The following is a 45,195-nucleotide window of genomic DNA, read 5'->3' as shown; positions in this document are numbered from 1 at the left end:
GCCTCCACCCCTTGGATAGGCATGACGAAGGAATGATAGGGCTTTTGACCCGTTGAGACATGGGAGGGTAAGCCTCCAAGGGCGGCGTGGAGCATGTACATCATATGGTAAAATATGGAGTTGTAAACCACTCCTCTATTTCCCCATGCTTTCACGAAGCCTAAAAATCTGAACTCATTTCATTTAATCGTTAACTCTATACCAACGGTAATGAAATCCTGCGAATTAGCGAGCATTCGGGAGAAAATCGTATTTAACTGAGGGAGTTGAACAAGTACCTTTTTCATCTAATTCAAATAATGGGTGTAGAACGATGTATCATTAATTCATTGTACTACTTTAATTACGGTCTTTAACCAGTTCAAATGTTCCAATATCTTTTTGCGTTTTACCGAATGTTTGGTAACTCTTAATATCTTTTCATAACGTTCAATTCTTTGCTTTGTAATATCTTCCCAACTCAGGGAGGTATCCACATTTTCAATTAATTCAGTTGAAAAGTTTTGGCTTTGCTTTTCCTCATACTTCAATTTTCTCAATTTTAACAACCTCTTTTACTTTGCTCTTGCACCCGTTAGCTTAATGAGGATTACATAATATTTGCAGAATGTAATGCACGAATTGCATCAACAGCGTGACTACCCCAATGTGCTTTGAAGTGAAATTTCCAATGCCAAATCGCTTCTATTTGCTCATTTTGCTCATACAAAAAAATACCTTCCTTAACATCTTTATAAATATCTAAGATGTCATCAGTTAAGCTGCCACACACAGGTTCCTCTAAGTGGTATGGGTTAAAGACCTCCCAGTAATTCTCGTATTGTTCGAAGTTAATTTGAGGAAGAGATACATCAAAGTCATATAAATCGGCACTTTCTGGTTCAACATCGGGAAGAAACAAGGCTTTGGAATATAATTCTAAAAGAGAAACAACTAGATTTTTTAATTTATCAATTTCCTGATTGGAGTTAAAATTTTCAACTAGGTTGCAATAGTGAATAGCCGAAGTTAAAAGGTTGTCCACTGCTTCATTTTTCATTTTTTTCTCCTCAAATTTTAAGTGTTACCTATTTAAATTCTACATTTTCCAATCGAAAACCTTTTTAAGCTAAACTGCCTAGTTAACACAATAAGATAACGGGATCACCGCAGCCATCCCATTTTCAACATAAGCACCAATATAGTTGAAGAAGGAAAACAAAACTAGTCTCATTCTTGGCTTTTTAATGGTTTAAAAGGTTTAAACTTGATTCCGTTTAGGAGTCTTTCTTCGCACACACCGAACTTAATGAAGTTTTGCCTTGCCTGGTTTAATGAAACCCGATTTGCCCCACCCTCGTAATCTGGGTCTTGAAATTGGACATAATCGTCATGCCAAAAACAAACATTACAGATTTCATCGGTTCCTGGTGGTTCCTCTTCTAATGTTTTATATCCACAGCAAGGACATTTATAATATTTCACTTAAATCACTCCGGCATTTTAAATCTAATTTTAGCATACTTATTTCTAAGTTTAACTTGCTTAGTTAGCACAATAAGAAAATGGGATCGCCACAGCCATCCCACTTTTACATACGCTACCCGTTAGCTTAACAAGACTTGACATTTTGTTTACTTAAATTTTCTATGATTAAAGGTAACTCCGACAAATCATTAACTATGGAATCCGCTTCAACATTATCCCATTGAAAATCTTTTTTCCAAATTCCTTTCATCCCTATATTTTGAGCAGCTTTTACATCATTTTCAGGATGGTCCCCAACAAAAATGCTGTGTTTAGGTGACACCTTTAGGTGTTTTAAGGCTTTTTTAAATATTTGGGGGTCAGGTTTTTTTATTCCTTCCCATTCGGATACCAATATCACATCAAAATGCTTTTCAATTCCTAAAGCTATAATATTATCCATTTGAAATTGTCCATAACCATTTGTAATCATTCCTAAAAGGAGATCTCTGCTCTTTAATTCTTCCAACATTTGAGTAAGATTAGCAAAAGGAACACAGGTATACTTAAACTCACTGATGTAATCTTGAAGTAAGTCTTTCCAGGTTATTTCAGAAATATGAAATTCTTGGGTTAGCTGTTGATATACTTTGTCTTTCCAAACATATCCACGCTTGTCAAGTTCAATAAATCTTGAAATGTATTTCTCTTTTGGTATATGGCTTACCCATTGATTCAATCGTTCATATTGAATATCAATGAATCTCTTTAAAGATTCATCTCTGTTTAACAAAGTTCCATCTAAATCAAATAAGACCGCCTTAATCATTTCTCCAACTCTCCAATAAAAAGTATTTTTTAAGTGTTATTCTCGTTCGTTAATACAAATTCCTTCTTCAAGTAACCTGCAAGTTAGTTTAAGTGCAAAGTTTCACAAAACTATATTCAATTTAAATCAACACTTATGGAGAATAAGATTCAATTTACAAATTATGTAAATAAAAAAATACCTTTGATTAATAAAATCAAAGGTCAAAGTTGAACTTAGTGGTCTAGGCTAAGTCCATTTTAGGAGGTCTAAACTCAGAAGAATTTAAACTATTATTATATTAACATTCTATGAATATTTATTCAATATATTAAATAATAATACCATTAGTATCTTAGATTATCTTTCCATTAACTTAATACAACCCTTTTGAATTAAAGCACCCGTTAGCGTAAGTACATTTTTTCACAAAGACACTTTGTTTTAATAAGAACTGACCTGGTGCCCTTATGTAGGATTTAAATTAAACCATTTCGGAACTATTTCTTTTTTTCCACCAAATTCCAATACCTGTGATTACTGATAAATATATAGGATAAATGATAAAAAATAAAATAACTATTATGCCGCCTCCATAGTTATCACTTTCATAATCTTCTGAGAATATACTCCCAATAACAAACGTAAGGGCAATGACAACCACGAGTGTTATAGCTGTAATAACCAATACTTTTCCGAACAAATCCAAATCCCTAAATCGATTTTTTTTATTTTTACGATTCATTCTTTAGAATCAATTCCTTTTTCGTAAACTTCCAAATTAATAACATTTATCGCCCATCATTATAACATAGCTTCTTTTACTAAACTGCACCGTTACTTTAAAAAGGAAAAAAGACCGCCACAGCGATCGAACAAGCGATAAAAACTATCGCTTCTTTTTCTTTTTCCATCTGTATAGAAACCGTACAACAAACACTGCCAAGATAATAAGAATAAGGATGTAAACCAATTGAAAAATCATGTCTCCGATATTATAATTCACCATTTTTATTCTCCCTTTGACCATCATTATCGTCTTTTTCTGTTTAACTAAGGCAACCGTTAGTTGAATAAGGATGTGTTAAAGTTTTACTCCCTTAAGATTATTCTCAAATACAAAGCCTTTTGTCCAAGTTCCAACAAGAAAATAAGTATCATCTTTGCTAAATTCCGCAAAACAGGCGTATTCTAATTCTTCAATATGGATAGGGGCTAAGTCTTCGAATCCTAATATATAGACCCTATCACTTGAAGTGAGAACAATGTAATTGCCATCGTAGGAAGCAGCAATATGAACAAAATATTCATTTTCATTTTCATCAAGAATCTTTTGCAATTCATATAAATCATCTTCAATTTCTGAAGCGAATTTTTTTTTGAATTTTTTTATTCCTTTATCCAACAAGTGTTCTTTTCTTAGGATGTTTTTTAAATTAGCATCCATAATTGTTAATTCATAGTCCTTATGAACAAAAATATAAACTTGATGAACGGGTTCAAAATACACCAAATCCCAATTCTGTAATTCCAGTGAACTTACAAATGAATAAGACGGTTCGGTTAAAGGATTTTTGACCTTAACTAATTTTTGTCTTGAATAATGATCTCCATTAATCTCTTTAAGATAGTACAAAGTAAACAGATAGGAATTATCATTGGGTACAAACTGATTAAATTCAATATGACTGCCTTCAAGTTCAGTTAATACTTGATATATCCCCGTTTCAATGTTAAGTGTACAAACCTGTTTCTTATCATTTATTTTAAGAACATCAAGAATAGTAAATGGATTATCAAGCAGTGCAAAGTTCCCTTCCACTATTTGAAAAGACTTTCCAGATTTAATCGTCTTAATGAGTTGAAAATCCTTAGTGTTGTAAACACAAAATGTTCCGACAGTGTTTTTTATGTACAGCATTTCATCATTTTGTGAAAAGTGAAGATGGCTCGGATTGTTTGGCTTTTTCAATTCAATAACTTTTTCCCAAGTTTTTGTATCAAATATAACTGTTTTTCCTCCCATAAGATGACACAATAACTTCTTGTCATTCGATAGCACTATTTCATAAGAAGTTTTTAAATTCTTTATTAGGTTCATTTGAAACATAAAATGCCACCTCCAGTTAGTTTCACTTTAAGTTTACTTCAACAAAATGTTTGTGAATTCAAATGGGCATACCCTTTTCCTAAACCATTGCTATTTGTTCGGTGAGGAACTGAAAAAAATACAGACGAACACATCCTACTAAAATGGCTGCAAAACAAAATGTGGTAAAATGGAATAAAATCTTTTATCGGAGGATTCTATGATTTGGTTTTTGTTGATGCTTTTTATTTTTGGTTTAATGATGGGACTATTTCATGTTCCGGTTTGGATTGTATATAGTGTTGTTGGTGTCATGCTTGTTATTTTCATGGTCCGAAACCCACTTTTACTTGGAAAAGATACCGAAAAGATGGAGGCGTACCTAAAAAAATCTAAAGCGCCATTTTATCAATTTCTTTATCATTTTCTACAGGGGGATTTATCGGCAGCGGAAAAAGCAATGGGAAAAATCCGTTCCAAAAAATCAAAACGAATCGCCGAATCGATGCTTTTAATGGAGCAGAAACAATACGGAAAGGCAAAAGAGCTTCTTCAGCAAATGTCTGGACTTAAGACCAAGTGGTATGCATTGTCGGAAATTGCCATTCATGAAAACGATCCGGAAGCATTCGAACAACATAAAGCGAAGTTATCAGACACCTATTTTTTACACATGTTGAATGTTGATCGAGCAGTTCATAACGGAAAAAAAGAAGAAGCGATTGCGCTGCTTGATAACATGATTCCCAAACTTCGTGGCTATAAATTGCTGTCAGCCATCCAGTATCGAAAGCAAATACTCGAAGGAAAGGTCTGACCAAATTTAATGAATAAGTGAAGCCTGAATATAAATCAAGAAAGTCCTTTAAGGACTTTTTTGATTTACAGGATTTGCTAAGCAAAGCTTAGTCTTCATCTGCGAATATTTGTTTACCTTTAATTAAAGCAAAACTAGTCTCATTCTTGGCTTTTTATTGGTTTAAAAGGTTTAAACCAGACTGCTTCTAGGAGTCTTTCTTCGCACACCCCGAACTTAATGAAGTTTTGCTTTGCCTGGTTCAATGAAACCCTATTTGCTCCACCTTCGTAATCCGGGTCTTGAAATTGGACATAATCGTTATGCCAAAGACAAACATTACAGATTTCATCTGTTCCTGGCGCTTCTTTATCTAATGTTTTATATCCGCAGCAAGGACATTTATAATATTTCACTTAAATCGCTTCTCCGTTTTATATCTAATTTAGCATACTTCTTTCTGAATTAACCTACCACGTTCGTATAATTAGAATAAGAGACTCAGCTAGGCACTTTGTTTCGCTCAAGTACCCTGTTTGTTAAAGAAAAAATGTTCAATTTTATTTTTTGGGGTTTATATTTATAATGTAATCCTGTTCCCAGACCCCATTTTTTATAAAACCCCCTATTAACCTAACTATTTTTCCGTTTTCATTAAGCTCTACCTTATATTTTTGTTCTTCATATATTTCAATTAGTGGATTTACTTTAACAGTTTTCACTTCTGAAAGCTGATTATTTTTATAGACGTATTCTTCAATATAGAGGTCTGCATATTGCGGTAAGCTACATAAACTCCATTCATATTTAACAATATGATTATTTTCATAAGTACATCTAGAAACAGCTACGATGTCACCCGTATGACGAAACTCCACTCCTAAAATGATGTTACCATCATAAAGCAAATATTCCTCATCATAATTGCTATCTGGTGTTGTAAATTCATTTACACCTTTCACATGAACCAATCTGTCGTTTGCATCAAAACAGTATTCATATGAATATCTTCCGAAATCCGGTGTTCTTTTAAAAAGCTTACCTCTTTTAAGACCTCCAACGATTAAATCTAATACAGGACTTGGACAATAATAACCTCGGTGTATGGCTTCTCCGCCCTTTGAATACTGAGTATTTACAATTTCCTTTTCTGCCAAACTCCGTAACTGGGATCGTTTCTTTTCATACTTATTTCTGAAGCTTACTAGCTCTGAAATAATGCTTTTGAAGTTATTTAATTTGTCTTGATCAATTTGTATATTGGAATTTTTCAAAGCCTCCATCATTTTGGAGTTTCTTAGCTCTTCTTCAAGCATACGTTCGAATTCGTCCATTTTATCACCTTTTCGCGGTCTTCATATGTCTCGTGCGCTTCTGGAGTTTTCAAAAATTCGTCTTTTTCATAAGTAAAACTCTACAATGATTTCCTTATCCAGAAAAGCAAATCTATTAAGCAAATACACAATCAAAATAGGGGAAAGTGCAGTTGTTCTTTTCCTCTTGCCTCAGTTAGTTCAGCAAAGTAAAAGATTGAAATTTATAAATTTTAACTATAATGCAACCTACTTACAATTAGAATCACAATTGTATTAATATCTCTTTCGCCTTAACATCCACTTCTTCTAATTTCTCACCTTCAGAAGGTTTTTCTGCTAATCGAATTAAGTCATTCTTTAGCATCGTTATTGGCTCAGATGGAAGTTTCTTAACCAAAACTTCCAGACACCAGAACTTCCATATGTCGTCCTCTGTTTCAAATACTTTTCTTATGTGCGGTATTATTTCATTTGGAAAATCTAACAGCAGTTCTGCTATTTTAGGAGCTATTACCCAATTCATATCCTGTATCCATTCCAGTAGTTTGGGCAATAGGGAGATTATTTCTTCACGATTAAGTTCTTTTATTTTGTCAACTGTGTCAATATCAAATTTATCTTTAGGATGTAAATGGTTTAAATGTTCCATTTATAACACCTTCTTTGAAGAGGCTTAGTCTCCCGCCGCGAATATTTGTTTACCCTGATTTAATGCATCTCCGCAAAGCAACTTTAGCTCTTTTGCAAATTTTCTTATTTTTTGATCGAGTATATCTCCTTTTCTATATTCGCTTAATAAAAAATCGCATATAGTAACCAATTCAAGTATTTCCTGCTGAGCAAATAATTTATCGCCATATGGATCTAAATTTGTAAGTAATGATAATTTTCTTCCAGTACCCTGTTCCTTCCTGAAAAGAAACTGATGTATTTTTTCATCAAACTTGACATATGTCTGGGATTTAGCAGCTTCCTTATAAGTATTTGCTATACAAAAATCAATCCCTACCGTCAATAATCTCACCTCTCATGATCTTTAGTTGCAGCTTTATGATCTACAACTCTTGCTTCTGTTATCAACCATACTTATCCTTGAGAAGGCTTCTTCATTGAGCGCCTTTATTACCGTTTCAATGATAAATTTCAATTGTTATTTGTCTGTCTGTTTTAATCTAATACTATAAAGTCTCATAGCTTCAAGACTACCTTCTGCCTCAAATGCCCCTGCTTCTATCATCTTTTTAAGGCGATATTCCAAGAAAGAATCCCCTACAAATTGGTCTAAATGCCCCAATACTTCACCGATTAATCTTGCAGCTTTTATGAATACTTTTGTCTTTGTTTTTCCATGCAATCTTTTTGCTGCCTTAACGATAAATTCATCTAAATAATCTTCAGGAACACAATGAATCCTCCCGTTTCTCCATAATCTTAAATTATCATGATTTTCCGCAAGGGATTGCCATTCTTTTTGTAACTCCTCTATATCATGGTCTGTAAAGTTTTCACCCTTCCCTTGCTCATATATTAACTGCAATTTTTCTGGTATGATTTCACCTGAGTGCAAAACAGTATATTTTACTTTTCTTTTCTGAAAAAGTTCTGTGTACTCTTTAGTAGTGTTAATAACAGAAATGCTATTATTTCTATCCTTCAATAAGTGCAAAACAAATCGTAATCCGGTCTGTTCATGAGCGCTTTCCGAAGTCCATAATGTAATTGGTACACTTTCTGGGATAGATTTTATTTCATTTAATGCCCTTTGAAAATATTCCTTATATTCATCGAGTTCACCATATTCATTAGTGCGGATTTTTTCCATCCAATCAAACCGAGCTTGTTGTCCAATTTCATCATGCAAATGCCAAATCGGACCTACAGAAAACATCTCCCAAAATGAAATAACTTTTTCCTCCTTTTGGAGACCCATATTTTTAAGGACATTCTTGAATGTCCCAGCAGCAGAAATACCAAAGAGAATATGAATCATTTTAAATGGTCCTTCTTCCTCCTTTTCAGTCTTCTCATTGGATAAAATCATTTTGTAAACCTTTCTGATATCATTTAGAAATTTTTCTTCGGAATAACCCCAATCATCTTTCTCATTTAAGAAAAATACTTTTTTTAAAATATGTAAAAGTAAAAGCTTCGCTTCGCCTTCAGGTAACTCTTTAATCACTTTATTTAATCTTTCAAATTCTATTTCCATCTCCCGCAAACCTTCTAAACTCCCCTTTTAATCACATTTTTTTATATCTTATTTGCCTATATAATGAATCTTTATGCCATTCACTTTTTTATCCATTTTATAGGTTTCTGAAGATTTATCATAAATCACCTTCAGGTTCTTGTCACTTAGCCATTCAACGGTAAATTCTTTATCAGTTCTGAACGTGTTACCTGATTCATTTTGAAATTTTTCACCTTTATTTAAAATAGAAAGCTGGGGAGAAAGTCCTGTTGTTGCACCGCAATTTCTTTCGAATATATAGGCTACATTTTCACCATTTGGAGATGGTATCTTTTGTTTTATGTCATTTCCGCACATATCTCCAAATAATGAATCCAACGCATATTTACCGGCAAAATACACGGCGATTATAACTATGATGGTGATTAAAATAGGTTTTAGCTTATTCCACATAAACACTGCCTACCTCTGTTCAACTTTATCATCCCCAACCGAAACCCAGCTTTCCTTCATTCATCATGCTTTCGTTCCATTCCAAAATTCCTTCACCCTCTTCAATGCCTTGCTCTTCCATTTCCTTTTTATAAAATTCAATCAGTTTATCGCGATTTTCACTGTCTTGCGGTAATTCTACAATAAGTGCTGTGGCGTAAGGTCCACCTTCCTCATCAATTCGTTCTGATTCATCTAGGATACCAATCACATTGACCTTGAGCGCACCCAGTTCGTAAAGTTTTTCAACAAATTTGATTGCATTAGCGGTTTCGCCAAACCGGTCACTAGCCAGAGCAGAAGGATTTTTGTTATGTCTAAGCCATTCTAATGCTTCAAATGATTCCATAAATTATTACTCCTTTAGTTGTTCTCCTTAAATACAAATGTTTCTTTCAGGTCTCTTTTAATTCCGTTTTCTTGCCAAGAAACAACAATTTCTAATTGAGATGCCTTAACCGACAAAGGAAAAACAGCAAAAACAAAATCCTGCCCTTTTTTTTCAATCATTACTGATTGTTTATTCTTTTCAAAAAGTGCAAATTTTGTTTTGGAATTTGGTTCATCCCGGAATGCCTGAACAGTTACAGAGTCCACGTTTATTCCGATATTCTTGACTTTAAAACTAAACAGATCGTAAACACCTTTTTTCGGTCTAACAGAAGTTTTATCAAGTTCAGCCTTACCAACCTCAACAAACCATTGTTTACTTGTTTGTTTCGTTGGTAAGTGATTAAACGTTTAAGCATGCGCCTGAAACGAGGGTTTTGTTTCCATAAAGCAAAGGACTATTAACACAAGCCATAATTTTTTCATTCAAACGCCCTCCTTTAGTAATATTTTTCCCAAATGTTACAAAAGAATCGCAATCATTCAATAATTTCAATTGGGGAAAAATAATAAGAGGCATCTAAGGAACTACAATGGCGGTGAGAATTTAATGAAACAGTTATCAATAATAATCCTTGTATTTTTTGGGATTATCCTTTCGGTTCAACAAGTAAAGGCAAATGCTCTAATGAAATGGGAAGATGTTGCATCTATGCAAATTTATCGTACTTCCGGAGGAACGCGTACTTTCAATGAAAACGATGGTATTGAAGCATTCGTTATTCAAAAGGTAATTGAATGGATTAACACAGCAAGACCAGTTAAAGAAAAAACAGAATTAGATGATAAAAAAACGCCGATTGCCGTAATAAAAATAAAAATGAAAAACGGGGATGTTGCAATTGTAGAACCTGCATATGACTGCCATGTTCAAAATAAAACAAAATTTTGTACGCTGGCAGATGGTGATGTCATCCTTACCCGGAATAATCAAAAGATTAGATTAAAATCGGTGCAGCTTTTTGATTGGCTTTTGGTCAAATGGAAGCATGAAAGAACAACTCCGCCTCAAGATACAAAAGAAATGATGGTCAATGATATCTTAATGCTTTTATTAAGTCCAGAAATCGATGCGGCAGTGAGCAATTACTATTCCAAATATTACAAAGAAACCCCAATGGTGTATCCTTATCAAATTGATATCGAAAAGGTTGAGAGAATTGACGGATTCCGCACCTTTCATTTTTTAATCACATTAGAAATTACACCAGTGTTTGGAGCTCATAACCCAGTAGGTAAGGACCGATTAACGTTTGAGATTGCACCAACAATACCAGGTCAAGTTAAATTAAAGAAATTTGAGCATCTCGAATCATACGAACTTCCTCCGCATTTGCAAGACTTAATTAAACAAAAAATGACTAATAGCCAAACAACTGCAACGTCACAAGAAGTCGTTCCCTTTTTACGACCGTACATAAATGAGCTCTCAGAAAATACAAATGTTCCGGTATTGTTGCCGTCCTATTGGAACGCGCAGAACAGTAAATCAAAGAAGACTTTTGTAAAGGTGAAAGCTTATGAAAATTATTATAAGATTTATTTTTTAATAACACCTTATCGAAACGATCCAGAAGTATTCCCTCCACCAGAATCAAGTCGAATCGGTGAGCTATATGGTTTTGTCGGCAGTTTGACGACTAGCGAACGACCGAGTGATTTTGTTTTTTATAAAAAGAAAGATGGAGCAAAATTGTGGATTCAACCATGGATTAGATCTGTCATTTACGCGAAGCGCGGATCTTGGTCAATGCTCTTTGATGGCGATAACGGAGACGAACCCTATCAGCAAGCAGATAATCTATTTGAAGCGATGAAGAAAACAAATTGGCTGAAAAACAAAAATATTCACGAAGGAACTATCGCTATTCATGGCACAAGACGCAATGCAGACTCAGAATTTGTTTGGCAAACAGATGATGGATTTGTTTATCATTTTCACTATAAAGGTCCCATTAAGGAATCAGTAAAAATCGTCGATAGTTTACAAATTATACATTAAGAAAAGCGTAACTTCGCACAACAAGAATTAAGCGATTAGAAGTTCTTTTAAGTAGGGCTCTGTTAAACAACAATGTTGATTTTTTAAGTAAAGAAATAGGACTTCTTGTGAAGTCCTTTTTTCTCATTCCTTCTTGAACTAACGCTACCCAGTAGTTTAATAAGGTTCTCATTCTAATTTGTTTTTTAATATGCTTAGTCGTTTAAATTTTCTATCATAACTTTGTCGTTGAAGAAGATTATCCAACCAGAATCTTGCTTTTTCTATATCCTTATTTTTAACAAATGTTTCAATTGCTTTTTTTAAATTGCTGCTATAAAAAAATTTCTCATCTATCGATAATTCAAGTCCTTGATGGTAACAATCCGAAGCTTTTCCATAGTCTTTTATTTTCGAATAAAGTGTCCCTAAAAATATATAGCCACTAGCTATTTCTTTTTTATTGAATTTTTCATTTCTAACTGCTAATTCCATTGTTTTAATAGCTTTTTCTGTAAGGAATAAATCATCATAAATAACTGCCCTATACACGTAATCATCATATTTTTTTAGTTTTATTAATGAAATAATACCCATAAAAACTCCTCTTTTTAATCGTTCCTTTATAAGAAACTTTTACATCCTTATTGCATTAACCTGCTTCGTTTGTTCAATAAGAAAATGATACTATAAATGTCTCCGACGTGTTATATAATATAAATGTGCAATTGAATGTGCTGGAGGTTGCTATGGAACAGTTTACTTATCAAGTACCTGAAAAGGTGCATATTTCAACAATAATACCAATAATAAACGAACAAGGAGAAGCTGTATTCGAAATAAGAAAACAACAACATAAATTCCTTGCCCGTATCGTCAACAACTCATTACGTGGTGGCATTCCATATAGTTATAAAATAGCTAATGCGTTTGGGAAACCACTTTATACCATAGATTGCCTGTTTCCGGGCTTTAGGTACAAATTGATTGACCATTTATCCTTACAAACCGTGCAGATAGCTTCCAATAGAGTTCAACTAATTGAAAAGGCATATCGTTTTAGATTAAATAACCACGAATATTTTTTTGAGAAAGATTATACAAGTGTTGGTTACTTAAAATGCGACAATAAACAAGTAGCTACTGTTTCGATGCCAATTAAGACAGATATTTCGTTGTTCAAAAAGTTGGAATTGGATACTATTATTATAAATTCAACCACGCAGGATTTCGCCTGTCTTGCTGCAGTTTTATATCATACGTTTTATTATTACGGTGCTTAAAAGTAATGTACAAAAATCAAATTTTTGTTCAGATAACTTGTTACCTTTTGTTTAATAACGATAATTAAAATAGGACTGCCGAAACAGCCCATTTGTTGCGAAGCTATAGCACCAGTTAGTGAAATAAGGCTTAAACTTCTTCTTGATATATCTCCGAACTTATTGGCTTTAAATTTAAAGGTATTTTAAACTCTTGAAGGTTTTCTATATGATTGAAAAACGCTTCTAAATCGTTATAATCCATCGACCATTCTACTACTTCTAACTTACTCAACACGTCGATAGGTTTAAATAAAAATTCACAGTGAAGTTGTTCCATATGGTCATACCCGTCATCCTCAATGATAGAAAACTGACGTACAAAACCGAAATGAAATAGTTCCTCTCCAGTAAAATCATAAATACCGCATTCAAATAGAATTTGCTTATCTTCTTCCCCCTCTACGGGTTCTTTACAAAATTCCTTGAATACATCCCAAACCTTTTTTATACCATCAATGTCGTCACCAATCTTATCTTTGAGGTAACTTTCAGCATTTTTAACGGTTATCATTACAACACCTCTGCTAATATTATGTAATTATTCTTATTGAACTCCGATACCCAAAATCATGTCTTATGTTATCGAGACTAATCATTGAACATCTATGTAAAGTTCTGAATCAATCATTGTCATAAAGATGCCTAAGTCGTTCCAACATTGTAATACAGCATTATTTAACTCTTCTAATTCATAAACATCATTCCAATTTGGATATTTTTTGTATAAATTTAATAGAGCTTTATCCATTAAGGTCCAACATTCTTGAAAAAAAGTATTTGAAATCAGAGTTGATACTGCCTGTTCAAATTTTCCTTCCCCATCTCCAGATATTTCCCTCATTGGTTGAAGGAAACCTAGTAGGTGAGCTGAATAATAAAACAAATAATCTGTTGATAGGCGTAAGTTATTTATTAATTTTAATGAATCTCTATCATTATTATAATCAATAATATATTCTATGACTTTCTCACTTACTGATTTTATTTGATTAAATACATTTTCATATGCACTTTCCAAAATATCAGACGTTAAAGTGTAGAAGGAACTCCTGTTAGCAAAGTATTCAGACCAGATATTATCGGAATGATCTTGAAGTAGGAATTGGAGTCTAGAGACATTAGAACCATTTAGCAAAGAGTGGGTGAAAATATTATTTGTATAAAAATTATCATGCACATGACCGAGTTCGTGCTGGATGTAATGAACAATATTTTTAACTAAACTTTCATTTTCACTATAGAGGGACGCTAAAAAAGCTTCATGCAAAAAAATTGTTTGAGAAAAATCCGTTGATTCATTGTAGGTAATGACCTTTCCAAATGCTGTGCCGTCCTCTCCGGTCCTATGACCTTGCTTTAGTTTGTTGTGAATTTCCTGAAATGCTATTATTTCTTCTGTAAAATTCGCTGGAACTATTACTTGTCTCAAAGAAACAATATTTAATGAAGATGCTAAGCTATTAATTAATTCTTCAAGTTGTGGTACAACCTGTTCTTTTTGTTCATCGGTAAATAAATTAGTGTTCAAAATAATCTCCAAGAAACATTCCCCCGTAATATATTCTATATACATTTTACCATTTCTTGTTCCACTAACCTCCAGATAGTTTAAGTACATACTTCACAATCTTAAACATAAAGAACAGCAAGTGATTTTCTCATAAAAAGGTCGTCCTTGGACGACCTTTCTAAATCCTATTCATTTTTAACAGTAAGCTAGAATAAACCATTACTTTTTGGGTGCTTGTTCAAATGTTTCTAATATTTTTTTCATTTCTTCTACGGTACATCCTTGGCTAGACACCTCGTAAATGACCCGGTTTACCTTTGTAGAAAATAAAGGATCATACGGAGCATGCTCATAAGTACGGCTGTATTGAATCCATTTCAAGCCATTGGAAATAAATTCTCCGATTTTGTGGTTTGGGTCATACTGAAAATCACCATTATAATCAACATGGTTTCCTTTAATAATCCCGTCTTGATATCCTTCAGGATATTCTTGTATCCAGATAAATTTTTCAGTGATATGGTCATCACCTGGTATTGTGACTGTCTGCCCCATGCTGCTTTCGGGTGTAGGTCGGTACTCAAGTTTTACATGATAGCGAGAACCGTCGTTACGTAAAACAATAGAGGTCCTCTTTAACTCAGGAGACTGTAGTATTCTTAAAAACGGTACTACTTTGCGGATGTTTTGATAAGCCGCCTGAACCTCCGTTAGATCATTCTTTCCGCCGAAAATAGACTTTACATCCGGTTTTTCCACTAATTTTGCCCGTTTTAGAACCTGATAATACTCGATAGTCCGCTTCCTCGCAGTACCTCCCAGTATTTCAACTGCAATATATTTATCAGGTGATTTATCCTTAATGGAATAATAGTTGGAGTCCGGAGGATATTGTGTAGTATCACCTTCCCGTAAAAACTCCCAATCCCCAATACGGGATATTGTGCCTAGTTTCGAAGCTAATTGCTCTTTGGATAACCTCTCAACTGTCGGTATATAGTAATGAGCGTCGTGAACAAGGTATTCTGAATAAGGATGAGTAGGTTGATCGCTAGTACCAAAGAGCTTAAGCCCAGCCCAGCTTGGTGTTACATTCGGAACCAACAGCAAGAAAAGAACAGTTAAAGCTACAAATATGACCGCCTGTTTCGAATTAAACCGTTTTTTCCTTTTTAAGATGCTTTCAATATCTATTTCTTCTGGAAGCTGGATTTGTCGTTGAACGTATTTCAATGTGTTTTTTAATTCTTGTTCCATGTCCATCCCTCCTTCAGAGATATATCGCCATGTGATGAAGACAGTAATTGCTTCTTAAGCTCTCCTCTGGCGTGATGAAGTCGTGATTTAACCGTTCCCTCACTTATGGTAAGGATCGAAGCGATTTCCGAGATAGATAAATCCTGCATGTAGTATAAAATGATAACGGTCTGATGTTTCAATGAAAGTTTATGAATACATTGATATAACTCCTTTTGGTTTTCCTCCTGAAGATAAATGTGTTCCGGCTGCCCATCCCTGGACTTGTCCAAAATATCCTTCCACGGATAAAAGAATCGTTTTCGCTTTGCCATTTTCCATATTACATGCAGCAAAATTTGATGAAACCAGGTTTTAAACGATGCAATTTCAGGATTAAATCGATGTATGGATTTATATGTACGAATTAGAGCTTCCTGTACCGCATCATCTGCCCCGGCTCTTTCCCTTAGAAGCATATACGCTACCTGGTATGCTGAAGGGATATAGGGTTTCAATAGTGAATTGAATGCATGATGATTCCCAGATTGAGCTTTGATAAGTTCTTCATGTTCCGTCACGTCCCAACCTCCTTTATCTACCTACTTATTCCCCCAAGAATAGTAAATGGTTCATTTTTTCGTAATTTTTTTCTAAAAAGTTCTAAAAGAAAAAGCCACCATAAGGCAGCAGTATTTTATAGTAAATTCGCTTTCACAGAAAATTTCCCTTCTTGAAGTAACCTGCCGGTTAGTTTAACAGGAAAAAATGACCGCCGCAGCGATCAGATCATCCTGAACATAAGCACCCAGTTAAATCAATAACTTCTCAAAGTTCACTTTTCTACATAGAAATTTACAACTTGCCCATTCTTACATAACCATGTTTTAGATATTATTTTATTTTTTATTTCGTAGAAGTTTATAGTTACTTCATTAACATCCTCGTCATTTATATTTATTTGTTTATTTTTGTCTGCTAAAAAATAAAATCCACTCTTATCTTTGTTATATTCAGGTTGCCGCATACTTACTGTTGGGTCTATTAAGAGTAGTGTAGTGTTTTTACTCTTCATATCTATTGTTGCGATACTGAAAATATTTTCTTTTGGGTTGTTAAAGTAACTAATTAAAATGTTGTTCCCATCTGTAGATAACGATGCACCTGTTAAGAAAAGTTCTATATTTTTTATATCTTTTACCTTCTGTCCATCTTTATTATAAATAGATAGAGTATAAGCTGGTGGTTCTGGAGGAATTCCTTTCTTGTTAGCTTGTTCGATTTTTTCATACTCTTTTTTTACCGAATTCGTTACTAAAAGCAATTGTTTCTTCTTTGGATTATAATCCATCATAAATACTGATGTGTCTTTATCCTGATTATTCCACAGTTTAATTTTTTTGTTCCTTAAATCATATATTGCCATTTGAAAGTTACGGTCATTATCACCTAACAATACTCTCATAAATAGAATTTGGTTCTTCTCATCCAATTCTAAAATATCAACATGATTAAGGTCATTAGTTAGTTGAGTAGTTTGATTATTATTTAGATTTTTTTTAAAAAGTTGTGATGTTTGATTTTTTGTTTTGTCTGTAAAATACACTTCTTTAGTTGAACGTGAATATACCGCTGTAGGATAGTCCGTTATTTTTTTCATAAATAACATTTTATTTATTTTTGTGTTTGTATTAAATCGATAAAATCTTTGATTCATTTTATTATCTACAAAGTTTATATAAAGATTTTCACCTCTAGAATCTCCACTTTTTGAATATGCAGCATAGACTATGATGTTTGTATGATTAAAAACAAAGAGGAATATAAAGATAATAACATTGATTTTCTTCATACCATACCTACCATTTCTAATCGAAAATTTGTAGGTAGCTTGCCCAGAACCTTGGTCAGCTATCCTGCCCGTTTGTTCAATAACCCAATTCAAAAAAAGATGTATAAAGCAGATACTGGATATCTTTTACCACAGCTTTTAGATATTTTGAGGTTGCTAAAACAGTAATGACAAAAAAACAAAAAGAAGTTTGGGCAGCAGAAATGATTAAATACAAAAACCAGTAACCTTTCATTCTTGGTTACTGGTTTTAATACTAAATAGCCTACCCTGTTATTTTAAAGGTTTAATAATATAATCCTCACCCAAATCTATTACATTCAGAGTTAGATTTTTTGTCATTTCCTGTATCTCTGCCGGTTCAAGGGAAGTTCCGACAATCGCCTGTCCCTTCGTTTTTGATAATACTTCAAAAAGCTGCTTTTGACTCTTCACAGCCATTTGCTGCTGACCCGGTTCATCAAAAACTATTAGACCTGGATGGTTTCCGCCATACTGCTGACTTGTCTTATAAATGGCAATCACATAAGACCAGATTAATCGGATATTATCGCTTGCAGAAGAATCGAATTTGATATCAAAACCACTTACGATAGGAGTGTATTTATCATGAGAAATTGTGATTTCACTTGTATTAATACTGGAAAAGCTAAATTCCTTTAATAAGCTTAAAAACTCTTTCTCGAAATAAGCTAGCTTCTTCTTATCCAGTTCCGAGAAGTAATCTTTCGGCAAGGCTTCCTGTCTGGTTAAATAATTTCTCCACTCTTCCTTAACTTTGTCAAAACGCTGTTCAATTTTTTCAAAAGAACCGCTAGCCTCTTGCAGCTTATTTAACAGGATTTTCAGCTCCACTAATTTTTCCAGTTCCTTCTTGGTAGGCAATTGTGGGTTTTCGCTTAACTCAGATTTATAAAGTCTTAACTCTCTTCTAGCATTATCAAGGTGTTCAGAAAGTGCATCATGCTTCGATTTCTTATTTTGAATAACTTTTTGCGATTGCTTTATACCGAAAACGAGCGTACTAATTTGTTCTTTTATAAAGGTTATATTCTCCGATAAATCTAAGGGCTGGATGCTTGTTTCCGGAGGCATAAGCGAATCTTCAACATGCTGATTGCAAGTAGGACATATACCATGAGAAAGGCTAGAATCCACCTTTGAACCTAATTTATACAATTTTTCAGCTTCTTGATTTCGTTTCAAATCCATTTCTAAATTTTTTAGGTTTTCAATCATAGAACCCTGATTGTTTCTTTCTAAGTGTAAATCCTGCCTGATGGAGTTTATTTCACTCTGTAATTGTAAAACAAGCAGTTCCTGCTCTTTTACTTTCTTTTCGTACTCTGAGGTAACATTTGATATTTTAACAATATTATAGTTCTCTCTTTCTTTTATCGAACGCTCTAATTGAAATATACGATCAACAATGGATACAAGTATTTTATTATCATCATACACATTAAGCGTCAGCTCATCTAACAGTGATGGCTTTTCAGGAAGGCTCGGAACCTCCGCATGAATACTGACAGCTAGTTCTTCTATATCTTGTTTCAAAGTGGACCATTTATTTGAAAGTAAAGCCTTCAGTATTTTTAATTCTTCCCGCTCTTTCGTATTCTTGGTAACATCCATGTTCAATAAAAATTCAAATGCCCGTTTGGATAAATCTCTAATACCAAAACTTCCAGATATAGGGGAATAAAAACTGCTCCACCCTTTATTCTGCTCGACAAAAAATAAAGGGAAAAGAGTCTGAATATATAAAATCCTGTCCTTTCCTTCAAATGTAGGGACTTCAGGCAATGCCCATTCTAAAAAGCTAGCTAAAAAGGCATGAAATCCTGCTTTCTCCGTTGCCGAACCACTCATGTGGACATAAAAATCTTTGAAATTCACTTTATCATCTTTTGAGAGCTGGGCTCCGAAATGAACCCTTATTAATTTCTCATCAATGGTAGATGACTTTATCCATCTGGTCAGTGTTATAATATTCCCTCTTTTATTGGAAATCTCTAGCTGCACTTTCGATTCTAAAATGGGGACTTCCTCTTCCTTATATGACAACTTCTCTTTCAGTACGGGCTTCATCGTTTTTGCATTTCTTCCGCCCAGCATTTCTTCGATGCCCAATACATAAAGTATGGAATTTAAAGTAGAACTTTTCCCTTTGGTATTTTTGGCTCTTAATATATTAAATCCCGACTGGAATGGAATATCGGTCCCAAATACTCCTTCAGCCGTATCAATTGTTATTTTTAGGTGATTCAATTTTATTCGGTTCATGAGGAGTACCTCTCTTTAAATAGTTGCAAAATATACGCATCAGACAGACTTTTTTTAATTGTTGTTAAAAATTTTTTCTCTTCTAAGAATACATCTTCTTTCAATATACTTTGTGCGAAAACTTCCCCTTTTTCAGTTAATGCGAATTTACCAGTGGTATCATTGAATATAAAAACTCCCATTGCTACTCCGTAATTCAGCGCTCTATTTAAAAAGGGGTCAAAGCGGATAACTGGAAAATTACCCGTTTCCTTAAATTTCAGCAATCTTTCATAGCGCCCCTGATTCTGCAAGCCCCAATTAAATAATTGCAGCTTTAACAGCGATGCTGTCTGCTTCGTAGATGAAAGATGCAGGATAAGGATTATCTGTGAAATTCGGTACATCGGTCGCAGTTCAGGGGAAATGGGCACTTTTTTTCTGCTGAATCTAATTTCTTTTATTTCATCGAATGGCAAGTCCATTTTTTAACCTCCAAAATCCAGCGGGCAGTCAATGAGCCAGCTCGCGATTGCCTCATGGCATAAATCATTGTACACAGAGAATTCAAAAATATCATGGAATCTTTCCCCCGTGAGCGCCGCTCTATACTTGTCCATGGTTTCGTCCAACAACTCTTTTGGAGCTAAATCCGTCAGCAATACCTCTTCTTCCAGGTGACTTGCAATGGAACTTTTAATCCTAACTTGTTTCTCGTATGCTGAACTATATGTCTGTTTCATATAATTTAGAATTTCCTGTCCCTTTATATAGTTACGCACCTGTAAATCAATATATTTGTTTGTTTTTTTCTCCTTAATTACTTGGTCTAAATGGTTAAAGAGATTCCCGATTTTCCTGTCTAAGATTGCAATCGAAGAAGTCTGGCACTGTTTCCAGTTAATAATTTCTTCTTCATCCGGAACTGGTACCTCAATATTAATCTTTTCATTTAGGATCCGCTTTGCCTGGATAATTTCTTTCCCGTAAAACAGCTCATCATGGGCAAGAACATCAAATTCGTCATCTAGTAAATCTTTCATAGCTTCATCATTACGGTATTCAACGGCTTTTTCATGACAATGAGAAATAAGCGCTTTATTAGTAATTTTGGGAGTAAGAAAAATCCATTTTTTTATTTTGACCTCTTGAAAGAACTTCAATAATTGAGGCTTATATTTTTTAAGTTTTTGCAGGTCCGTTGTCACTTTATCTCTTTGATGAGTATACAGTTTAGCAGAGTCATATTCATCATCCGGACAGTAACACTGAAAAACAATTCCACTCCTTGTAAAACCCTCTATACCTAAGTCGCCATTTGTATGCGCAGTCATCTCCTGATAACCATCGGTTTCGTATTTCATTTTTAATAAGGTTTGACAGTGTTCTTCCCAACTGTCCCCATTGTATGTACCAAAAGGTGTTTTGAGCATATATACCCTCCGTACTTTAAATAAGTAGATGTACTGATTATAATGGTACCATGTTTTTTGCATTTTTAGTTAGCGTTCATCAACTTTCTACTTATTTTTTGGAAAAATATATATTTTTTAGATTAATATAATATCCTTGTTTGGAACCAATTTCTCGAAAGTAATAATTTTCATTTAAAATCCAACTTAGAATTTACATTAATACCCACAATATCCTCAATTTTTATCTTCATCATAAAACCATCCTTTATTATTCTACATAAAAAAATGCAGTATATTTTGGTTACGGGTTCCGTTTCCTATCACAAAACGTGAATTTGCACCGTATTTGCGGTGCTTTTTGTTTATGAAAAATAAAATAGCCCAGTTCCTTATGGAACTAAGCTATCCCTGTATTTATTTTGGAATTTATTTAACTAAGCACCCGTAATATGAACAAGACCCCCTTTTATAATCCTTAATTTTTACTTTAACCCAATCCCAACTCTTTTAATTTCTTTTTTAATACTGGTTTCGTAATCGTATCCTGGTAATGCCATTCTAATAATGTGATGCCATTCATCTTGCAAAGATGCCTCTTCTTTTCATCTAGCTTTTTTCTTTTCTCTAAACCTTCTTCTCCACCAAAAAAACCAACTTGTTCATAATGTTGAATCCCTTGATACTCAATTCCTAATTTTAATGAGGGCACATAAATGTCTAAGTTTTGAGGTGCTAACCATAAGGGCATATGTTGAAATAAAGTATCGGGATACTCTGAATAAACCAAGTCGAATAATTGTTTTTCAGACTTCCACTTAACTGGTGCTTCGTTTTTAGCCACCAACTCACTATAAATTTTTTCGAATTCATCTTTATGATTAAGTTCTATCTTTCCAAGCTCTTTCTTCTTTATAAAATACTCTTTATTCCGTTCATATAGAGATTGCATGGTTTCCATTAAAAACTTTCTTAAAGTGTATGCAAATACAAATTCGTCTTTAAAATCCTTCCGAATCATGATTTCGTCAATAATCTCTCTCGTTTGTTTAATTTCATAGGGGTCGTTATCTCTTCTGCTCATATTCCCATAAAAATGAGTTAATGGGTTAGGTCTAGGGAAACAAATTCGTTGATCTTTAAAGGAACATAAATCTGCAATAAACAAAATGTCCACTCCAAAAATCCTGTAAGCAGCCATGTCATTTCCCATACCGGATCCTCGTAAGGAATGATAAAATAAATAAGCTTCTTTTACCTGTTTCTTTTTAAAAATCGCCATAGTGTTAATGGAAGGGTCATCTTCATACACGTTCGGGAGGATAATGGTCTTATACGCTCTTTTAGCTAACTCTTTTGCTAAATAATATCTCTTTGTGGGAGCATAACTGAAAAAGAAGATGAATTCGTCATTCGAGCTTTGTTCTGAGATTGTCTTCACAATAGGTGTTAACACTTTAGGTATATTAAGTTCTTTTAAACTTCTAATTTTCATCTCAATTTTTTCTTCAATTACTCTTTCCTCAGAATAGGGAAGCCAGAGGAATTTCTCATATCCCTTATTAATGAATTCAAACCTTAAATTATCAAACGTAGGTCTGTTTTTATTATTCTTGTAAAACTCCTTTATGTAATCATCAAATTTCATTATTACACCTCAAAATAATTGACCTTTTTTTCGTCTAATATTACTATTGTATAAACCTTCAGAACAACGATAAAATGTCTTTATGTTTAGCCTCCTAACCAAATAGTATAAGCATTCTAATAGACAACTATTAACCTTCCAAAGATATCTACTTACAGAAGAAGAGATTATCGGACAGCTAATTATTGGATTTTATTTCCTAATTTTCGAAAAAATCTCTTTTATATAAACTGGTTCAATTTCTACTAATCAACTATAATCACAAGCGTATTATTCTGTAATCTCTAATGAATAAACAAATGAAAAGCATCACTCAATTTAATCCGGAACAACATCTCAACAATTTTATTTTTATGATTACTAATTCCTCTCTTAGATCTTCGTTGCAAAATAAAGATCTCTAGGTAATTAAAGAGTTATTCCTAAATCTGCCCATTAGCTGAAGAAGGTTATCCATAATTTTAGAAATTTGAACACATTCAATCAACAACAGACAAATCTATAACATCCCTGAAATCAATCCTTTGAAACTCCCCTCTTTGAAGTTCAATCCTTAGTTGGTACGATATTGGATCTAGATAATGGATGCGACCAGTTATTTCGCAAGTAAAACCGTCAGACCATATCGTTACTTTTACCGGTAGGTTATGCTCCATCGCATAACAGAGACGTTGGTCAAATTCCTCCTTCTCATATTCATCAATGATTGGCTTATTCATACGTTCCTGGTCGATCCAAAGATTTCGATGAGCCTTTATCAATTCAGGCATCCCAAACGCAAACTGCCATTTCTTTTTACCACGGTCCCGTATAGCCATTTTATTCACCTCTACATCATTATATACGAACATATGTTCTGTGTGAAACAAAAATAATAAGGACCATTTTAGTTGCAAAAATTCAGGTTCTTCAAGTAAATCACCCGTTTGTTTAAATGTAATCCCTCACATTCTTTTTCAATCAGAACCAGGTCATGCCTTCATTATAGTGTCAAATAGGTCGAAAATTTTTGATAAAACTCATTGACCCAAGAAAAAATGGATATAAGCATTTCGTGATAGAAGCAATATCATGGGATTAAGCATGCCCTTCTCAATCGAGAGGGGCTCATAACAATTCTATGTCAATTTTTTATTTCTTTGTCCTCAAATTTTTTGTAAAAAGAAATTAATTGTTCTTTATTTAAAGCATTTTCTTTTATATCTTTTATAAAATTATCTGCATTAGGGTTAGGGTAAACCTTTATTTTAGTAAGCCCTTCTTCTTTTGCATATTGGACAAGTTTATTCATATAGTAAGTGGCAATTCCCTTTTTACGCAATCCATCTTTATGAACGTACAATTGTTCTAATCGTATATACGGTATTTCTTTTCGTAAGCTTTGCATTTTTGTACCAGCTTTGAAAAAGTCCATTGAAAAAACAGGCTCAATTGGGACCTGATCCTCTTTTTTAACTAGACAAAATTTAAAGCTGTTTTCATTGCAATAATAGTCTTCTTCATCGGTTCCTGGAATGTTTTTATCGTTTGTTTTTAATATTAAATTTTCCCTTTTTATACCTTCAATTTCCGGTATACCAAATCTATTTATTATTACCTTTTCTGCTTCTGATTTCATTTGATCAGTCCTTGCTTAAATAAAAAATTTATTTATTTTTTCGCAACTTACTTATTAATGTGCTCAAACTATAGTAACCGGTTAATATTTAGAAAATTCCCAAGGCTAAATAACCATTGATTAAGAATGAATTAATGGTCTTAGATGTTTTCTTATTTGGAAAATGCTTTAATCAATTTTCTTTCCCTAACATTGTATGTTGCTGTAAATAGCAATAAATTAAGGTTTATTTTTTAATTTTTGTTTTTCCTGGTCGAAAACCTGTAGCATATCTACAACTTTTCTAACTTCCTGTTTGGTTAATTTTTTTGCTTGCCATAATAGCTCCATTAATTCTATTTCGAGTTCATTTTCAGATATTAAATCTTCAATCCTTATTTCCAAACATTCCGTAAGTTTTAATAATTTTTGAATTGTAGGAGATTGTCCATTTTTTTCAATCCTATCAATAGATGACTTACTAATACCACTTTTAGCTGCTAAATCCTCAATCGTAATACCTTTTTGTTTTCTTATAAATTGCAACTTTCCTCCAAGATCCATATTGGGTAACAACCTTTCTTTCCAAAAATGCCCATATCATTTTATTCCCATATACGGGGTTAAAATACATATTTTTTCCCGTATATGGGAAAAATATATTGATTTCGTTTATTTCTGCTAATATAATTAACTTAAACGTCCAAAAGATTAGGAACGAGACAATAATTTTAATGTTTTATTTTAATGTTTTATTTGAATTTCTTCATTTCAACATGGTCCTGCTTCTTTGTACCTTTTTGATTATTCATGAGTAGGAGATGGTTAAATGAAAAATAATTGTTGGCATATCGACAATATCTCAAGCAAGAAACTACCATGTAAACCCGGTATCTATTTATTACACGATGAAGACTCCGGTGTGGTTTATGTAGGTGGGACAAAAAATATAAGGAGTCGGATTTCAACTCATAGAAGCCTTTTAAGAAAAAAAAAACACACTAATGAACAATTGCAAAAGGCTTATGATGACGGTGAATTAACCGTCAACGTATTGGTAGTATTATCTGCTCAAGAGAAATCTGAAAAAATACGGGAAATTGAAGGCTATTTTATTCGTTCAATTCCAGCTTTATTTGCTACTGATTCTATTAATTTGAGATATAGCGAATGATCAAGAAATACCATTGTTTAATAAATTATTCTAAAAGATAAAACGAAATCACAAGATTTCGTTTTTTAAATCTCACACTTTATTTTTATTATATTTTTACAAATAATTTAACTCAACCATTATTGGTTTTAAAAAGTAAAACTACCTCAAATGTCCTACTATTTGAAATGATTCAAAAGGTTTTTCTACAATTAATTACATTTTTCCACATAGAAGGTTCCCAATTGGTTATATAAATTCATATGTTTTTAAAATACATAAATATAAATAAATAATTTCACTATAAATTTTTTTATAAAAAACATATGTTTTTATAATAGTTTGGCTCAATTCATTTAGCTTGATAATACGTCTATATCAAGGTTTATGTCGATTTATTTCACTACAAAAGAACATTCGCTCTTATTATAATGGTATAAAGTTAGAAAAAATAATCTGATTTCCCTACTATAAAATAATTGGAGGTGAACGCAATAAAGGGGTTTATAAATTATCAGAACATGGCAGGTTTACACAAAATCCTTGTGAATAGAAAAAACAAAATTCAAACTGAAAGTCATCGGGTCAATAGAAGAATTACTGAATTGCTTTGTTTGCTTGACAGAAAAATTGAAAACAAACACAAGTAGAGGTCCAATATGAATGAATTCAAAGGTTAATCTAATTAGAAATTTACTGTAACCCATAGATTTATTTCTTAAATATTGATGTCAAGAAAATTACAAAATTTTGCTGTATTTACACATTCTTTTATCTGAATAATTCTGTTCACAGGAGTAATTCTTAAAATGAAGAAACTAAAAGTTTTTGGTGATGGACCACCATTTGAAGGAACTCCAAAGCAAATAAGACGTTATGTTGAGGATTTATTTGAAGAAGATTTTGGATTCAAAATATACCTTCAAGAATATGTAGATAATTTTGAATTCCATCTTTTATTGAGAATTGCAAATAAATCATGGTTAAATGACGAACAACAAAGAGTGATTGACAGTATATACTGTTACCTTACAAATCCAGCTAATCAATCATAAATAAAAAACACACTGATAATCTTGCGAACGCTTTAGGTATCCACTTAATTTATCAAAATGTAAAAAACTAATCCAAATATCTTAAAAATAGATATGTTATACATGATCGAATGAAACAAAATTCCAAACAAGACTTAGAAGAAATTTCAAATAAGGATTAGACGAATACGCAAGACTTTTGAACCTTGTCCGAGCAAGGACTGGAAGAAATACTTTGGTTAAGTGAGGGAAGAAAATGAGCGATGAAAAGGGTAAAGACATTAAAGGAATCGCTGATGCCTATGAAATTTTAATCAAAAATGGTCATGTTAGCAGAGAATTTGTTCTTGATTTATTATCCGGAAAAATCGAATGGGATAAAAGGCTAAAGGATAGACATTCAAAACAGAACGGGGACGTTCATGATAGTGAAAATGGAACAAAATGAATTGCGTTGTGCTATTGTTGCTTTGTCGTTTCTGGTACAAGACAGATGGGATATTGTTGATTTATCAAATGCTCTAATAAAAATAGACCCAAATTTCCAAAAGGATATTCACCCAATTATATGGCGTATGTTCAGTAAAGATAAGCTAAGCATGGACGATGTTGCTTCACTTTATATGAAATTGGGGTTGGAATATATTTGGCAGGTGACAGCCGACAATGGTCAATCAATAGCAAGAATGATAGAGCTTAACAACAATGAACAAATCCTCAAACATACAAAGGTTTGGATTGCAACTTTATTAAGAAACGGTCTTGAAGAAGAAAAGATTAAGTCAATATTAGAATCACAATATTTTGCTGACCCATCTGGTTTAATCGAAGAAGTAAAGAAGGAGGACGTAAATGGAGAAAATCAAACTGATCAATGAATTGGAAAAGGTTTTAGTTCATTTAATTGTTTTTAAGGAAACAAAAGATACCGGGTGGGTCGAACACGCCTACAACATGCTTACCGATTTAGTCGAGGAGTTGAATGGTGATAAACCAATAACTGATGCAGTTAACATCTATCTCTCTCAACGTGAAAGGCTAATTATTGATTATATAAAAAGTAATAATCCGGAAACACTCGAAGCGATAAGGGAAATAGATAAGTATGCCCTTGACCAATTTGAAAAAGGAGGACAAAAATGAGCGATGAAATACAAAAGCGTATTGATGAACATAAACGTTCCATTAACAGCAAACTATCGAAGGAAGAAAAGTTAAAGATTGTTGCTGATGATAAACAGTTGCTTGAACACATCACCAATCAGGAACTGGAAGCAAGGTCAAAATTGCAGGATTCTGAATGGATAGTAGTACCCGAAGGCATGAGCATAAAGGATTTTTACAGATTGAAATTGAGTATAGAAAATGCAAAAGACTCCCTTGGAATGTCAGGAAACCTTGTAAGTGAAGAACAAGAGCAATTGGTGCGAGACAGGCTTTCCGGAAAGCTTTCAGAAGAAGAGTTTTTCAAAAAAGCATTGGAATTGGCAAAGGGGGAAGAAAATGTATAAAGAAGAACTTATCCAGCGATTGAAACGCATTAAGTATCTAATGTTTGATGCTGAAAATCTCCATGATAGAGCTGCTTTAGGAGAAGCTAATGATGAAATGGATAAGCTTTTGAAAGACTTTGGCGTAGATGTTCCTTCCCCACTCCCAAGAGGCTGGTGGAAAAGTGAATGAGTGATAAAAATATTAAAGATATAATCCAAAAAAATAGGAAATTGCGAAAGGAAAAAAGGCGACAATCAAAGCAAAGAACACGAGAATTTCAGCAGAAATTGAAGGAGTTTATATTCGAAGAATTACCAGAAGAAAAAAATGAAGATGAAAATATTATTAAAGACTTTATTACAATTTTGTTTTACTGCACTTTTATGCTTTCAACAGTCGGTATAATTAAGGAAGGTATACAAGAACCATTCAATTCACTTGCTTTTACTTGCGCAGTTCTTTCCGGAATAATATTGCTTATTTTAAACATAAAAAATGAGGAAGCTAACGGTTAAATAAACAATCTGACTTATTTTTCAATAGTTTAATATTATACTATGGAGGAACCATATGAAGACCGAATCTCAGAAGTATTCTCACCAATTACTTTCAACTGAAAGAAAAAGTGTTCAGGGCTTAGAAAAGTGTTTTATAAAAGGGTACTCCCTTCCGATTCATTCGGATGATCATTACTTATTGTGGAATGCTGAATTTGATTTGGGCTACGGGGATATTTCACCAGAATGCTTACGAGTCGAGATAGGTTATTTTAATAGAAAACCTTACAACGACGGGAAATTTATCACTCCTCCACCGGAATTGTACGAAGAAATTCAAAAGATTAACAACTTGATGAATAAACGGTATTTAAACTTTAAAAAAGGCTCACGAATTTTAAAAAAATAATGTTCCAATAAAGGACCTTTTGTGAAGGTCCTTTATTTTGTTGTTATTGAACAAACGCTACCCGTTAGCCATCCATGCAGCGGTGCTGCACCACAAAGGATGGAATTTATATTCGTTCTTCCATGGTAGTTGCATAAGAATTTAAAGTATATAACCGTTTTCAAAAGACAGATATATTAAATTTACCGTTTTTCTTTCTTCTCTCCAACAATAAAATAATATATTAACCAAATTACAATCAAGAAACAAAGTAAAGCTGAAACATAATCTTTAGAATTGTAATTAAGTATTGTTACAATAATCATTATAACTAGGGGTATCAAGCGTGAAAAAATTTTTTCCATGAATATTTTCCTTTCCTTACCTGAAGCATGCGTTAGGTTAGTTGCATTTGGTTAATACTTTTAAAAATATTTTGTGGAACCTATGTATACAGTAAAAATCGCAACTGCAAAGCTTGCTACTGCCACAATGTTTGCTTTCTTATCATTAAAACTTAAACATAATATTCCATTTAAAATGAGCACACTCGTTTGAAGTACATGAAAAATAATCTCACTTTGCTTTGATTCATTCAGCCAATTATACAGACATGAAATCAGCGTAGCAATAGGGTTAATAATAATAAAAAATAATAAAAACTTTTTTTCATGTTGATTTTATCCCTTGGATTGTAAATTGCAGTTAATTATACACTGCAAATCCACTACTGTAATTTGGGGGATTCTGCCTTTTCCACATGATTTTCGACTAATCCTTATTGTGCTAAAATGCATAGTTAGCTCAACAAGAAAAAAGACCGCCACAGCGATCATCAACTTTAGCTAATGCCCCCATTTTTAAGTACATTCTTCACAATCTTCAGGAGGTAAAAAGAATAGCAAAAACAGTTATTTCCCTTATTAAGTCACCAAATGTAAAATGATTAACTTTATAATGACCTTTTTAAAATAAATCTAGGGAGAAATCCATAATCCAATTCTGCTTGAAAATATGCTAATTTTCCAGGTATAAAGGATATAATTGAAGCCGCTTGATACCAAATTAATTGTTCTATTGCCGTTGATGTAGGTAGCTCCTTCCCATCCAAACTATAATTACACGACATTACATAGCAGCTATTACCAGCTCCTTGCTTTTTCATTATTTTTTCTATTTTCTCTGGGTCTGAATTTGGTTTGGGAATTTCAATCATAAATTCTTTGCGGAGAGTATCTAGATATTTGTGATTCAATCTATCTAATGCATTATCTCGTTTTTTTGGGGACGTTAATTCGAATAGCACTCTTTTTTGTATTCTTTTTTCAAAGAAAGATTTAACAATAATTTCTTCTAGCTCTTTGTTCATTTATAAACCCTCTCCTCCCCAATCCCATTTTCTCCTTTAAAAACCTTTCAATTATTGAGTTATTCTCCACATCTTAATGCAAATCCTTCTTGAGCTAACCTGCTTCGTTACTTGAATAAGAAAAAGCGATCCCTCGTAATTGAAGTATCGCACCCGGATAATTTAAATGAAAACCACCTTCACAATAATTAAGCTAACAAAAAGCCACTCCTTAAAGATTGATTAACACTGTCTTTTTCTTAAAGGTAACGAATTTTTTGAGGTAAACAATAAGGGATAGTTTGATTTTAATGGTATTTAAAAAGGGATTTACAAAGTTTAATTCATATACATAGTAGCGTAATCATTCATGGTTTTATAGGTAGCGAAAAGTTGGACTTAACACAAACAAATTTACTGATATATAACTTCAATATTCCCATTGAAACAAAATTAAAATCCAAGCCTCACGGCTTTTTGAGACAAATTCAATCATAAGAAAGAATAAAGGAATGGGTAGCGAATTCGTTTTTTAATAAAAATAGGCAATGAATCTTTATAATTATCTGCAAGCAAACGCACAACCACTATACGGATTCAATGAATGTGTATAGCCAACATCCAAATAACCTTTTGCCTCAGTCAGGATGTTCTTTGCAAGTATTTCTTTAATTTCAATTCCCATATAGAGCACACCTCTTTTTTTAAAGTCTACCGTATAATAAAAGCCATGAGAATAGAACGTATTTTAAAAGGTTATATTTAAAGGATATATTTTTAGTTCTCAATGGATAAGATAGCTGCTGACTATTCTGCAGCTAATTTTAAAATTATTTGTAAGTGGGATGTTTGTGGAGCAACATATGAATTACCTTATCGAACATTTTGGATATTTTGGAATTATAATAGCATTAATTGGAGGAATTGTAGGTCTCCCCATTCCTGATGAAATTCTTTTAACATATGTCGGCTATAATGTGTTTCAAGGAGAATTATCTTACATACTCTCATTATTGAGTGCTTTTGTTGGAGCAGCCGGTGGCATTTCGCTTAGCTACTTTATTGGTTATAAGTTCGGTTTGCCGCTAATAAAAAAGATTGGCCCTAAGGTTCACATTACAGAAGAAAAAATCGATAGAACGAAAAATTTATTTAAAAGAGTGGGACCTCCGCTCATAATAATAGGCTATTTTATTCCTGGTGTTCGACATCTTACTGCATATGTAGCAGCCCTTAACAACTTCCCTTTTAGTAAATTTTCTTTGTATGCTTTTTCTGGGGCAATCCTTTGGAGTTTTACTTTTATCACATTAGGAATAAAACTAGGAGAAAAATGGGGACAAGTTGAACTATATATGTCAAAATACAGTATTTATTTCATCTTGTTCTTTCTCCTACTCTCAGTTAGTGTCTATTTTTTATGGAGACGAAAACAGAAACTTGGAAGAGTGTGAATCTGGAATGCCTGAACCACCTCGAGATATGGCCGAACAAGTAGGGGATTTGTTAGAGAGGGTCTTTTATGTTTACAGCTATAGATTGAAATATAAATAAATATAAAATAAGCACTTTCTTAGTAACAAGATGCCTTCTTAGAAAGTGCTTTAAAAATTACAAATGAAAAATGATCCTATATTTCTAAATGAAAATGATAAATTTTCTGAAATAATACCAAAAACTATAAAATTCCAATCCAAGTCTTCACGGCAGTAACCAAAATTAAACTTCCCAAAATGACTTGCAACACTTTGGTATTCACTCTTTTCCCAGTGTTTGCTCCAATTGGTGAAGCTATTAAACTAGCAGCGACCATGATAAGTGAAGGTAAAATTGGCACTTGTCCTGTTGCGATTTTACCCGAAACAGCCCCAATCGACGAAATAAGTGTAATGGCTAAGGAAGAGGCAATGGTCATCCTTGTTGGAATCTTTAACACAACAAGCATGATAGGTACTAACAGAAAAGCCCCCCCTGCCCCAACAATACCAGCTCCAATCCCAACGATAAAGGCGAATAGTGCAGCATACCACTTATTAAACTTCACTTGTTCCAAAGGAGTATCATCGATTCCTTTTTTCGGTACAAACATCATGATAACGGCAATCAACGCTAAAATACCATACACGATATTAATTCCGCTTTCCGGTATGTGCGTAGAACCGAATCCCCCAATAAAACTTCCGATCAAAATACTTATTCCCATATAGGCAATCAGAGTTTTATTTAAGAATCCTCCTTTACGGTAAGCCATAACACCGCCAATTGTCGCAAAGAAAACTTGGATAGCCGTAATCCCTGAGACTTCATGTGCTGTAAAATGACCTACCCCCAGTAAAACCGGAATGTACAATAACATTGGGAAATTAATAATTGCACCGCCAATACCTAACATCCCTGATATAAATGATCCAACAAATCCAATTAGGAAGATCGAAATGATAAAACTAATATCCATGATGTCCTCCTTTTGTAAAAAAGGGAACCCATACTGGTTCCCCATATTTTTAACTTTTTCAATCTAAAAGTTATCGAACTGCACAGCGGTTTGGACCAATTTCCATTTCTCGTTGTTGATCGAGGTCTGGATTGATTTTCCCCATATTAGTTTGACGAATTTCTTGATACGCGTTTGGCTGCGGGGGCAGGTTTTCCGTTACTATTCTTCTGAATTCATATTCGTCGTCGATATTTAAACCATGATTTTTCGCAAATAGTGTTCCTAATTTTTCTGCCACACTGCCATTTTCATTTAACTCATCAATTATCATAAAATGGGCTGGTAGAACGATAAGTTCTTCTGATAATTCTCTGTAACGGTTATAAAGAGTTTCCCTTAAATCACCAACCCAGTCTTCTGCCATACCCGCTAGGTCCGGTCTTCCGATGGAATCAATAAACAAAATATCACCAGAAAGCAAGAACTTTTCATCAATTACAAAGGAAGTGGAACCAATCGTGTGACCTGGAGAATACAATGCATGAATATTAATAATAGAATTTCCGATAGTTACATCATTACCGTCTTCTAATGGTTGATAATTAAAGGTTACTTCTGTTGCATCCTTTGGTGGAAGCCAGTAGGTTGCCCCTGTTCTTTCAGCAATGGTACGTCCACCAGAAATATGGTCAGCATGAAGGTGTGTATCAAATACATGTGTAATTTTTGCACCGATACTTTCAGCAAAATTAAGATAGCTATCAGTCATTCGTGTTGCATCAATCAGTGCTGCTGTACCGTTTGAAACCACCATGTAGGATAAACAGCCTTTACCGATCCGAACAAACTGATATATTTCGCCTTCATTATTTAGGTCTCCCACTTTAACCGGTTCTAAATATTCACTCCATGCTTTCATTCCCCCCTGAAGGTATGACACGTTTAACCCAGCATCCGATAACATTTCTGCCACCATTACCGACGAGCCTTCCTTCGCACAAACAACCACTACTTCTTTATGAGTAGGAACTTTATCTATAATTTCTTCTACACCATCAAGCAATTCAAAATAGGGAATATTGAAATAATCAAAGTTTTCGCCTTCGATTTTCCAATCGTTAAAATCATTTTCATTCCGAACATCAAGTATAAATAACTCTTCTTTATTAAATACTTTTTTCGTTACTTCTTTTGAAGTCATTACGTTAACCGCCATTCTCTATTTACCCCCTATGGTATTTTATAGTTAAAAAAATAGGCTAATTAAAACATTTGCTTTTGCAAAACTATCTGCAAAATGATTTTATTTAAGGTCAATACCAATTGTTTTACCTTTCCACCCGCTCATACCTGGTACCACATTATTTACATTTGTAAATCCATTTTGTGATAGTTTTTGAGCAGCAAGATCACTTCGATTTCCTGTGCGGCAAACTACAAAAATTTCATCCTGCTTATTAAGTTCATTTATTCTTTCTTCCAATTCACCTAAAGGAATTGAGGTCGCCCTTGGAATATGATTAAAAGCATATTCTGCAGCTTCTCTAACATCGATAATGACGATTTTTTCATTTGCTTCAAGTTTTTTCTCAAGATCTTCATTATTGATAACATTTGGATGTTTCTTTTCAGCGGCATCATCATTAGAAGATTTGCGAAGATAATGTTTCAATACTTCGCCTTCTTCGATCGTTCCCAAATATTGATGACCTGAACTTTCAGCCCATGCTTTCATGTCTGCTTTGGATCCTTTGTCTGTCGCTTGGACTTCTAACACTCGTCCTGCCTCAAGGGTATTCATTGCTTTTTTTGTTTTAACAATTGGCATCGGACATGCTAATCCTTTAGCATCTAAAATTTCGTTTGATTTCAAGTTTTCCAATTTTATTTCCTCCTATATACCTATAAGGGTATTATTTTTCTTAAAAAAATTTATTCAACTCTTTTTAAATAAACAGATTGACATTCCCTTCCTCTGCATCTCCTAAATACGCAGCAACTCCTGCATATTCAATTGATTCTAATAACTCTTCCTGTTTAAGACCTAACAAATCCATTGTCATGGTACATGCTACTAGTTTTACATCTTGTTCCTGTGCCATTTCGATTAATTGTGGCAGTGGCATCGCGTTATGTTTTTTCATAATATCCTTAATCATTTTAGGACCGAAACCGGCAAAATTCATTTTAGAAAGACCCATTTTATCTGCGCCTCTAGGCATCATTTTTCCAAACATTTTCTCCATAAATCCTTTTTTCACCGGAACATGTTCATTTTTACGAAGGGCATTTAATCCCCAAAACGTGTGAAAAATGGTTACTTCATGGTCATAAGCAGCTGCACCATTCGCAATGATATAGGCTGCCATTGCTTTATCGTAATCCCCACTGAATAATACGATTGTTGTTTTTTTCTTTTCTGTCATGTAATAACCTCCTGATGTTTTATACCTAATAGGGTATTATATTAGTCAAAAAAATTATCCTTTTTTAATCCAAAATTTTAAGATATTAGCTTCTTCTTCGTGTTTCAACAATTCATGACCACCTGATTTAGCCCAGGCTGCTAGGTCGTTCTTAGCACCTTTATCTGTTGTATGAATTTCTAAAACTTCACCAGAATCAATTTCATTAATCGCCTTTTTTGTTTTTACAATTGGCATTGGACATGCTAATCCTTTTGCATCTAATACTTTCACAATTTTCATTGTTGAATTCCTCCTTGTGGCAAATTACCTCTACCCCTATGGGTATAATATTATTGAAAATAAAAGAGGGTGTCAACCCTTTTTTATCGACTTTTTACTAGCAAATTAACAGCTTCTTGTACCAATTCTTCCATGCTTTTTTCACCTGGTTCATTTGCTTTTTGAACGCATTCCACTAAATTGGAACTAACTATAACTCCAATAGTACGGTCGATAGCACTTCTTGTTGCAGATAACTGAGTGATAACCTCTTTACAGTCCTTGTTTTCTTCCATCATTTTTAAAATTCCTCGTAGCTGTCCTTCGATACGTTTCACTCTATTTTTCATTTGATCATTGTATTCCATTGTTTTTCCCTCCTTTACAATTAGTTTTTATTTTTAAGCTATTTTCTTCTTTCGAAAGTAAAGGTTATAATTTAACAATTATATCCTTTTATATAAAATAAAAGTTGAACATGTACCTGTTAATATTAAAAATGTCATGCAAACTTTCTTCAATGAAACAATATCATTGACAAGCTCTATAATATACCCCTGCAGGTATGATGTCAATAAATTAATTTAAAAAATTACTTATAGAAGAAAATGACCGCAATTAATATGGCGGTCATTGAAGGATATAATGAGTCAAATGAGTCAATAGAAAATGTCCTATTGACTCATATTTTTATTATTGACTCTTTTTTAAGATTTAATTTATGTTCAATGGTGGTAATTTTTCTTCGATTTCTTTCCGATTTGGTTCCAAAAATGGTGGAAGTGATAGTTTTTCACCCATTGTTTCCATGGGCTCATCCGTAGCAAATCCTGGTGTATCCGTTGATAATTCAAATAAGATACCATTTGGTTCCCTGAAATATAAGGCCTTGAAGTAATACCGTTCCACTTTCCCTGAAGTCGGTAACCTGTATTCTTTTAATCGAGCTGCCCATTGATCATATTCTTCCTCATTCGGAATACGGAAGGCAACATGGTGAACTCCTCCTCGACCTAAGCGGACTCTTGGCAAATCGGTTCTTGTTTCAATGTGAACCTCCGCTCCGCTGCCGCCTTCTGCAGTTGCATAAATCAATATATCTGGATAATTCCCTTCAAGTGATGGATAAGAACCGGCAAAGCGAAAACCCATAACTTCTGTTAAAACACCGATCGTTGGTTCTGCGATTGCCACGGTAAGGGTTACAGGTCCTAAACCTATAATGGCATGTTCCAGTGGTATGTCATCCCTTTGCCAAGGAATCCCAGCTCTCACACCATTTTCACCGTTATCGGCTACTAGAATTAAGCGAGTCCCCTCGAAATCTCTGAAAGCTAAAGTATCACGATTTGCCCTTTTTTGAATATCATCATGTTCAACCTCAAATTGTTTAAATCGTTCTTTCCAAAATAACAATGAATCCGAATTTCTAACCCTTAGTGATACTGTAGAAATATCTGAAGTTCCCCTGTATGTTTGGCCGAGATGAGGAATATCAAAGAACGTAACCTCTGTTCCTGGGGTTCCTTCCGCGTCAGCATAGAAAAGATGATAGGATTCTGTATTATCTTGGTTAACAGTTTTCTTTACCAATCTCATTCCTAGAATTTTTGTATAAAAATCATAATTTTTTTCCGCTTTTCCAGTTAATATTGATACATGATGTAGTCCTAAGAGTTCCATCTCCTATTCACTCCTTCGAAAGTTAAGTTCGTAAAATCATTTCATAAAAGACCAGATATTTTAGAATAAAAATGCATCTAAAGCATATTGACCGGGACCGATCAGAGCTACACCGATAGCAACTGCAAGTAGAGTTAGGTTATATTCATATCCATTAGCTGTGGCCCATAATCCGTTTGGCGCATGCACTTTAACAATAGCCATTACCATAGTTCCAGCAATTATTATTCCTGCAAGTGGTGTTAATAGTCCTAATGCAAACAAAAGTCCCCCAATAAGTTCTGCCAATCCAGCGAAAAGAGCCATTGTTACCCCAGGTTTCATGCCAATAGATTCAAACCAGCCACCGGTTCCTTTCAATCCATATCCACCGAACCAACCAAATAATTTCTGAGCACCGTGACCCACAAATAGTAATCCAATGACTAAACGAATGACTAATAAACCAATATTTATCATCTTTAAATCCTCCTAATTTTTTATCTCGATTTCGAGATAATAGTATAAAAAAAATGAATGTGCGAAACAAGTATGATGAGCTGCCTCAGCAGCTCGTTATTAACTTCTAAGGGTTCATTTAGGTCTGTCTATTTCAAAAATCTCACCGATTCTCGCATAATTATTACCAGCCAATCTGCTTACAGCTGCTAATCCCCTTGGATCTATCCTTCCATTTTCATAAATATCATTGTCTACATGAAATTGAACAATTTTTCCTATAATAAAATCACACCCAGGTGTATCCGATCCACCTAATTCTAAAGAATGCTCCAATGTGCATTCCATTCGAATTTTGGCTTCCTTAACACCTGGTACTGAAATTATTAGACTTTCAATAGGAGTTAAGTTTGCTAATTCTATCTCACTCTGGTCAGGAGGCAGGTTTGATGCTGTCTTGTTCACTTTTTCAACATTGCCTTCATCAACAATATGAATGACAAATTCTTTAGATTCGATGATATTTCTCGCTGTATCCTTTTGCCTCCCCGCTGAGCGCTGAATAGATAAAGAGATCATCGGAGGATTGGATGAAACGATATTAAAATAACTAAATGGCGCACCATTTAAAACACCGTCTTTTGAAATCGTTGTGACGAAAGCAATTGGCCTAGGAATAATACTTCCTATTAAAAATTTATAATTTTCTCTTTCAGACATGGAAACTGGATCAATCGAAAGCAAGGATATCATTTCCTTTCACAAAATTAGTCTAATATTCTTACATCAAATGGAAGTAAACCCTGTTCTATTTGTGCTCTATTTGCTTCATACTGATCAGGTAACATCAACTTTTTACCCATTGTCTCCTGTGATTCATCATGTGCGAATCCTGGAGGATCAGTAGCAATTTCAAATAAAATTTCCCCGTGTTCCCTGAAGTAAATAGCATTGAAATAATTTCTGTCCTTTACAGGAGTGACACCATACCCATTTGCTGAAACATATTTTTTCCAATCCATTTGATCTTCGTCATCAATGGCCCGCCATGCGATGTGGTGTACTGTACCTACTCCCATTTGTCCGCGCCCAATCGGAGTTAATTTAAGGTCAATAACGTTTCCAATATCAGCAGTGGAACGATATCGAGCGAAATCTCCTTCCTTACCCACTAATTCAAGTCCCATTACTTTCTCTAACAAATCAGCGGTCTTGTCAGGTTGGGTTGATAATAGGGTAGCACCACCAAACCCTTTAATGGCAACCTCAGGTGTGACTTCTCCAAAGGTCCATGAATTAACTTCTCCTTCTTCTCTTTCAACAATTTCCAAGTGAAGCCCATGTGGATCATCAAACACCAAATATTGCTCTCCGAAGCGGTCCATTTTAGTAAAAGGAATATTGAACTTTTCTAGTCTTTGTTCCCAAAATCCCATCGCACCTTTTGGTACAACATAGGATGTGACTCCTACTTGACCGTCACCGATGATGCCTTGACGAGCTCCTGCCCATGGAAAGAAGGTAATAATTGTTCCTGGCTTCCCGCCTTCATTCCCGAAATAAAGATGATACGTACCTGGATCATCAAAATTGACCGTTTGCTTAACTAAACGTAAACCCAATACTCCTGCATAGAAATCTACATTCTCTTGCGGATGACCGACAATTGCAGTGATATGGTGAATCCCCATTGTTTTTTTGTTCATTTTTCAACTCTCCTTTTTCATATTAAATAAAGGTTCTTGCTATCTTATTTTGTTCTTCCTTAAGATTTTAAAGTCTCAGAAAATCTATGTTAATTTAAGAATCTCTTTTTAGTGATATTCATTAATTCCTCCTAATAGCATTTTATCTCGAATTCGAGATATTATTTTAAAAAAATTTAAACCTGTTTCGAAATTGAATATCCTTAATCTGAGATAATCATAATACTTCTAAAAACTTTTGTCAATAACCTTTTCAATTTTTATGTTAGTCCATTAAAAAGGCCGCTTTTTAGCAGCCTTTTTAACTACTTTGCTCTAACTTCATCAAGAATCTTTCCCTACAAAATGATTACAACGATTATGTTCATATTGGTCCAAATCAGCATTAACACTTTCCACTTGAATGGTCGCATGTTCCAAATCAAAAGTATCGTGTAATTCTCTTAATGCATTCTTTAAAATCGAGTCATGATTAGGATATGAAATCACCAAGTGACAGCTAATCGATGGAAAATTTGATGTGATACTCCACACATGAAAATCATGCATACTTACCACACCTGGAATTTGAAGTAATGTTTCTCGCACCTTTTCAACATCTAAGTTCGCTGGTCTGCCTTCCATCAGCATGTGAACGGCATCGTTGGAAATTCCAATCCCACTCTTTAAAATTAATAGGGAAACAATTAAACTTGTAATCGGATCGGCAATGGTCCAACCAAAATACATAATCAGTAAGGAAGCAATTATAGCACTAACAGAACCCAGTAAATCACCAATTACATGTAAAAAAGCAGCTCTCATATTAATGTTATCACTAGTTTCTGATTGATGCATAATCCAAGCGACAATTATATTCACGAACGCGCCTATACTAGATATCAAAAGCATACCCGGACCTAAAATTACTTGAGGTTCAGTAAAACGGTGAAATGATTCCCACATAATTAAAATAGAAATAACAATTAATAGAACCCCATTAAATAAAGCTGATAAAATTTCCAAGCGCTGATAACCAAAGGTTTTACTCTCGCTTACCGCCCGTCTTCCTAAAATAAGAGCTAGTAATCCCACTCCCAAGGAAATGGAATCACTTAACATATGTCCAGCATCTGAAAGAAGAGCTAGACTATTTGTCAACTTCCCTCCAATGTACTCTAAAACCATAAAAACGGTAATAATGAGAAACGCGACCATCAAAGCTTTTTTATTTTGATTGTGATGAGTGTGATTGTGCCCCATAGTACCTCCTTTGCCATTAAAAAATTTCATTTTAAAGTTTTTTGGGGGAATAAATTTTTTCTAGTCTATTATTCAATCTAATAAGAAAATATATTCGACTGAATCTAGTATTATTCTTATTTATCTTAAATGCGTACATGACAACTTCATAAGTAGCACTATTTACTATAATTATATATGCGTCTCTTCCTCAATTAATTGTGGTATGATTGTATAAATATATTTTAGGAGTGATATCATGAGTGTACATAAAGATCTAATTAAACATGCGGCAAATCAGCATGAAACCTATCAACAATTCTTAGCGCTCGATCAACAACGTGAGCAGTATATCGAAGAAGCGATTGCCTTATGTAAACAGGGTCTACCCTTTTCAACTGATAAAATAAACGCCTTAACAAATAGTATAAATAAAATCAACCTGCGCTTTATCCCAACACGAGAATTCGTTACGGGCGAAATGGTTCAAGAATTTGTAAATAAAAGTAACTGATAAAACAAAGACGGACAGTATTTAATTATACTGTCCGTCTTTGTTTTATTACTTTTTAAAAATAGTAGCGATAATTTGATCATAGGTCATTTCTGTATCAACCACGAATGTACCAGGGCGTAAGTTTTTTTCGACACCCTTCTTCTCGACATCTTTTGAGAATTTAAAGGCATCAGGTACAATTTTCGCTTTTACAAGCATTTTGCCGACATCGATGCTCGTCATCCCTTGTGTAACGGAAATAACTGATCTGTAAGCAATCTTTTGAGTTCCATTAGTAGCCGTGGATGCGGTGGAAGCTGAAGCTGCTTTTTTTGCTGCCTCAAGCGTCTTATCATATTCTGCCTTTGGTTGAACAACATATCCAGCAGCTAGAAGTTTGTCCTTCATCTCGGTTTCAGTTGGTTGAGCAACTGTTTTCTGCTCGGTTTTAGCTGGTTTGGCAGTTGCTTTTGTGACAACAGGATCTTCAGAAAAGTAAACAGCACCACATATGGTCGTAGCTAGAAGAATTCCGGCCGCAAAGCTGCTCACTACATTAAATTTCATGGGCTAATTTGCTCCTTTCATCCTTAGCAGCTAGATACGGTGCAAGAAATTGTTGAATTTCACTCTCTGAAACTTGTTTTTTCTGTGCAATAGTCTCAATTGAATATTTACGTTTATATAAATCTAGTACTTCGCGTTTGAAAATAACTTCCTCAGGAGTCAGCTGAATGCCTGCTTCCTTGGTGACCACTTCAATATCTAGTTCTAGACTTCGAATTTGCTCCTGTACGTTATTGATATCTTTCATTACCGCAACATGAACCAAATCAATTTCTTTTTGTTTTTGTTTCTCTACTTTACGATTCGATGCCATTGAAACGATGAGCAAAACAGCAGATATCGCAATCAATAGAATTATTGTCCATTCCATCATATTAATTTCCTCCTTATTAACACACAGCAATCCACAATTACCTATTATACATCGTAAAAATAAATTTTTCGACTAAAACCGACTAAATAAGACCCAAGTCGGATAGATTTTACAAATCGAACCTCTAATTCTATTTAATTACTAATAAGTACTTGGTGTTAATTTACATTAAAAAAAGCAATGCTGATACAAATGCATTGCTTTCTCCTCTTTAATATTTTTAGCTCGAAAAGAACTTAAATAATGGATTATTCATTCTCACAATTCAAACTCCCACTCATCAAGAAGTACTAAATAAAGCACAAGAAGGTTGTTTTCTAACTCAGCGGTGGTTTTCCCTGAGGCGTCCATTCCGATTTTCGGAAATAATATCATAGCGATTTGTTCCGTTAGTTGATTTCTTTCGTCTAATGGGATATGCAGAAACCGATTTGCATAGGTTTTGATAAGTTTCCAATCTCTCATACCTAATGATTTCAGCGTCCATTCATCAAGAATAAGATCATCCTTTGAAAGTCCTCTGCTGTCGAGTTCATTTTCTATAGGGGAGAGTTTCTTTTTCCGCTTTGCCTTGCGCTCATGGACAACAATCGTTCCAGCCACAAGATCTCCAAGCCGTTTATGTTTGGAATGAAAAAAAATCATGATAATTCCTAGAAAATATGCTGTTGGCAATGAATCAATGATCCGAATCAAATTTCGAATAAAGCTGGACAGCAAGGTGATGCTATGACCATTCTCTTGAATGACCCGGATCCCCATTAGCTTTTTCCCAAGTGTTCTTCCGCCTGAGAAAAACTCATACGCAAAAAAGTAACCCCCATTAACGATAAACAGTGCAATAATTGTTATCGCAATAGGCAGTGAATTCCCGATGAAAATAAATTCCATTTTAGACATGCCATCTAAAACGAAAAAAAGGACAATCAAAGTCAAAATATTAAACGCCATTAAAAGCAGCTGGTCGATTATAAAGGCAGCCGATCTGCTGCCTAAACCAGCAATCTGAAACTGAATGGAAACAAATTCAGGTGTTTTTATATCTAAATGATCTTCATTCATAAGTTTCCTCCATCACAAGATGATAATTCCTATTTCTATTTTTCTACAATATTACTATAATAAGGAGAATAAAGACTTATTTTCCCAGCCCCCAAAAAGTAGGTGTCAGTATGAATGTAAAACAGTTTGTCAAAATGCATCGAGAAGAATGGAAACAGCTAGAACAGTTAGTTGCAACCATGAGTAAGCGCAGACCTGCTATTACAGGAGATCATATAACGCAATTCCATCGACTCTATCAAAAAGCAGCCCAGAATCTCTCTTACAGTCAAACCTATTTTCCTCATGATGAAGTCACCAATTATTTGAACGGCCTTGTGGCGAAATCACATAATCTTTTGTACAAAGACCAAGTCTCTAGCTTTAAACAAATTCGTTATTTTTTCAGCCAAAAATTTATTGGTTTATTGCTTGAACAATGGAAGTTTGTCATAGCTGCAATGATCTTATTTCTCATTGGCGGTTTTGGAAGCTTCTTATCCGTTCTGAATGATCCATTGCATATCTATTCGATTCTCCCTGCGGAAATTGCCAAGGGTGTGGACCCGGAACAACTCGGGAAGGGTCATGAAGCGGTAGACTCCTCCCTCATGTCGGCGAGCATCATGACAAATAATATTAAAGTCGCCATCTTTGCTTTTGCGGGGGGCATCACCTTTGGGCTCGTAACGGTTTATTTAATGGTCTACAATGGCATCATTATTGGTGCGCTTGCTGCCCTGTTTTGGCATCACGGAAAATCGTATGATTTTTGGGCATACATCGTTCCCCATGGAATGATCGAACTCACAGCCATTTTTATTGCTGGCGGCGCTGGGCTATTAATGGGCTATAAGCTGTTTGTGCCTGGACAATATTCTCGAAGTTTCCAATTAAAACAGCATGCAAAAAGATCCGTTCAACTATTACTCGGTACAATTCCTTTGTTTATCATAGCGGGTATTATTGAAGGCTTCATTACCCCGGCTGCGATTTCATTAGAAGCAAAGTACATTGTAGCTTTCTTAACCGTGATTGGACTGATCCTTTATGTAGCGATTGGCAAGATCAAACGAAAGAAAGCTATAATAGATTCTGATTCATAATATCAATATATTGAGAAACGGCAGTAATCGCTAATTGCTCCTCACGGGCCTCGATCATAACGAGGCCTTGCTTTTCCCATTTTTTCTTTTCCCTTTTCTTAAACAAAATTTGCTGCTGCGCCATACTTTTTCGCATCACTGCTTGGACCGTACTCGGCTCCTCATTCACTCTTTTTAAAAGTGTCTGATCTTCAATTCCAATCATTAAAAATAAATGCCGCTGCCGAAGTCGTTTTAAAAGGATTAAACTACTTTCCTCGTGAAGGAAGGTCCGTACATCACTAAATAATAACAGCAGACTTCGTTTCTTTTGCACCGTTTCTAAGTACTGCAACACCGCTGCATAATTTGTTTCAGCGGCATCTATGTCTACTGAATAGATTGCTTGGAGAATGGTCTGCAGGTGCGCCATTCCTTTGGCAGGCGGTACAAAGACTTTTATATCCCTTGAAAAGGCAAGGACCGACACATAATCCCCCTTTTGGAGGGCAGCAGCTGTTACCGTCAAGGCGGCTTCTAACGCTTTTTCTAATCGATTTCCCTGTAACAATTCTGCCCCCATCATTCTCCCACAATCAATTAGAATGGTAATATATTTTCCATGCTCTGGTTCATACTCATTCGTCATCACTTCTAGGAGTTTAGCGGTTTGTCGCCAGTTGATTTTCCGTGGATCATCTCCCACTACATAACTTCTAATCTTGGAAAAATCACCAACCCCGCTTCGCTGCCTCCGGATCTTTACCCCTTCGTACACCAAATATTTCTGGGCATTTTCTAAATACTGTTTCGTTTCAGTTAAATCTGGAATAACTTTTATTTCATCCCGCAATTCAACAGTCACCTGCTTTTCCCACAAACCAAGCAAACTGGAATAGCGAAAATAAATCTTTTTAACTTCGTACATGCCTCTGGTCATCGCACTAGTTTCATAAGAAATGCTCACAATTGCTTCCTTAGGGATCGACCCGGCGATTGGAAATGGCCTTACAAAAGACTGTGGCAAGTCATCCACAAGTCGGTATGAGAAAGGATAGCTTGAAGCATTCTGAACCTCGATCGTTACCGGATAAGTTTGTCCTCTTTCAAATTCCCCAGTAACGATCCGTTGAAAGGAAAGGTGTTTTTTAGAAGGTGATAAAAACAAATCAAACAAACTGGCCATAAATAAT

The 45,195-nt window shown here is 34.2% G+C and carries 58 protein-coding genes and 1 pseudogene (1 of these 59 only partly in view); 15 read left to right on the top strand and 44 right to left on the bottom strand.

The window, feature by feature from the left end; translation table 11 throughout:
- Positions 1-326: 326 nt before the first annotated feature.
- The 6 genes from M3610_RS10565 to M3610_RS10540 form a co-directional block, all read right to left on the bottom strand.
- On the bottom strand, positions 327-539 hold the full coding sequence (locus M3610_RS10565) for a hypothetical protein (RefSeq protein WP_251459005.1): 213 nt from the start codon (positions 537-539) through the stop codon (positions 327-329).
- A 50-nt stretch (positions 540-589) separates the two neighbouring features.
- Positions 590-1,039, bottom strand: coding sequence for a DUF5063 domain-containing protein (locus tag M3610_RS10560; protein ID WP_251459003.1), 450 nt, complete (start codon positions 1,037-1,039; stop codon positions 590-592).
- Between the two features lie 170 nt (positions 1,040-1,209).
- Positions 1,210-1,464, bottom strand: a complete 255-nt coding sequence (locus M3610_RS10555) for a CPCC family cysteine-rich protein (RefSeq protein WP_251459001.1) — start codon at positions 1,462-1,464, stop codon at positions 1,210-1,212.
- Between the two features lie 127 nt (positions 1,465-1,591).
- Positions 1,592-2,275 (bottom strand): HAD family hydrolase, encoded by a 684-nt coding sequence (locus M3610_RS10550; RefSeq protein WP_251458999.1) that lies wholly within the window; start codon positions 2,273-2,275, stop codon positions 1,592-1,594.
- 463 nt (positions 2,276-2,738) lie between these two features.
- Entirely contained in the window at positions 2,739-2,999 is a 261-nt protein-coding gene (locus tag M3610_RS10545; protein WP_251458997.1) for a hypothetical protein, read from the bottom strand.
- Positions 3,000-3,338: 339 nt separating this feature from the next.
- Complete coding sequence (locus M3610_RS10540) at positions 3,339-4,364, bottom strand: YncE family protein (RefSeq protein WP_251458995.1); 1,026 nt, start codon at positions 4,362-4,364, stop codon at positions 3,339-3,341.
- Between the two features lie 199 nt (positions 4,365-4,563).
- Between M3610_RS10540 and M3610_RS10535 the strand changes: the two genes are divergently transcribed.
- Entirely contained in the window at positions 4,564-5,160 is a 597-nt protein-coding gene (locus tag M3610_RS10535; RefSeq protein ID WP_251458994.1) for a hypothetical protein, read from the top strand.
- 140 nt (positions 5,161-5,300) lie between these two features.
- Here the strand turns inward: M3610_RS10535 and M3610_RS10530 are convergent, their stop codons facing one another.
- The 8 genes from M3610_RS10530 to M3610_RS10495 all read right to left on the bottom strand — a co-directional run bounded on the left by M3610_RS10530 (position 5,301) and on the right by M3610_RS10495 (position 9,735).
- Complete coding sequence (locus tag M3610_RS10530) at positions 5,301-5,555, bottom strand: CPCC family cysteine-rich protein (RefSeq protein WP_251458992.1); 255 nt, start codon at positions 5,553-5,555, stop codon at positions 5,301-5,303.
- A 144-nt stretch (positions 5,556-5,699) separates the two neighbouring features.
- Complete coding sequence (locus M3610_RS10525; RefSeq protein ID WP_251458990.1) at positions 5,700-6,473, bottom strand: hypothetical protein; 774 nt, start codon at positions 6,471-6,473, stop codon at positions 5,700-5,702.
- A gap of 244 nt (positions 6,474-6,717) precedes the next feature.
- The gene (locus tag M3610_RS10520) at positions 6,718-7,104 is read right to left on the bottom strand and encodes a DUF5071 domain-containing protein (RefSeq protein ID WP_251458988.1); all 387 of its coding nucleotides are present in this window, start codon (positions 7,102-7,104) and stop codon (positions 6,718-6,720) included.
- A gap of 24 nt (positions 7,105-7,128) precedes the next feature.
- A complete protein-coding gene (locus tag M3610_RS10515; RefSeq protein WP_251458986.1) occupies positions 7,129-7,470 on the bottom strand; it encodes a hypothetical protein in 342 nt (113 codons plus the stop codon).
- A 135-nt stretch (positions 7,471-7,605) separates the two neighbouring features.
- A complete protein-coding gene (locus M3610_RS10510; RefSeq protein ID WP_251458984.1) occupies positions 7,606-8,664 on the bottom strand; it encodes a DUF1835 domain-containing protein in 1,059 nt (352 codons plus the stop codon).
- Positions 8,665-8,712: 48 nt separating this feature from the next.
- Complete coding sequence (locus tag M3610_RS10505) at positions 8,713-9,099, bottom strand: hypothetical protein (protein ID WP_251458982.1); 387 nt, start codon at positions 9,097-9,099, stop codon at positions 8,713-8,715.
- A 28-nt stretch (positions 9,100-9,127) separates the two neighbouring features.
- The gene (locus tag M3610_RS10500; protein ID WP_251458981.1) at positions 9,128-9,487 is read right to left on the bottom strand and encodes a hypothetical protein; all 360 of its coding nucleotides are present in this window, start codon (positions 9,485-9,487) and stop codon (positions 9,128-9,130) included.
- Between the two features lie 14 nt (positions 9,488-9,501).
- The gene (locus M3610_RS10495) at positions 9,502-9,735 is read right to left on the bottom strand and encodes a hypothetical protein (protein WP_251458979.1); all 234 of its coding nucleotides are present in this window, start codon (positions 9,733-9,735) and stop codon (positions 9,502-9,504) included.
- A 343-nt stretch (positions 9,736-10,078) separates the two neighbouring features.
- Here M3610_RS10495 and M3610_RS10490 point away from each other — a divergent pair, with 343 nt between their 5' ends.
- On the top strand, positions 10,079-11,530 hold the full coding sequence (locus M3610_RS10490; protein WP_251458977.1) for a DUF3888 domain-containing protein: 1,452 nt from the start codon (positions 10,079-10,081) through the stop codon (positions 11,528-11,530).
- A gap of 168 nt (positions 11,531-11,698) precedes the next feature.
- On the opposite strand, the gene M3610_RS10485 is transcribed toward M3610_RS10490, so the two are convergent.
- A complete protein-coding gene (locus tag M3610_RS10485) occupies positions 11,699-12,106 on the bottom strand; it encodes a hypothetical protein (protein ID WP_251458975.1) in 408 nt (135 codons plus the stop codon).
- A 152-nt stretch (positions 12,107-12,258) separates the two neighbouring features.
- Between M3610_RS10485 and M3610_RS10480 the strand changes: the two genes are divergently transcribed.
- Positions 12,259-12,792, top strand: coding sequence for a tubby C-terminal domain-like protein (locus M3610_RS10480; RefSeq protein WP_251458973.1), 534 nt, complete (start codon positions 12,259-12,261; stop codon positions 12,790-12,792).
- A 130-nt stretch (positions 12,793-12,922) separates the two neighbouring features.
- Here M3610_RS10480 and M3610_RS10475 read toward each other — a convergent pair whose 3' ends face one another.
- From M3610_RS10475 to M3610_RS10420, 12 genes are all read right to left on the bottom strand, one after another.
- Positions 12,923-13,345 carry a hypothetical protein gene (locus M3610_RS10475; RefSeq protein ID WP_251458971.1) on the bottom strand — a complete coding sequence of 141 codons (423 nt, stop codon included), beginning with the start codon at positions 13,343-13,345 and terminating at the stop codon, positions 12,923-12,925.
- A gap of 81 nt (positions 13,346-13,426) precedes the next feature.
- A complete protein-coding gene (locus M3610_RS10470) occupies positions 13,427-14,374 on the bottom strand; it encodes a hypothetical protein (RefSeq protein WP_251458969.1) in 948 nt (315 codons plus the stop codon).
- Positions 14,375-14,563: 189 nt separating this feature from the next.
- Positions 14,564-15,601: a hypothetical protein gene (locus M3610_RS10465; RefSeq protein ID WP_251458967.1), complete on the bottom strand. Its 1,038-nt coding sequence runs from the start codon at positions 15,599-15,601 to the stop codon at positions 14,564-14,566.
- Complete coding sequence (locus M3610_RS10460; protein ID WP_251458965.1) at positions 15,586-16,161, bottom strand: RNA polymerase sigma factor; 576 nt, start codon at positions 16,159-16,161, stop codon at positions 15,586-15,588. Before M3610_RS10460 ends, M3610_RS10465 begins: the two co-directional genes overlap by 16 nt.
- A gap of 254 nt (positions 16,162-16,415) precedes the next feature.
- Positions 16,416-17,432 carry a hypothetical protein gene (locus tag M3610_RS10455; RefSeq protein WP_251458963.1) on the bottom strand — a complete coding sequence of 339 codons (1,017 nt, stop codon included), beginning with the start codon at positions 17,430-17,432 and terminating at the stop codon, positions 16,416-16,418.
- 273 nt (positions 17,433-17,705) lie between these two features.
- The gene (locus tag M3610_RS10450; protein ID WP_251458961.1) at positions 17,706-19,718 is read right to left on the bottom strand and encodes a coiled-coil domain-containing protein; all 2,013 of its coding nucleotides are present in this window, start codon (positions 19,716-19,718) and stop codon (positions 17,706-17,708) included.
- Entirely contained in the window at positions 19,715-20,182 is a 468-nt protein-coding gene (locus M3610_RS10445) for a hypothetical protein (protein ID WP_251458959.1), read from the bottom strand. Before M3610_RS10445 ends, M3610_RS10450 begins: the two co-directional genes overlap by 4 nt.
- Positions 20,183-20,185: 3 nt before the next feature.
- Positions 20,186-21,130, bottom strand: a complete 945-nt coding sequence (locus M3610_RS10440; protein ID WP_251458957.1) for a hypothetical protein — start codon at positions 21,128-21,130, stop codon at positions 20,186-20,188.
- 469 nt (positions 21,131-21,599) lie between these two features.
- Positions 21,600-22,757 (bottom strand): PDDEXK family nuclease, encoded by a 1,158-nt coding sequence (locus M3610_RS10435; protein WP_251458956.1) that lies wholly within the window; start codon positions 22,755-22,757, stop codon positions 21,600-21,602.
- Between the two features lie 479 nt (positions 22,758-23,236).
- A complete protein-coding gene (locus M3610_RS10430) occupies positions 23,237-23,575 on the bottom strand; it encodes a YolD-like family protein (protein ID WP_251458954.1) in 339 nt (112 codons plus the stop codon).
- Between the two features lie 305 nt (positions 23,576-23,880).
- Positions 23,881-24,375 carry a GNAT family N-acetyltransferase gene (locus M3610_RS10425; protein WP_251458952.1) on the bottom strand — a complete coding sequence of 165 codons (495 nt, stop codon included), beginning with the start codon at positions 24,373-24,375 and terminating at the stop codon, positions 23,881-23,883.
- A 219-nt stretch (positions 24,376-24,594) separates the two neighbouring features.
- Positions 24,595-24,918 (bottom strand): helix-turn-helix domain-containing protein, encoded by a 324-nt coding sequence (locus M3610_RS10420; RefSeq protein WP_251458950.1) that lies wholly within the window; start codon positions 24,916-24,918, stop codon positions 24,595-24,597.
- A 265-nt stretch (positions 24,919-25,183) separates the two neighbouring features.
- Between M3610_RS10420 and M3610_RS10415 the strand changes: the two genes are divergently transcribed.
- The 9 genes from M3610_RS10415 (at position 25,184) to M3610_RS10375 (ending at position 28,941) form a co-directional block, all read left to right on the top strand.
- Complete coding sequence (locus tag M3610_RS10415; protein WP_251458948.1) at positions 25,184-25,528, top strand: GIY-YIG nuclease family protein; 345 nt, start codon at positions 25,184-25,186, stop codon at positions 25,526-25,528.
- Between the two features lie 788 nt (positions 25,529-26,316).
- Positions 26,317-26,562, top strand: a complete 246-nt coding sequence (locus M3610_RS10410; RefSeq protein ID WP_251458946.1) for a hypothetical protein — start codon at positions 26,317-26,319, stop codon at positions 26,560-26,562.
- A 235-nt stretch (positions 26,563-26,797) separates the two neighbouring features.
- A complete protein-coding gene (locus M3610_RS10405; RefSeq protein ID WP_251458944.1) occupies positions 26,798-26,989 on the top strand; it encodes a hypothetical protein in 192 nt (63 codons plus the stop codon).
- Positions 26,970-27,419, top strand: a complete 450-nt coding sequence (locus M3610_RS10400) for a hypothetical protein (RefSeq protein ID WP_251458942.1) — start codon at positions 26,970-26,972, stop codon at positions 27,417-27,419. The genes M3610_RS10405 and M3610_RS10400 overlap by 20 nt, the downstream gene beginning before the upstream one ends.
- Entirely contained in the window at positions 27,394-27,684 is a 291-nt protein-coding gene (locus M3610_RS10395; protein ID WP_251458940.1) for a hypothetical protein, read from the top strand. The genes M3610_RS10400 and M3610_RS10395 overlap by 26 nt, the downstream gene beginning before the upstream one ends.
- The gene (locus M3610_RS10390; protein ID WP_251458938.1) at positions 27,681-28,052 is read left to right on the top strand and encodes a hypothetical protein; all 372 of its coding nucleotides are present in this window, start codon (positions 27,681-27,683) and stop codon (positions 28,050-28,052) included. Before M3610_RS10395 ends, M3610_RS10390 begins: the two co-directional genes overlap by 4 nt.
- Positions 28,045-28,224, top strand: coding sequence for a hypothetical protein (locus M3610_RS10385; protein WP_251458936.1), 180 nt, complete (start codon positions 28,045-28,047; stop codon positions 28,222-28,224). The genes M3610_RS10390 and M3610_RS10385 overlap by 8 nt, the downstream gene beginning before the upstream one ends.
- The gene (locus M3610_RS10380; RefSeq protein WP_251458934.1) at positions 28,221-28,550 is read left to right on the top strand and encodes a hypothetical protein; all 330 of its coding nucleotides are present in this window, start codon (positions 28,221-28,223) and stop codon (positions 28,548-28,550) included. Before M3610_RS10385 ends, M3610_RS10380 begins: the two co-directional genes overlap by 4 nt.
- 55 nt (positions 28,551-28,605) lie before the next feature.
- Entirely contained in the window at positions 28,606-28,941 is a 336-nt protein-coding gene (locus M3610_RS10375; protein ID WP_251458932.1) for a hypothetical protein, read from the top strand.
- Positions 28,942-29,872: 931 nt separating this feature from the next.
- Here M3610_RS10375 and M3610_RS10370 read toward each other — a convergent pair.
- On the bottom strand, positions 29,873-30,289 hold the full coding sequence (locus tag M3610_RS10370; RefSeq protein ID WP_251458931.1) for a hypothetical protein: 417 nt from the start codon (positions 30,287-30,289) through the stop codon (positions 29,873-29,875).
- 544 nt (positions 30,290-30,833) lie between these two features.
- A pseudogene (locus M3610_RS10365) lies at positions 30,834-30,953 on the bottom strand (radical SAM protein); the annotation flags it as partial.
- Positions 30,954-31,119: 166 nt separating this feature from the next.
- Between M3610_RS10365 and M3610_RS10360 the strand changes: the two are divergent.
- On the top strand, positions 31,120-31,722 hold the full coding sequence (locus tag M3610_RS10360; RefSeq protein ID WP_251458929.1) for a DedA family protein: 603 nt from the start codon (positions 31,120-31,122) through the stop codon (positions 31,720-31,722).
- A 224-nt stretch (positions 31,723-31,946) separates the two neighbouring features.
- Here the strand turns inward: M3610_RS10360 and M3610_RS10355 are convergent, their stop codons facing one another.
- The 11 genes from M3610_RS10355 to M3610_RS10305 form a co-directional block, all read right to left on the bottom strand.
- Positions 31,947-32,723 carry a sulfite exporter TauE/SafE family protein gene (locus M3610_RS10355; RefSeq protein ID WP_251458927.1) on the bottom strand — a complete coding sequence of 259 codons (777 nt, stop codon included), beginning with the start codon at positions 32,721-32,723 and terminating at the stop codon, positions 31,947-31,949.
- Positions 32,724-32,793: 70 nt separating this feature from the next.
- A complete protein-coding gene (locus M3610_RS10350; RefSeq protein WP_251458925.1) occupies positions 32,794-33,921 on the bottom strand; it encodes an MBL fold metallo-hydrolase in 1,128 nt (375 codons plus the stop codon).
- A gap of 87 nt (positions 33,922-34,008) precedes the next feature.
- Positions 34,009-34,587 (bottom strand): sulfurtransferase TusA family protein, encoded by a 579-nt coding sequence (locus M3610_RS10345; protein WP_098571240.1) that lies wholly within the window; start codon positions 34,585-34,587, stop codon positions 34,009-34,011.
- 64 nt (positions 34,588-34,651) lie between these two features.
- Positions 34,652-35,131, bottom strand: coding sequence for a DsrE/DsrF/DrsH-like family protein (locus M3610_RS10340; RefSeq protein WP_098571241.1), 480 nt, complete (start codon positions 35,129-35,131; stop codon positions 34,652-34,654).
- A gap of 54 nt (positions 35,132-35,185) precedes the next feature.
- Positions 35,186-35,413, bottom strand: a complete 228-nt coding sequence (locus M3610_RS10335; RefSeq protein ID WP_098571242.1) for a sulfurtransferase TusA family protein — start codon at positions 35,411-35,413, stop codon at positions 35,186-35,188.
- A gap of 83 nt (positions 35,414-35,496) precedes the next feature.
- The gene (locus M3610_RS10330) at positions 35,497-35,760 is read right to left on the bottom strand and encodes a metal-sensitive transcriptional regulator (protein ID WP_098571243.1); all 264 of its coding nucleotides are present in this window, start codon (positions 35,758-35,760) and stop codon (positions 35,497-35,499) included.
- Positions 35,761-36,106: 346 nt separating this feature from the next.
- Positions 36,107-37,075, bottom strand: a complete 969-nt coding sequence (locus M3610_RS10325) for a ring-cleaving dioxygenase (RefSeq protein ID WP_251458923.1) — start codon at positions 37,073-37,075, stop codon at positions 36,107-36,109.
- 60 nt (positions 37,076-37,135) lie between these two features.
- On the bottom strand, positions 37,136-37,534 hold the full coding sequence (locus tag M3610_RS10320) for a DoxX family protein (RefSeq protein WP_251458921.1): 399 nt from the start codon (positions 37,532-37,534) through the stop codon (positions 37,136-37,138).
- Positions 37,535-37,648: 114 nt separating this feature from the next.
- On the bottom strand, positions 37,649-38,257 hold the full coding sequence (locus M3610_RS10315; protein WP_098571246.1) for a flavin reductase family protein: 609 nt from the start codon (positions 38,255-38,257) through the stop codon (positions 37,649-37,651).
- A 23-nt stretch (positions 38,258-38,280) separates the two neighbouring features.
- A complete protein-coding gene (locus M3610_RS10310; protein ID WP_098571247.1) occupies positions 38,281-39,219 on the bottom strand; it encodes a ring-cleaving dioxygenase in 939 nt (312 codons plus the stop codon).
- Between the two features lie 324 nt (positions 39,220-39,543).
- A complete protein-coding gene (locus M3610_RS10305; RefSeq protein ID WP_251458918.1) occupies positions 39,544-40,461 on the bottom strand; it encodes a cation diffusion facilitator family transporter in 918 nt (305 codons plus the stop codon).
- A 238-nt stretch (positions 40,462-40,699) separates the two neighbouring features.
- Here M3610_RS10305 and M3610_RS10300 point away from each other — a divergent pair, with 238 nt between their 5' ends.
- Positions 40,700-40,954 (top strand): DUF2533 family protein, encoded by a 255-nt coding sequence (locus M3610_RS10300; protein ID WP_098571249.1) that lies wholly within the window; start codon positions 40,700-40,702, stop codon positions 40,952-40,954.
- Between the two features lie 48 nt (positions 40,955-41,002).
- On the opposite strand, the gene M3610_RS10295 is transcribed toward M3610_RS10300, so the two are convergent.
- From M3610_RS10295 to M3610_RS10285, 3 genes are all read right to left on the bottom strand, one after another.
- Complete coding sequence (locus tag M3610_RS10295) at positions 41,003-41,503, bottom strand: aminodeoxychorismate lyase (protein WP_098571250.1); 501 nt, start codon at positions 41,501-41,503, stop codon at positions 41,003-41,005.
- Positions 41,493-41,876 (bottom strand): hypothetical protein, encoded by a 384-nt coding sequence (locus M3610_RS10290; RefSeq protein WP_306460574.1) that lies wholly within the window; start codon positions 41,874-41,876, stop codon positions 41,493-41,495. The genes M3610_RS10295 and M3610_RS10290 overlap by 11 nt, the downstream gene beginning before the upstream one ends.
- Before the next feature lie 258 nt (positions 41,877-42,134).
- Positions 42,135-42,938, bottom strand: coding sequence for an RDD family protein (locus M3610_RS10285; RefSeq protein ID WP_251458916.1), 804 nt, complete (start codon positions 42,936-42,938; stop codon positions 42,135-42,137).
- Between the two features lie 110 nt (positions 42,939-43,048).
- On the opposite strand from M3610_RS10285, the gene M3610_RS10280 reads away from it, so the two are divergent.
- The gene (locus tag M3610_RS10280; protein WP_251458914.1) at positions 43,049-44,023 is read left to right on the top strand and encodes a stage II sporulation protein M; all 975 of its coding nucleotides are present in this window, start codon (positions 43,049-43,051) and stop codon (positions 44,021-44,023) included.
- Here M3610_RS10280 and M3610_RS10275 read toward each other — a convergent pair.
- A protein-coding gene (locus tag M3610_RS10275; RefSeq protein WP_251458913.1) for a DUF58 domain-containing protein crosses the window boundary here: on the bottom strand, positions 44,001-45,195 show its 3' portion. Its footprint extends 164 nt past the window's final position; only the last 1,195 of its 1,359 coding nucleotides appear in the window; its start codon lies off the right edge, out of view; it ends in the stop codon at positions 44,001-44,003. The two genes, M3610_RS10280 and M3610_RS10275, sit on opposite strands and share 23 nt — an antisense overlap.

The sequence above is a fragment of the Neobacillus sp. MER 74 genome, assembly GCF_023714155.1.
The sequence above is the reverse complement of the archived record's forward strand: the minus strand, read 5'-3'. Positions and strand labels throughout refer to the sequence as shown.

Coding starts and splice junctions, on each gene's coding strand:
- M3610_RS10560 (WP_251459003.1), bottom strand. CDS start 1,039: ATGAAAAATGAAGCAGTGGACAACCTTTTAACTTCGGCTATTCACTAT.
- M3610_RS10550 (WP_251458999.1), bottom strand. CDS start 2,275: ATGATTAAGGCGGTCTTATTTGATTTAGATGGAACTTTGTTAAACAGA.
- M3610_RS10545 (WP_251458997.1), bottom strand. CDS start 2,999: ATGAATCGTAAAAATAAAAAAAATCGATTTAGGGATTTGGATTTGTTC.
- M3610_RS10540 (WP_251458995.1), bottom strand. CDS start 4,364: ATGTTTCAAATGAACCTAATAAAGAATTTAAAAACTTCTTATGAAATA.
- M3610_RS10535 (WP_251458994.1), top strand. CDS start 4,564: ATGATTTGGTTTTTGTTGATGCTTTTTATTTTTGGTTTAATGATGGGA.
- M3610_RS10525 (WP_251458990.1), bottom strand. CDS start 6,473: ATGGACGAATTCGAACGTATGCTTGAAGAAGAGCTAAGAAACTCCAAA.
- M3610_RS10520 (WP_251458988.1), bottom strand. CDS start 7,104: ATGGAACATTTAAACCATTTACATCCTAAAGATAAATTTGATATTGAC.
- M3610_RS10510 (WP_251458984.1), bottom strand. CDS start 8,664: ATGGAAATAGAATTTGAAAGATTAAATAAAGTGATTAAAGAGTTACCT.
- M3610_RS10505 (WP_251458982.1), bottom strand. CDS start 9,099: ATGTGGAATAAGCTAAAACCTATTTTAATCACCATCATAGTTATAATC.
- M3610_RS10500 (WP_251458981.1), bottom strand. CDS start 9,487: ATGGAATCATTTGAAGCATTAGAATGGCTTAGACATAACAAAAATCCT.
- M3610_RS10490 (WP_251458977.1), top strand. CDS start 10,079: ATGAAACAGTTATCAATAATAATCCTTGTATTTTTTGGGATTATCCTT.
- M3610_RS10485 (WP_251458975.1), bottom strand. CDS start 12,106: ATGGGTATTATTTCATTAATAAAACTAAAAAAATATGATGATTACGTG.
- M3610_RS10480 (WP_251458973.1), top strand. CDS start 12,259: ATGGAACAGTTTACTTATCAAGTACCTGAAAAGGTGCATATTTCAACA.
- M3610_RS10475 (WP_251458971.1), bottom strand. CDS start 13,345: ATGATAACCGTTAAAAATGCTGAAAGTTACCTCAAAGATAAGATTGGT.
- M3610_RS10465 (WP_251458967.1), bottom strand. CDS start 15,601: ATGGAACAAGAATTAAAAAACACATTGAAATACGTTCAACGACAAATC.
- M3610_RS10455 (WP_251458963.1), bottom strand. CDS start 17,432: ATGAAGAAAATCAATGTTATTATCTTTATATTCCTCTTTGTTTTTAAT.
- M3610_RS10450 (WP_251458961.1), bottom strand. CDS start 19,718: ATGAACCGAATAAAATTGAATCACCTAAAAATAACAATTGATACGGCT.
- M3610_RS10445 (WP_251458959.1), bottom strand. CDS start 20,182: ATGGACTTGCCATTCGATGAAATAAAAGAAATTAGATTCAGCAGAAAA.
- M3610_RS10440 (WP_251458957.1), bottom strand. CDS start 21,130: ATGCTCAAAACACCTTTTGGTACATACAATGGGGACAGTTGGGAAGAA.
- M3610_RS10435 (WP_251458956.1), bottom strand. CDS start 22,757: ATGAAATTTGATGATTACATAAAGGAGTTTTACAAGAATAATAAAAAC.
- M3610_RS10430 (WP_251458954.1), bottom strand. CDS start 23,575: ATGGCTATACGGGACCGTGGTAAAAAGAAATGGCAGTTTGCGTTTGGG.
- M3610_RS10425 (WP_251458952.1), bottom strand. CDS start 24,375: ATGAAATCAGAAGCAGAAAAGGTAATAATAAATAGATTTGGTATACCG.
- M3610_RS10420 (WP_251458950.1), bottom strand. CDS start 24,918: ATGGATCTTGGAGGAAAGTTGCAATTTATAAGAAAACAAAAAGGTATT.
- M3610_RS10415 (WP_251458948.1), top strand. CDS start 25,184: ATGAAAAATAATTGTTGGCATATCGACAATATCTCAAGCAAGAAACTA.
- M3610_RS10410 (WP_251458946.1), top strand. CDS start 26,317: ATGAAGAAACTAAAAGTTTTTGGTGATGGACCACCATTTGAAGGAACT.
- M3610_RS10405 (WP_251458944.1), top strand. CDS start 26,798: ATGAGCGATGAAAAGGGTAAAGACATTAAAGGAATCGCTGATGCCTAT.
- M3610_RS10395 (WP_251458940.1), top strand. CDS start 27,394: ATGGAGAAAATCAAACTGATCAATGAATTGGAAAAGGTTTTAGTTCAT.
- M3610_RS10390 (WP_251458938.1), top strand. CDS start 27,681: ATGAGCGATGAAATACAAAAGCGTATTGATGAACATAAACGTTCCATT.
- M3610_RS10385 (WP_251458936.1), top strand. CDS start 28,045: ATGTATAAAGAAGAACTTATCCAGCGATTGAAACGCATTAAGTATCTA.
- M3610_RS10380 (WP_251458934.1), top strand. CDS start 28,221: ATGAGTGATAAAAATATTAAAGATATAATCCAAAAAAATAGGAAATTG.
- M3610_RS10375 (WP_251458932.1), top strand. CDS start 28,606: ATGAAGACCGAATCTCAGAAGTATTCTCACCAATTACTTTCAACTGAA.
- M3610_RS10370 (WP_251458931.1), bottom strand. CDS start 30,289: ATGAACAAAGAGCTAGAAGAAATTATTGTTAAATCTTTCTTTGAAAAA.
- M3610_RS10355 (WP_251458927.1), bottom strand. CDS start 32,723: ATGGATATTAGTTTTATCATTTCGATCTTCCTAATTGGATTTGTTGGA.
- M3610_RS10350 (WP_251458925.1), bottom strand. CDS start 33,921: ATGGCGGTTAACGTAATGACTTCAAAAGAAGTAACGAAAAAAGTATTT.
- M3610_RS10340 (WP_098571241.1), bottom strand. CDS start 35,131: ATGACAGAAAAGAAAAAAACAACAATCGTATTATTCAGTGGGGATTAC.
- M3610_RS10335 (WP_098571242.1), bottom strand. CDS start 35,413: ATGAAAATTGTGAAAGTATTAGATGCAAAAGGATTAGCATGTCCAATG.
- M3610_RS10330 (WP_098571243.1), bottom strand. CDS start 35,760: ATGGAATACAATGATCAAATGAAAAATAGAGTGAAACGTATCGAAGGA.
- M3610_RS10325 (WP_251458923.1), bottom strand. CDS start 37,075: ATGGAACTCTTAGGACTACATCATGTATCAATATTAACTGGAAAAGCG.
- M3610_RS10320 (WP_251458921.1), bottom strand. CDS start 37,534: ATGATAAATATTGGTTTATTAGTCATTCGTTTAGTCATTGGATTACTA.
- M3610_RS10310 (WP_098571247.1), bottom strand. CDS start 39,219: ATGAACAAAAAAACAATGGGGATTCACCATATCACTGCAATTGTCGGT.
- M3610_RS10305 (WP_251458918.1), bottom strand. CDS start 40,461: ATGGGGCACAATCACACTCATCACAATCAAAATAAAAAAGCTTTGATG.
- M3610_RS10300 (WP_098571249.1), top strand. CDS start 40,700: ATGAGTGTACATAAAGATCTAATTAAACATGCGGCAAATCAGCATGAA.
- M3610_RS10295 (WP_098571250.1), bottom strand. CDS start 41,503: ATGAAATTTAATGTAGTGAGCAGCTTTGCGGCCGGAATTCTTCTAGCT.
- M3610_RS10290 (WP_306460574.1), bottom strand. CDS start 41,876: ATGATGGAATGGACAATAATTCTATTGATTGCGATATCTGCTGTTTTG.
- M3610_RS10285 (WP_251458916.1), bottom strand. CDS start 42,938: ATGAATGAAGATCATTTAGATATAAAAACACCTGAATTTGTTTCCATT.
- M3610_RS10280 (WP_251458914.1), top strand. CDS start 43,049: ATGAATGTAAAACAGTTTGTCAAAATGCATCGAGAAGAATGGAAACAG.